This is a genomic window from Dyella flagellata (assembly GCF_030160275.1).
GTDB classification, from domain to species: Bacteria; Pseudomonadota; Gammaproteobacteria; order Xanthomonadales; family Rhodanobacteraceae; genus Dyella_B; species Dyella_B flagellata.
In genome coordinates, this window is the sequence record NZ_BSOA01000031.1 from 1 (window position 1) to 57,671 (window position 57,671).

Consider the following 57,671-nt stretch of genomic DNA (forward strand, 5'->3'; position numbering starts at 1 on the left):
CGTCTGGCTGCGCCCCAGCGTCTAGACAGACAGCCAGTCTGCCTTCGCCACTGGGGCGCAGCCAGACGCGCATACAGTGCGGTGACGGGTACGTAGGAATAGACCAGAGGCTCCCAAGCGAAAGGCGCCTTGCGGCGCCTTTCGTGGGCAAAGCCGTTTAACTCCTAGCGATGGATCGGTTCGATATCGAACTTGTCCACGGCCAAGCCGAGGTTGATGCCCTCGCCGGTACCCGACAGTGCGATGGAGGTAGTGCCCTTGCTCAGCACCTGGGCCGTACCACTACGCACCACGCCAGCGGAAGCGCCGGCCTGCGCATAACTGCCGTAAACATCCTTGATGCCGTAGACATTGCTGATGTCGCCACGGCCGCTGACATGGAACTTGCCCGCCGTCAGTCCGCCGCCGTGCATGCTGATGCTGACCGGGGCGCTTTGGCCGTTGTCGCAGGTGATGTCGCCGCGTCCCTCGGCATGCTGGTAGATCGCCGACCAGCCGGACAGGCTATAGGTCAGATGGCATTTCACCGGCGCTTTGCCCGCCTGGGCCGAGGTGGCGGAAAACCCCGCCAGGGCTCCTGCACAAACCAGCATGGCGGCAGTCAATCCAAAGGTACGCTTACTCATAAAGCCTCCTTCGACGCTGGCATGGATCAGCCATGCCGTGACATGAGTGTGGAATCGAAAAACTGAACAGATCGCCAAGCGGGGCCGGCCGCGTTCAGTCTCGGCAAGCTCTCGTGAGGCGGGTGTGCAGGGGCCGTGGCCGTTGTTTTGGCGGGCTTTTGGGCTTCATGTCGGGACGTGGGATGGTTCTGGGCTTCCCTTGATGCTTAACTAACAAGACGCCGCGCACACTGGCGCTGGGCGCTTTTTTTGACACGGAGCGGACATGCCCAGGTATTCGCTGGTCGGCTATGACAGTTCGGAAAGCTCGCAACGCGCTTACCGTTTCGCGATGGACGTGGCGCGCGCCTGCAAGGGCAGGGTTCGAGTGGTATCGGTGCTGCAGGTCACCCAGGGTGGTGCCGATGCCTGCGCCCTGGTGATGACCGACTCGGCCAGCGAACGGACCCGGGAAACCCTGCAGGAATTGCGTGCGCTCGATCCGGATACCGATCAATTGGTGGACCTTGAAATCACCCACGGCAGCCCGGGCGACGTGCTGCTCCACCAGGTCAGGCAGCACCCCATCGACCACATCGTGATCGGGCACACCGCACGCGGCGCCCTCGGCCGCTGGCTGCTGGGCTCGGTATCGGAGGATGTGCTGGCCGGCGCCCACGTACCTGTCACGGTGGTGCGCTAGGCGAGGGCTTGGCAGTCCCATAAGCCCCCTCCCTGTCCTTGCGATGGCCGCAAGGCTGGCATTAATCCCTTCCAGCGTTCACCATTTACCCTGTTGTCCCTGTTCTGTCACAGAGCAGAAGGCCTTTTTTGCACAGGAACCCGTACGTGGACTACAGCACCGTCCTGCCATGGACTCTGGAAAGCCTGGATTTTGCCGAGATTGACATGGCGCGCGTGCGCCACAATGAAAACCTGTTCCTGTTGCTGTGCAGCGCGTCCTTCGTGGAAAGCGGCTCGGACTTGTATACCAGCAACCTGATCGAGCATTTCGAAGGCGACCTGGAACTGCAGGGCTGGTTGCGCGACCACTGGGAACATGAGGAGCTGCAGCACGGCCGTGCCCTTGCCAGCTACGTGCGCCACGTGTGGCCGGAGTTCGACTGGGACGCCGGTTTCCAGGCGTTCTGGAAAGACTATGGCGCGCTGTGCACCAACGAGCAGCTGGAAACCTCCCGCGGCCTGGAACTGGCCGCCCGTTGCGTGGTGGAAACCGGCACCGCCAGCTTGTACCGGGCCTTGAACGACATCGTCGACGAACCCGTGCTCAAGCAGCTCACCAACCACATCAAGAGCGACGAAGTGCGTCATTTCAAGCATTTCTATCAGCATTTCCAGCGTTATCGCGAACGGGAAAAGCTGGGGCGCTACAAGGTATTCCGCGCCGTCCTGCGCCGCGTCAACGAAATCCGCAACGAGGACAGCGACATCGCCCTGCGCCACGTCTTCAACCAGTGCTACCCGCAATACAAGAACGACCAGGCGCAGTTCCAGAAAGTGGCCGGCCCGGCGCAGGCGCTACTGCGGCGGCATATTCCCGCGGAAATGACGGTAAAGATGCTGCTCAAGCCACTGGACCTGCCGCCGCGCCTGCAACAGGCGCTGGAAAAGCCGCTCGCGCGGATCAGTGAGCGGCTTTTCTTGCAGTAGGCTGGGATGCCAATCCCAGCATCGTGATGCTGCATGCATGGCAGTGCTGGGATTGCATCCCAGCCTACATGGCACTCGATTCCAGTTCCTGCTCTTGCTGCTCGCCACGCGTTTGCGGCTCAGGCCAGTGATACCAGTCGCGGTGCAGGGAAAATTTTCGGCACGCAAGACAGGCCGTGATCTCCCAGCGATAGCTGCAGCCCGGGCAAACACCGCCGGTCCAGAACGTGTTCCACTGCGTACCGCAGCCGCCCATGCGTGGCGAGCAAAGCCAGCGGCTGCTTCCCAGCGGACGCCAGGCGCACAAGGGACAGTAGATTTCCGGCTCGGCCGCCATTATCTGCTGCTGCCGCTGGACGCGGGCGCATTGGCGCTGTTGTCGCGTGGCACGCTGTCGATGTGACGCTGGCCCTGTTTCTCCAGCTTGAGCTGCGTCAGGTCGATCGGGCGAATCTGCTTGATCACGCAGGGGATATACGGACGGCCGGTCAGCACCTTGTCGAAGCCGGTCTGCACTTCATGGGCAAAACTGGTCAGACCGATGAAATTGGTGAAGGTGAGATTGTTGCAAGGCCACACGTCAAGCAGATAGGCCTTGCTGGGTAAGGTGTAGATCACCAGCTGCGTATCGCTCAGCGGCTCCCATGAGTAGATCTGCATCCCCATGATCAAGCGGAAGCTGCGCACCGGCGCACCGGCGGCAGCGTCATAGGCCTGCTGGCGCTGCTGCAGGCGCTGCGCATACGGCGCCGATTCGCACGCCACCAACAGCACCCCCAGCAGCAAGAGAACCAGAATGCGCAGCTTTGACATGACGCCTGCCCCCTTGACCCTTGATCCGAATAGCCGACATAACGCGCGAACCCATGACGGGTGCACGAAGCTTACTTCTTGCCGCTCACCGGCTGCCATTTTGACGAATCGAAGCCGCCTACCTCGAACACCAGCTCCTGCTGGTCGCCGTCCCGTGTGGTCACGTCCATGGTGATGCGCTTGGTCTTTTCCATCGCGGTAATGAAGGGCTTGTCATCGCGAATGAAAATAGCCGGCTCACTGCCGGTCGTCGGCAGGAAGGCGCGTAAGGGGTGTGGCTTGCCGTCAAACTGGGCGGTGATCGTGCAATTGCCCTTGCAGGCAAAGCCATGGCCGGTGCCGAACAGGAACACGCTCTGGCCCCATTGGGTATGACGGCGCAACACCAGCCGCACAGCGCGGTCGCCACTGGGCCGCGTGCTGTAGATGCTGGCGGTGGATTGCGTGCCGCCTTCCATCGGGCCAACCTGGTAGCTCCACAGCGCGGTCAAGCGACGCTTTTCTTCCGACTCTTTGGCCCGCTGCTCCACCTCGGGCAAGCTCTGCTGGACCTGCTTGGCCGCCTCGGAGGTCGGAAATTGCTTGACGATCGTCTCACCGACCTGCGCAGCCAGCTCGTCGTTCTTCCCTTGCAGCGCTTGCTGGTAAGTCTCAAGTTCCCGGTTCGCCTCCTGCGCCATCTGCTGCGCCTGGGCCTTGGCGGCATCCTGCGGCGACGGGGAGTTCTGATCCTGCGAACAGGCGGCGAGCAGCAACAAGCCGCAGGCAGCGGTCGCGGCCAGGGCGAAGCGGAAAGGCGTACGGGTCATCGGCGGCGATCCCAGCGAGAGAGGTCTCTAGCTTGAGACGAGCCACCCGCCGGATGCAACCAAGGGCTGCCCTGATCCATCGACCACGCTTTGCGCGATAGCACTGGCCTCCGATAATGCTTGGCTCCAGCCAGGGACCCCGCATGTCATCCACTTCCGCGCCGAGTTCGGCCGATTCGCTGCTCAACCACCGCGCCTACCTCGCCTTCTGGTGCGCCCGTACCGCTTCCAGTTTCGGCTTCCAGATGCTCTCCGTGGCGGTGGGCTGGCAAATCTACGCGATGACCGGCCGCGCTTTCGATCTGGGGCTGATCGGCCTGGTGCAATTCTTTCCGTCGGTCTTGCTGGCGCTGCCGGCCGGGCATCTGGCCGATCAGTTCGACCGGCGGCGCATCGTGCTGCTCGGGCAGATCGTGGAGTGGCTGGCGATCGTGCTGCTGGCGGCGCTGACCTTGCTACATGCGATCAACGAGGCGGGCATCCTGCTGCTGATCTTTGCGATCAGCACTGCCAAGGCGTTCGAGTCGCCGTCGATGCAGTCCATGGTACCCGCGCTGGTGCCGGCCGCCCTGCTGCCGCGCGCGATGGCGGTGAACGGTTCGGCCATGCAGGCCGCGATGATCATGGGGCCGGCATTGGGTGGTCTGCTGTATGTCGCCGGCCCAGGCGTCGTATATGCAGTGGCTGCGGCCTTGTATCTGGTCTCCACCGTGATGGTTTCGCGGCTGCGCTACGAGCAGGCACCACCGAAGCGCGAACCGGCTACGCTCAAGACCTTGTTCGCCGGCGTGCATTTCATCCGCGAGCGCAAGGATGTGCTGGGCGTGATTTCGCTGGACCTGTTTGCCGTATTGCTGGGTGGCGCGACCGCTCTGCTGCCGATATTTGCCAAGGACATTCTGCATACCGGGCCATGGGGCTTGGGCCTGCTGCGCGCGGCACCTGCGATTGGCGCCTTGCTGATGTCGTTCTGGTTGGCGCGGCACAATATGGAACGTAACGTAGGCAAGATCATGTTCGCCTCGGTAGCCGGCTTTGGCGTGGCGACGCTGGTGTTTGCCTTGTCCCAGGTGCTGTGGCTGTCGCTGCTGGCCTTGTTTGTCTCCGGTGCCTTCGACATGGTCAGCATGGTGATCCGCGGCTCGCTGGTGCAATTGGATACGCCCGATGCCATGCGGGGGCGCGTCAGCGCGGTGAACGCGATCTTCATCAACACTTCCAACCAGCTCGGCGAGTTCGAATCGGGCATGCTGGCGGCCTGGCTTGGCGCGGTCGGCTCGGCCGTGGTCGGTGGCATCGGTACGCTGGCCGTGGTCGGGCTATGGATGCTGTTGTTCCCTACCCTGCGGCGCAGGCAGCGGCTGCACATGGAACCGGGTTCGGCCTGAATCCGATGCGTCCGCGCGGGTGACGCAGACCCATGCCCAAATGTCGACTTTTGGTTAACGCCCCGCTCACGTAGCCGCTGGCAAGTTCACAATCCCCCGAAACACCGACATAAGGAACAGCGCCATGAGCAGGCAAGCCGACATCGAACGCCGACTCGACCACCTTGGCAACCGTGTGCGCGAGTATGCAGACGGTGCCGCCGATACCGCCGACGACTGGCTGTCCCGCGGTCGCCGCGCAGTAAGCAGGCTCGGCAGTGGCAATACCCGCAAGCGCATTGCGCGCCGGGCCGAGGATTTCGCGGACGAAGCCAACTACCAGTACCGCCGCTTGCGCCGCCATGCCGGCCGGCACCCGGTAGCCACAGCGGCGATCGTCGCCGGCACCGTGGGCGCGCTGTTCCTGCTTTATCGCGCGCTGCGCCGCGAAGAGGATTGAACGGTCTTCGTGATGTCGTCATTCCCGCGCAAGCGGGAAACCATTTTATGGGATACACCAGATCAAAATGGGTTCCCGCTTGCGCGGGAATGACGGTCAAAGCCCGCCTTGCGGCGGGCTTTTCATTGCTTATGCCATCAGCGGATTGGGCTTGTCCGGATCGAGCTTGTACTCGCGGATCGCGCGCGATACATCCTTGGCGTTGACCTTGCCGTCCTTCGCCAGCGCGGCGAGTGCGGCATGCGCAATCCAGTAGCGGTCCACTTCGAAGAAACTACGCAGGTGTTCGCGCGTATCCGAACGGCCGAAGCCGTCGGTGCCGAGCGCGGTGTAGTGCATGCCATCGGGCATGAAGGCGCGGATCTGATCGGCAAATTCGCGCACATAGTCGGTGGCGGCAATCGCCGGTCCCTGGCGGCCCTGCAACAGGCTGGTGATGTACGGCACGCGCTGCTGGGCTTCCGGATGCAAGCGGTTCCAGCGTTCGGCGTCAAAACCGTCACGACGCAGCTCGATGAAGCTGGGCACGGACCAGATGTCGGCGCTGACGCCGAAATCCTTCTCCAGCAGCTCCGCCGCGGCGATCACTTCGCGCAGGATGGTGCCCGAGCCGAGCAACTGCACGCGCGGCTCGCCCTTCTTCGGCTTGCCGGCATCCTTGAACAGGTACATGCCCTTGACGATGCCTTCCTCGGCGCCTTGCGGCAGGTCGGGATGGGCATAGTTCTCGTTCATCACGGTGATGTAGTAGTACACATCCTCCTGGTCCTCCAGCATGCGGCGGGTGCCGTCCTGCAGGATCACCGCCACTTCGTAGGAGAAGGTCGGGTCGTAGGCACGCACATTCGGGATCGCGCCAGCCATCAGATGCGAATGGCCATCCTCGTGCTGCAGGCCTTCACCGTTAAGCGTGGTGCGGCCAGCGGTACCGCCGATCAGGAAGCCGCGCGAACGCATGTCGCCGGCCGCCCAGGCCAGGTCTCCGATGCGCTGGAAGCCGAACATCGAGTAGTAGATGAAGAACGGCAGCATCGGCTGGTTGCTGATGCTGTAGCTGGTCGCCGCCGCCACCCATGCGGCCATGCCGCCGGCTTCGGAGATGCCTTCCTGCAGCACCTGGCCCTTCTGGTCTTCGCGGTAATACAACAACTGGTCGGCGTCCTGCGGACGATATTTCTGGCCGAACGGTGCGTAGATGCCGATCTGGCGGAACATGCCTTCCATGCCGAAGGTGCGTGCTTCATCGGCCACGATCGGCACCACGCGCGGACCAATGGCCTTGTCGCGCAGCAACAGGTTCATGCCGCGCACCAGCGCCATGGTGGTGGAGATTTCGCGGTCGCCGGTGCCCTTGGTGATCTGTTCGAAGGCGGCCAGCTCCGGCGCCTTGAGTTTCACGTCGGTGTGGCGGCGGCGCTGCGGCAGCGAACCGCCGAGGGCCTTGCGGCGCTCCAGCATGTACTGAACTTCCGGCGAATCCTTGCCGGGGTGGTAGTACGGCACATCCTTGAGCTTTTCATCCGACACCGGAATGTTGAAGCGGTCGCGGAAGTGGCGCACGGCCTCGTCGTCCAGCTTCTTCTGCTGGTGCGTGGGGTTCTGCGATTCGCCGGCCGCACCCATGCCATAGCCCTTCACCGTCTTGGCGAGGATCACAGTGGGCATGCCCTTGGTGTTCACCGCCGAGTGATAGGCCGCGTACACCTTGTGCGGATCGTGGCCGCCACGGTTGAGGCGCCAGATGTCGTCGTCGCTGAGGTTGGCGACCATCTCGCGCGTCTGCGGATACTTGCCGAAGAAGTTCTCGCGCGTGTATGCGCCGCCGAACGCCTTGCAAGCCTGGTATTCGCCGTCGACGGTTTCCATCATCAGCTTGCGCAGCACGCCGTCCTTGTCGCGGGCCAGGAGCGGATCCCAGTAGCTGCCCCAGACCACCTTGATGGCGTTCCAGCCGGCGCCGCGGAACACGCCTTCCAGCTCCTGGATGATCTTGCCGTTGCCGCGCACCGGACCGTCCAAGCGCTGCAGGTTGCAGTTGATCACGAAGATCAGGTTGTCCAGGCCTTCGCGGCCGGCCAGCGAGATCGCGCCGAGCGACTCGGGTTCATCACACTCACCATCTCCCATGAAGCACCAGATCTTGCGGTCGGTCTTCGGCATCAGGCCGCGGTGTTCCAGATACTTCCAGAACTGCGCCTGGTAGATCGCCTGGATCGGACCGAGGCCCATCGACACCGTCGGCACCTGCCAGTAGTCGGGCATCAGCCACGGGTGCGGATACGAGGAAAGACCGCGTCCGGCACCAAGCACTTCCATGCGGAACAGGTCGAGCTGTTCCTCGGCAATGCGGCCTTCGAGGAAGGAACGCGCATAGACGCCGGGGCTGGAATGGCCCTGGTGGAACACCAGGTCGCCGGGATGCTCGGCGCTGGGCGCGCGCCAGAAGTGGTTGAAGCCTACGTCATAAAGCGTGGCGGACGACGCGAAGCTGGCGATGTGGCCGCCCAGCTCGCCCGGCTTGCGGTTGGCGCGCACCACCATCGCCATCGCGTTCCAGCGAATCAGGGTGCGGATGCGCCATTCCATCGCGGCATCGCCGGACATCTTGGCTTCCAGATGCGGCGGAATGGTGTTGACGTATTCGGTGGTGGGATCGAACGGCAGATAGCCGCCCGAACGGCGCGTGGAATCGACCAGCCGCTCCAGCAGGAAATGCGCGCGCTCGGTCCCTTCGCGGTCGATGACGGCGCTAAGCGATTCGACCCATTCCTGGGTTTCGGTGGGGTCGAGATCCTGGTGGAGAATGTCGTCGAGCTGATCCATGAAACGTCTCCGCGGCGCAGTGCGCCGCCATTGCGGTGGGTGCGCGTCGCCGGGGCAGCGACGAAGCCGAGGCAGGCATCGGTCCGTCGGCTGACGCCGGCACGGGACTTAAGAGGGACCGCGTGGCGTGTTCGCCGCAAGACGAGCTAACCGCCCGATTCTAGCCTCGGCGCAACGATCTCGCCAATTGTCGGACCATACATACGTATGCGCAGGGTTTGCTGCAATGCACAATAGCCCCTCTCCGGAAGGGGAGAGGGCCACGGTACGACCGAAATCATCAGCTCCGCTCGCCTTGTGAGGCGCGGATCTGCGCGTCCACTACCGCAATCGCGGTCATGTTCACCACGCGGCGCACGGTGGAGGTAGGCGTGAGGATGTGCGCCGGCTTGTCCACCCCCATCAGGATCGGGCCGACCGCGACGCCGTCGGTCATCACGCGCACCATGTTGTAGGCGATGTTGGCGGCATCGAGATTGGGCATCACGAACAGATTGGCACGTCCGTTCAACGTCGTATTGGGGAAGATGCGGCGACGGATTTCCTCGTCCCACGCGGTATCGCCCTGCATTTCGCCATCCATTTCCAGTTGCGGTGCGCGCGTGCGCAGGATCTTCCATACCTCGCGCATCTTCGCCGCGCTGGCGTTCTCGTGGCTGCCGTAGTTGGAGTGCGACAACAGCGCCACCTTCGGCTCTACGCCAAACAGCTTCAGGCGGTGGCTGGCCTGCAGCGTGGCCTCGGCGATCTGCTCGGCCGAAGGGTCGCACTGCACGTGGGTATCGAGAAAGAACCAGGTGCCCTTGTCGTTGATCACCCCGGTCATCGCCGAGGTGCACTGCACGCCGGGATCGAGCCCGAATACGCTGCGGATGTAGCCGAGCTTCTTGTGATAGCGCCCGACCAGGCCACAGATCAGCGCATCGGCTTCGCCACGCTTCACCATCATCGAGGCGATCAGCGTGGGGCGCGAGCGCATCAGGTTTTTCGCGGCGGCAGGCGTGACGCCACGGCGCTCGGTGAGCGCGTGGTATTGCTGCCAGTAATCGTTGAAGCGCGGATCGTCGTTGATATTGGTGAGTTCGAAATCCACGCCGGCGCGCATGCGCAGGCCCAGGCGCTCGATACGCGTCTCGATCACGTCCGGGCGGCCGATCAGGATCGGGCGTGCCAGCTTGTCGTCGATCACCGTCTGCACCGCGCGCAGCACGGTTTCTTCCTCGCCCTCGGCATACACCACGCGCTTGCGATCCGCGCGCGCGCGTTCGTACACCGGCTTCATGATCAGGCCAGTGCGGTAGATGAACTGGCTGAGCTTCTCGATGTAGTCTTCCATGTCCTCGATCGGGCGCGTCGCCACGCCCGAATCCATCGCCGCTTGCGCTACCGCCGGCGCCAACATCACCACCAGGCGCGGGTCGAACGGGCGCGGGATCAGGTATTCGGGTCCGAAGGTGGGTGCCTCGCCGCCATAGGCGCCAGCCAGGTCGCCGGCCTCCATCTGTGCCAGCGCGGCAATCGCGTGCACGCAGGCAAGCTTCATCGCTTCATTGATACCGGTGGCGCCAACGTCCAACGCGCCACGGAAGATGTAAGGGAAGCACACCGCATTGTTGACCTGGTTCGGATAGTCCGAACGGCCCGTGGCGATGATGCAATCCGGACGCACGCTCTTGGCATCCTCCGGCAGGATCTCCGGATTCGGATTGGCCAAGGCCAGGATGATCGGCTGCCTGGCCATGCTCGCGACCATTTCCGGCTTGAGGATGCCGCCGGCGGAAAGGCCCAGGAAGATATCCGCGCCTGCCACGATCTCGGCCAGCGTACGCGCCTTGGTATCGCGCGCATAACGCAGCTTGTCCGGGTCCATGTGGTCGCGGCCGGTGTAAAGCACGCCCTCGCGGTCGAACGCCAGGATGTGCTCCGGCTTGACGCCCAACGCCACCAGCATGTCCAGGCAGGCGATGCCCGCGGCGCCCACGCCGGTAGTGGCGACCTTTACGTCTTGGATGTTCTTGCCGACGATCTTCAGCGCATTCATCACCGCGGCGCCCACGATGATGGCGGTGCCGTGCTGGTCGTCGTGGAAAACCGGGATCTTCATCCGTTCGCGCAGCTTGCGCTCGACGATGAAGCACTCCGGCGCCTTGATGTCTTCCAGGTTGATGCCGCCGAAGGTGGGTTCCATCGCGGCAATGATGTCCACCAGCTTGTCCGGGTCGCGCTCGTTGAGCTCGATGTCGAACACGTCGATGCCGGCGAACTTCTGGAACAGCACGCCCTTGCCCTCCATCACCGGCTTGCCGGCGAGCGGGCCGATGTCGCCCAGCCCCAGCACGGCCGTGCCGTTGGTGATCACCGCCACCAGGTTGGAGCGCGCGGTGTACAGGCTGGCATTACGCGGATCCTCGACGATCGCCTCGCAGGCATAGGCCACGCCCGGTGAATAGGCGAGCGACAGATCGCGCTGCGTCACCAAGGGGGTGGTCGGCGTGACTTTGATCTTGCCGGGGCGCGGCAGGCGGTGATATTCGAGGGCGGCTTGGCGAAAATCGTCGGAATGGGCCATCGGATGGTTGCAACAGAAAGGAATGGGAGAAGGGGCTGCCTCGCGGCATGCCGCAGATGGTAGCACCCGCCAGCAGACAGCAACGGACTGCGGGAATAATCAAAAAGTAGTATTAAGCACACCATTTACGTACACGTTATGCCGCCAGATGCTTGGTGCAGCGCGACACAAAACCTCGGATACTCGCTGCCATGTCCCTAGCGCGACAGAACCCGTGACCACTCGCCTCGCCAAGATCCTGCTGCCGCTCACACTGGCTGCATTCGCCTTCATCGTTACGTTCGACAACATCGTCGACTACGGCTCCAATTTCCTGTTTGTGCAGCACGTGCTGTCGATGGACACCACCTTCCCCGGCAACTCACTGATGGGACGCGCCATCACCAATCCCATGACATGGCAGGCAGGCTACGGGCTGATCATCGCCGGCGAAGGCGCCACTTGCCTGCTGCTACTCGGCGGAACTGTCTCACTGTGGCGAACCCGCCGCCAACCCGGAGCAAGTTTCAACCGCGCAAAAAGGCTGGTCACGGCCGGATGCGTGCTGGGCTTCCTGGTGTGGTTCTTCGGCTTCATGGTGGTCGGCGGGGAATGGTTTGCCATGTGGCAATCGAAGACCTGGAACGGGCAGGAGGGCGCCTTCCGCTTCTACATGGCGATCCTGGGCGTGCTGATCTTCGTCAGCCAGCCCGATGCCGATCTGGCCTGATCCGCCCCCGCTCCAAACAAGCGTCTTAGGTAGAGGCACAAACCATAACGCACTTTTCGACTCAACACCGGAGGACTGAAACCATGAATTATTCAAGGCGTCATTTCTTATCCGGCTTATGCATAGCAAGCATGAGCGCCCCACTGGCGGCAACAAATCGCGGCTACCTTGCTACAACGTCATCGTCGAACCAAGCCCTCCCCGATACCGAACGCTCTCTGCATGAACGCTGCATGCAACTGGCCGTCGAGCAGGCCATGAAGAATCCGACCCATCCCTTCGGAGCGGTCATCGTGGAGCATCCATCCGGCAAAGTGCTGGCCCAAGCCGTCAACAACACGGTCAACAATCCCATGTTCCACGGCGAGGTCGCCTGCATCAACGACTATGTCGCCAAGCATGGCAATCAAGGCTGGAATCAGACCACGCTGTACACGACCGCCGAGCCATGTCCGATGTGCATGAGCGCAATCATCCTGGCACGCATACCCCGTGTGATCTGGGGTAGTTCGATCCAGACGGTGCTGGCTTCGGGAATCGCCCAGTCCACCCTTTCAGCCAGGGAAGTGGCCGCCGCGGCATCATCCCTCTATCGCCCGGAGCTGCTGCTTGATAGCGTGCTGGCCCACCGTACTGACCAGTTGTTCGCGAACCGGCTGGCCAAGCAGCCTCCGGGAAAGTCGACCTAACCCTATAACCCCGCACCCGATGCTGGGATTGTCATCCCAGCCTACATGCCGGACGACAACGCGCCGGCCTCAACCTTCGACATCCGCACGCGATTGATGAACAGCGAAAACGCCAGCTTGCCGGCCAAGCCATGCACGTGTTGCATCCACGGCGGCAGCCAGCGTGGTACGGCGATCGCACCGGACTGAAAATACGGCTCCAGGCTCATCACGTCGCCAAGCGTCAGTTTGCCGGCGAAGAGGTAGCGCAACAGATCCATGCGGCGTTCCTTCAGCGCCCAGCGAAAGAACGTATGCACATCCATCAAACCGGACAGATATACGTTGTCCTTCGCAAACGCGAAACCGCCGGTGAGCGGTACGCCACGGAACACGCGCTGGGCGGAATGAAAACTGTCCGCCACGCTCTGCCCGCAGCGATTGAAGTAGCGGTAGACCTCGACGAAGTCCGCGCCGTTGAGCGCCATGTCGAGCGCGAGGATGCGCAGGCTGATGCGCTTGAGCCGTGCGATGTCGATCGCGCCGGACATCAGCTCGGCGAACACCGCCAGTCCTTCTTGCGTGGCGGTAACGCGGGGTGACGTGCGTGCCAGCGAGGCCAGCACCGGTTGCTCACGACCGTTCAAGGCCGTCAATGAGTGCACGAAGGCTTCGTGATTGAGCAGCTGATGGCGGTCGTATTGGCTGAAGCGCGTGCCGCCGCGCAGGCGGATGCGTGTGGCGCCGGCCGCCGCCTTGGCGGTGAGATCGTTGTCCACCTCGACCGCGATCACGCCCTGGCCGAAGAATTCGTCCAGTACCTTGGACAGGTCCTTGCGCAACAGCTCGGAGGAGATGTTGGTGACGATGTCGTCGTCGGCCATGTCGGCGCCGAGTTCGTCGGACAGTTCCACGAAATAGTGCGCGGCGTCGAGATTGCTGTAGTGGCTGCCCGGGATCGCATCGCCGGGGCGGCCATACAGCTGGATGGACGGTGCGGTAACGCCCTCGGTGCCCACCGCCTCAAGCATTTCGGCGGCGATGCGCCAGGATTCGGCCGTACGGCGCAGGTACTCACGGATCGGATCGCCATCGCCGGCATCCTTTTCGATGGCGGCAAGTTCCTTGCGTACTTCGGAATGATCCGGCTTGCGATAGCTTATTTCCGGCAAGGCGTACTGCCCTTTGCCGTAGGCCTCGATCATGCGGTCTTCCAGCGAGGCCGGCCAGCTCACCGTCGACAGGATATTGATGCCCTTCACCGCGGCCAGCAGCCGCTTGTCGAGTTCGGCGTAGGCCTCCAGTCCGGCCGGCACGGTTTTTTCGGCAGATGCGCTCACCAACCCTCTCTTTCGCGCGAGCCACGCGGACCATGCGGCTTGGCCGCCGGCCGCCCGCCACGCTGGCGGCGCAGGCGTGATTCAAGCAGGTTGGCCTGTTCTTCGCGCTCGTCACGCAACTTCAAATAATTACGCCAGCGCTCGGGCGTCAGCTCGCCATCATGCAAGGCTTGCTGGACCGCGCAGCCCGGTTCGCTGCCATGACCGCAATCGGCGAAACGGCAGTTTTCGGCCAGCGTTTCGACATCCGCGAACAGATCCAGGTTTTCCTCCCCGGTGAGCTTCAGTTCGCGCATGCCGGGGGTGTCAATCAGGCAGCCGCCACTGGGCAGTTGCAGCAGGGCTCTATAAGTAGTGGTGTGTCGCCCCCGGCTGTCGTGGCTGCGCACGGCGCCGGTGGCCATGTGCTGGCTGCCCAGCAAGGTGTTGGTGAGGGTGGATTTGCCGGCACCGGAGGAGCCCACCAGTACCGCGCTGTCGCCTGGCTTGAAGTAGCCGGCCAACACGGCCGCACTGGCCGGGTCCTTGCCATTGACGGCATGGATCGGCGTACCCGCCGGCAGGCGGGCCTGCAGCTCCACGATCCGGCTTTCCGCCGACTCGCCCAGATCCGGCTTGCTCATCACCACCACCGGCTGCGCGCCCGAACCTTCCACCAGCGACAGGTAGCGCTCGATGCGGGCAGGATTGAAATCCCCGTCCAGGCCGGTCAGCACCAGCACATAGTCGATGTTGGTGGCGATCACCTGCCGTTCGTAACGCTCCCCGGCTGCGGCGCGCGACAGCACGGTGCGCCGTGGCTGCACGATAAGTATGTGCGGCGGCTTGCCCGGCTCGATTTCCACGAAATCGCCCACCGCCGGGCGCTCGGCCGGGTCCAGCCCGCGCTTCAGGAAATGCCCGGCCGGCTGGGCACTGAAGACCTGCTCGCCATCGTGCAGTTCATAGCCGGCGCGATGCTGCGCCACGACGCGGGCCAGCCGCCGCCCTGCGCCCGGCAGGTCCTGGCCCCGCCAGCCGATGTGGCGAAGCTGTTGGATGGTCTGCGCGTCGGTCATGGGAGGGATTATGCCCATCTTCGAGGGATTGAGGATTGTGAACAGCAGAGCGCATAGAACGACGAGTCCCAAGTATCGTCCGTTTTTTGCCAGGCTTTGGCCCCACGGCGCCTCATCGCGCTGTTAGCATCGTGAAACCGGCGGCAAGCCGGCTTTCCCGTTCCGTCAAAGGATTTAGACCGTTGTCCCCGATCAAGCCCAGCGCGCACCTGGCCGAAGTGCGCTATGAGATTCGCGGCGCCCTGACCCGTCGCGCGCGTGACCTGGAAGCGGCGGGCACGCCGATCATCAAGCTCAATATCGGTAATCCGGCCCGCTACGGCTTTACGGTACCCACGCACCTGCGCGAAGCCATCGCCGCGCATCTGCATGAAAGCGAAGCCTACGGCCACGAACAAGGCCTGGAAGAAGCGCGCGAGGCGATCGCCGTGCAGCAACGTGCACGCGGCGCACAGCACGTGCAGGTGGAACGCATCTTCATCGGCAACGGCGTAAGCGAACTGATCGACCTGAGCCTGCGTGCCCTGTTGCAGCCGGGCGACGAAGTGCTGCTGCCGAGCCCGGATTATCCGCTGTGGAGCGCCGCCACCATCCTCAATGGTGGCGTGCCGCGCTACTACCGTTGCCTCGCCGAGAACCGGCATATGCCCGATCCGGAGGAAATGGAGGCGCTGATCACACCGCGCACGCGCGCGCTCGTGCTGGTCAATCCGAACAATCCCACCGGCGCGGTGTATCCGCGCGCCCTGCTGGAGGAGATCGTGGAAATCGCCGCGCGGCACCGGCTGTTGCTGCTGTGCGACGAGATCTACGACGAGATCCTCTACGACGGCACCCCGTTCCAACCGCTGGCCGAAGTGGCTGGTAACACGCCCTGCCTGAGCTTCGGCGGCTTGAGCAAGGTGCATCGCGCCTGCGGTTACCGTGTCGGCTGGCTGAGCCTTTCCGGCGATCCGGCGCGCACGCACGAATACCGCGATGCACTGCAACTGCTCGCCGCCCTGCGTCTGTGCGCGAACGTCACCGCACAGTGGGCAGTGATCCCGGCGCTGCAGGATGCCCCGACCATCAATGCCCTCACCGCTGCGGGTGGACGTCTCCATGCGGCACGCCAGGCCATCCTCGATGGCGTAGCCTCCAGCCGCTATTTGGACCTGGTGACGCCAGGCGGCGCGCTTTATGCCTTCCCGCGCGTGCGCAGCGATCGCATTGCCGACTTCAACGACAACGACTTCGCGCTACGCCTGCTGGAAGAGGAGTCCGTGCTGATCGTGCCCGGCACCAGCTTCAACGTGCCCAACAGCCGGCACATGCGTCTGACCCTGCTGCCGCAGCCTACGCAATTGCGCGAAGTATTCGTGCGTATGGAGCGTGTGCTGGAACGCATGGCCGCGCAGGAATCGCCGCGCGCTGCGTTGGCGGCCGGCTGATCATGGCGCTGCGCTACCTCGCCTTGGGCGACTCCTACACCATCGGCGAGGACGTACCTGCTCAGGCACGCTGGCCGATGCAGCTGGTGGAAAAGCTGCGCAAGCAGGCTGTTGCCATCGATGATCCCCAGATCATCGCGGTGACCGGCTGGACCACCGACGAGCTTTCCGCCGGCATGGACCAGGCAGTGCTTGCGCCGGAGTACGATCTGGTCACGCTGCTGATCGGCGTGAACAATCAATACCGTGGACGCACAGCGGAAGAATATCGCGAGCAATTGCGCACACTGCTGCTGCGCGCCATCACGCTGTCCGGTCGTCGCCCCGCGCGCGTACTGGTGGTTTCCATTCCCGATTGGGGCGTCACGCCATTCGGCTACGCCAGCGGACGCAACCTGCGACGGATCGCCACCGAACTGGACGGCTTCAATGCCATTGCACGCGATGAAGCCGAGCATGCCGGCGCTCATTTCGTGAACATCACCGGCATCTCGCGCGAGCATGCCGGACTGGTAGCCGCAGACGGCCTGCATCCCTCCGGCGCGCAATATGCGTTGTGGACGGATGCCATCGAAGCGATGGTCGCGAGCGCGTTGCAAGTCGCCTGAGACAGGCAAACCAGCAGCATGCCCTGCCACATGCAGGGCATGACTAAACGCATACATCGCCTCGAATACGCGCCAACCGGCTTTACTCGCCGTCAAATTCCTGAAACAGTGGCGTTGGGGGACGCTGGGCAATAACGGGCACGAAGGATGTCCGGGCGATGATGCGTCGCCGTGCTGGGTGGAACCTACGGACATAGAGTTATTGCACCAACGCTCCTACGGCCATCCATTCGGGGAGTCATCATGCAAGCTCACTACAATCGCTTGTCCATCGCGGTCCGTCTGGCCTTGTCAGTCGGTATCGCTTCGACAGCCGTCCTCGCCCATGCGCAGGATGCTGGGTCGCAGCAAAGCAACTCATCCCAACCGAACTCCGGCGATCAATCGCAGAAGGCAAAGACCAAGACACTGGCTGCCGTGACAGTTACCGGCTCTTTGATCCGCCGCGTCGACACCGAAACAGCAAGCCCCGTGGTGACGCTGGATCGCACCGCACTCACCGCCAACGGCAACCCCGTGCTGGGCAACGTACTGCAGCAGCTGCCCAGCGTTTCGGGTATTGCCACCAACCCGGCCAACAACAGCAATGGCGGCGGCGGCGCCAGCCCGACACTCGAAGGCGGCGATGGCGCCTCGCGCGTATCGCTGCGCGGAATGGGGGCCAACCGCACCTTGGTGCTGGTGGATGGCCAGCGCCTGGCCAACGCGGATCTCAATATGATTCCGCAGAACATGATCCAGAGCGTGGATGTGCTGGCCGAAGGCGCCTCCACCGCCTACGGCTCGGATGCGGTCGGTGGCGTGGTGAACCTGCATCTGCGCAAGGACTTCAAGGGCGCGGAATTCACCCTCAATGACGGCATTTCCAGCCACGGCGACAGCCAGCGGCGCGGCTTCAACTTCACCACCGGGGCCAGTGGCGAAAAAGGCAACATCGTGGCGGGCATCGACTGGAACAAGTACAGCCCGACCCTGGCCCCACGGCGCGGCTTTTCCGCGCGAGCGCTGTATCTGTCCAGCGGCGCCGTCGTGCCGCAAGGCTCCGGCACGATTCCGACCGGACGCATCCTGGTCCCGGCCGCGCTTACGCCGGGCGGCTGCAAGGTGAACGCACAAGGCAACGCCTATGTGACCCTGGCGAACGGCAACGGCAGCAGCCTCAGCAATTACCGTTGCTATGGCGGCCCCAGCGACACTTTCAACTACAACGCCTACAACTACATCCAGACCGAACAGAAACGCGCAAACTTCTTCGTGCTCGGCAACTACAACATCACGCCGAACCTCACCGCGTTCATCAATGTGTTCTACAACCGCACCAACTCGTCCGGCCAGGACGCCCCCGCGCCCACCAGCACCAACGACGGCTGGTATGTAGCGGCCAACAATCCGATCAACCCGTTTGGCGTCACGTTCGGCGCGCCTCCTGGCTTCGCCGGCACCAGCTACGTCATGAGCGAGCGCCTCACTGGCCTTGGCACGCGCCTGCACACCTTTGACACCGACAATGTGCAAGTCAACACCGGCCTGCGTGGCCACTTCGGCCAGAGCAGCTGGCTGTGGGATGCCAGCCTCAACTATGGCTACTCCAACCGCAAGCAGTCCGACTACAACGAAGTGAACATCGCCGATTTGCAGGCGGTGATCAACGGCGGCGGCAACATCTTCAACCAGGCCGACCCTACCGTGTCGGCGCAGCTGAGGAAGGGCGTTGACACGCCCATCTACACCCTCACCAACACGATGAAGCAGGTGCAGTTCAACGCATCCGGCGAGCTATGGGACCTGCCTGCCGGCGCCATGCAGCTATCGGTAGGCGCGCTGTATCGCTGGAACTCCATGAACTACACGGTGACGCCGGACGCCATTCTCATTCCGGGCACCACCACCTGCGCCGTGCTGTCCGAAGCCTGCGGCTCGCCCGGCCGCGGCAGCATCGCGGTGAAGGAGCTATACGCCGAAACGCTGATACCGCTACTGTCGGAGCAACCCGGCGCCTATGCCTTGAACCTGGACCTGGGCATCCGCGCTTCCGACTACAGCACCTCAGGGACCACCACCAACAAGAAGATCGCGCTGGAATATCGGCCGATCGCCGATCTGTTGATACGCGCCACGGCCACGCAGGTGTTCCGTGCCCCCAATCTCAACGAGCTGGACGACGGTCTCACCATTGGCGGGCCCACCATCAACGATCCCTGCATTGGACTCAATGCAGCGACATTGGCTGCTCACACTGCAGCCTGCCAATTCGTACCACCACAATGGGCGGGCAACCCCATTCCGCAAGTCACCGCCTACACCTCAGGCGGCAAACCGGCGGGCGTGAATCTGAAACCCGAGCACGGCAATTCCCTTGACGTGGGCCTGGTGTATTCGCCTAGCTGGCTGGAGGGTTTCTCCACCACCATCGACGCGTGGCGCATCAACCTGCACGACCTGCTGACTCCGCTGGCTGCGCAGACCGTACTCGATGCCTGCTTCAACAACAACAGCAGCCCGTACTGCAATTTCATCCACCGCTACCCCAACAGCAACGCACTGGCCGGCGCGATCAATTACGTGAGCACGCCAGTCGTGAACCTGGGCAACCTGAGCACCAGCGGCGTGGACTTCAGCACCAGCTATTCCATTCCGCATTTCGACCTGGGCAGCTTCGACCCAGGCAACTTCAAAGTGGGCCTCAACACCACCTATACCAACTCGTTCTACAACGACGCCACGCCGGGCCAGCCGGGGGCGAAGACGCGCGACTTTGCAGGCACGTACACACAACAGTTCGGCAGTATCGCCCGCTGGCGCGGGACGCTGACGCTCAACTGGTCGATGGGCAACTGGAGCGCGCAATGGCAGACGCGCTACATCCACCACATGACCGACATCAACGCCGACATCAACACCGGCGCGAGCGCACCGTTGGCCTCGATCCTGTACCACTCGGCACAGATCGCCTATAACGTGCCGGCGATCAAGACGCGCTTCGAGTTCGGCGTGGACAACATCACCGACAAGGCGCCGCCGCTGATCTACCAGAACGGCCCGAACTACAACGTCGATACGGCGACCTATGACGTGCTGGGCCGCTATTACTGGGCACGGGCCACGGTGAAGTTCTAAAACCGCGATCTGCTCCCTCCCCTGCGTGGCAGGGGAGGGAGTACGTAGACTGGGATGGCAATCCCAGCATCGACATGCTGCGTGGAAAGCTGGGATTATCATCCCAGCCTACGGGAGTGAGCAGCGCACGAAGTGGAGCCACCTGGCGTGCATTCTTCGCAATCCAAGCAAGCCGACCTGCTTGACGCCTTCAACCAGGGCGACATGGCGCGTGTGCTCAGCCTAAGCGAAACGCATTCCAGCGACGACGAAACCTGCCTGCTGCTACGTGCCCTGGCGCTTCGCGCCAGCAACCGTCTTCACGAAGCTCTGCCGCTGCTCACCCGGCTGACGCAACTGCAGCCTCACACCTTCGAGTACTGGAACAACCTGGGCCTGGCCGCCCGCGAGGCAGGCGACATGGAAACTGCTGCGCAATCCTTGCAGCGCGCGCTTGCGCTCGCTCCGCAACACGCCGACGTGCACTACAACCTCGGCCTGCTCCATCTGCAACAAAAGAACTGGCTGGCCGCACGCGACTCGCTGCTGGAGGCGGTGCGACTTGAGCCCAACTTCGTGGAAGCGCGCCTGCAAGCCGCGCATGCCTGTCACGTCTGCGGCGACAATACCGGCGAGGAGGCGATGCTCGAAAATGCCGCCAATTGGCCGCCGCAGCCGGTGGAGCAGGCACTGACCCTGGCAGGCATGCTATCCACGCTAGGCCGGCCAGATGTAGCCCTACGCGCGCTTGAACAAGCTCAGTTGCCGCAGGATGACACGGCTTGCCTGATGCGTCAGCGCATAACGGCGCTGCGTGCTGCGCTATACGAACGTGCCAACCGGCTCGATCTGGCACAAGCCGAACTCACGCAATTGCCGCTGGACGAGCTGCCCGCAGAGCATGCCCAGCTTTCCTGTGCCGCATGGCTAGCGCATGCCGCCGTCGCCACGCGACATGGCGATACCCAACGCGCCGCCGAACTCTACGAGCGCGCCCTGACGGCAAGCGATGATGCCGAAGTCCTCGCCCAGGCCGCCTTCGGGCTGGCGAGCGCGCGTGACAAGCAGGCGCGTCATCACGCTGCATGGCAAGCCTTGCGGCACGCGCATGAAACCCAGCTCTCCATCGCGCGCACCATCGTGCCCGAGCTGATGGCCGAGAACAGCCAGCCATTGAAGATGGCCGATCTTTGCGTGAGCCGCGTCGAGCACGACCGATGGGCACCACTGAAATCACCCCGCAGCGAACAAAGCCCGGTCTTCGTGCTCGGTTTTCCGCGCTCGGGTACCACCCTGCTGGAACAGATGCTGGATGCCCATCCGGATTTCTGTGCGATGGACGAACGCGCCTTCCTCCACGAACTGACCGAGCGCATGGGCCTGGCCGGCCAGGCCTATCCGGCCGCCCTGGCCGATCTCACCAACGTGGAAGCCGACCAACTGCGTACCGTCTATGCCGACTTGGTGCGCAAGGTGGTGCCTGATCTGGGTACGCGCCGCCTGGTCGACAAGAATCCGCTCAACATGCTGTGCCTGCCGATGATCATGCGGCTGTTTCCCGAAGCACGCATCATCCTGTGCCTGCGCCATCCCTGCGACGTGCTGATGAGTTGCTACATGCAATCGTTCCGCTCCCCCGCTTTCATGGTGTTGTGCAGTTCACTGCAGCGGCTGGCGCACGGTTACGTGCGAGCGTTCGAACACTGGTTCAGCCAGGCGGAGGTTTTTGCGCCGCGTGTGCTGGAGTGGCGTTACGAATCAGTAGTGAACCGGTTCGACGAACAGGTTCTGCGGCTGGGGCATTATCTCCAGCTAGACGATCCCGCCCCGCTGGCGCGCTACGCCGAACATGCGCGCAACAAGACCTACATCAGCACACCCAGCTACGCAGAGGTGACGCAGGGCATCCACTCGCGTGCCGTGCACAGATGGCACGCCTATCGCGAACAGTTCGAACTGGTGTTGCCGATACTGCGGCCCATGATGGAACGGCTTGGCTATACGTAGGCTGGGATGACAATCCCAGCATCGGGATGCGGCGTGGAAAGCTGGGATTGTCATCCCAGCCTACGCACTTGCCGCGTTGAAATCCCCGATCGCGCCGATCAACTCGGTCACCGCCGCGCACTCGGCCTCGGTGAGATCCGGATTCCAGCTATCGAGAATCAGCACTACGCGCGTGAGTTCGCTGCGGTTCCAGGCTTCGTGTTCGAACGTATCGTCGAAAGTGACGCAGCGACCTTCCCGCCAGACATGCGTTTGGCCACCCACGCGCAGGGCGCAGTCGGGTGGCACGATCAGTGGCAGATGGGTCACCAGGCGCACGTTGGTCACACCCGTATGCGGAAGGATATGCGTGCCCGGGCTCAACACGGAGAACAGCGTTTCCGGTGCGTGGTTGCGGATGCGGGTCAGCGGCAAGCTGTCCAGCAACGCTGAAGTGCGCGGGCAAACTGCAGCGTTTGCGCCATAACGCTCGCCATGCCGGTAAAAAAAATAGGCGTCCCAGGCGGCCGGCCGAGGTCCTGACGAACTCAGCATCGCCTGTTGCGACTGCCCGGGCGGCGGCGGGCCAAGAAAAGCTTCCAGGGTTTGCTGCTGCGCGAGCACACCGCGCAGTTCCTCGCGTATTTCGTCCGTGGCCGCTTCCAACGCGTCGTGCCACGGGAAGCGTTCGCGCGGATAGTAAGGCTGGCTGGGGATGCCGGGAAAATAAAGAAACTTGGGCCGCTGGCGCGGATCGGGAGTCTGAATGGAGCGCTCGCCCAGATAGACCTCCAGGCAATGCTCCACCCGCCGCATCTCGGCCACGCCATGGCGCTGCTGCAAGGGCTCCAGCACTCGGTGGAACCAGGCCAGCCGTCCAGCATCGACGTAACGCATGGCGTGCTTCACCGCCTCGCGCAGGCCCGGCGCCGTGGTTTCATCGCTAAGCCAGCGTCCCCCTTGTTGTGCCGTGCGCAAGGCTCCGAAATAGGCGGTCAAAGCATCGTGCGGCTGGCCCAGCCGTTCCAGCGCCAGCCCCAACCGCAACCGCTCCACGAACAGCTCCGGTGCCTGGTCCAGGGCCTGTCGCAGCATCAGGGCGGCGACTGAAAAATCTCCCGCCAGCAGGTATGCGGCGCCAAGCACCTGCAAGGCTTCCAGATCGCCGGGCGCCTCCTCCAGCACACGCTGAAACAGCCGCCCGGCCTGCTGCAGATCACCTTGCCCCAGGCAGACATGCGCGGCCTGGCGCCATTGGGCGAGCTGTGTTTCGGCAGATGTGCTCATCGTCCCTCCCGACTGGCGTTATCGCACACCGCCGCTCCCGGAAAAAAGAGTCGCGGCAATCTCTTTGCAACCATTTCGCCATCGCACGGTGACGTTCCAGCGCCAGACTATGCTCCCGGGAACCAACCGGGGAGTGACGCCATGGCCACCCTTCATTGCCGCAGCGCCTTCATTTCCGACGTCCATCTGGGCACCCCAGACTGCAAGGCGGCCTATCTGCTGGATTTCCTGCGGAGCCTGAAGTGCGAGCAGCTGTACCTGGTGGGCGACATCATCGACCTGGAGTCCTTGAGCCGCCGCCGCTGGTGGCATCCGGACCACGGCACCGTGATCGCCGAGGTGCTGGATATGGCACGCCGTGGCGTCGAGGTCATCTACATCCCCGGCAACCACGATTGCGCGCTGCGCGGCCTGGTGGGTCAGTCGATCTGCGGCGTGCGCATCGAACTGAATGCGATCCATGTCGGCGCCGATGGCCGCCGCTATCGTGTCAGCCACGGCGACGAATACGATCCGGAGCAGATCGGCCGTAGCTGGATGCTGCATCTGGGCGAGGCGATGCACCGCTTCGTGTGCTGGGGCAACCGCCGCATCAATGCCTGGCGCCGCCGCATGGCAATGCCGTACCTGCCGCTGTCGATCATCGTGAAATCGCATATCGGCAAGGCGCTGGCGTATATCCGCGCCTATGAGGAACGCGTCGCCGCCGGTGCGCGCGAGCACAACGTGGACGGCCATATCTGCGGCCACATCCATTACGGCCAGGTGCGTACCATCGACGGGGTGGTCTACCTTAATGATGGCGATTGGGTGGAACACTGCACCGCGCTGATCGAAGATGAACAGGGTGCGATGGAGCTGATCCACTGGAGCGAGCAGCCGACCGCGCTGGGGCATGCCAGCCGCGAGCTGGTGCAGCCCTCGCCCATGGCCGCGCTGGCGCTGGCGCCGCTGGCCCGGCGCAAGAAACACGAGCTGGAAGAGCTGCAGCCCGCCGCATGAGGGGGAGGAGGCCCCCGACGCCGTCATTCCCGCGAACGCGGGAACCCATTTTGCTCCGGTGCAAAGGCGAAGATGGATTCCCGCTTCCGCGGGAATGACGGCTTCGTGATCGGCATGCCTTGATCCCTAGCGCGTCGCCAGCATATTGAGGGGCTACAATTAGCCCCTTCATTAAGCTGGAGCCCCTCCCTCATGTCCCTCGAAGCCGCCACCCGCGAACGAATCGAAAGCCTGCTGAAAGACCACCGCGTGGTGCTGTTCATGAAGGGCACCCGCTACCAGCCGATGTGCGGTTTCTCCGCCGCCGCCGCCAATACGCTCAACGAGCTGCTGCCGGAATACCACACGGTCAACGTGCTGGAAGATTCCGAGATCCGTGAAGGCATCAAGGCGTTCGGCAACTGGCCGACCATTCCGCAGCTGTACGTGGACGGCGAACTGGTCGGCGGCGCCGACATCATCCGCCAGATGTACGGCAGCGGCGAACTGCACCAGTTGTTCGGCGCCGCTGCGCCGGATCGCACACCGCCGGAAATCACCATCACCGACAAGGCCGCCGAGGCCATCCGCGCCGGTACGGCCAACGCGCAGGGCATGGCGCTGCATCTGGAAATCGGTCCGGACCACAGTGCCGGCTTCCAGCTTGCCCCCGCCGGCGACCACGACATCGTCGTCACCGCCAACGGCATCGAAGTGCATTTCGATCCGGCCAGCGCCCAGCGCGCCAAGGGCGTCGTGATCGACTGGGTCTCCACCATGCAGGGCGAAGGCCTGAGCCTGAAGTTTCCCGGCGCCGGCAACGGCATCCAGTCGATGAGTGTGCAGGAACTCAAAACCCGCCTCGCTGCCGGCAATATCACCCTGATCGATACGCGCCCCGCACAAGGCCGTGCCATCGCCGCACCGCTGTCGCAGGCGCGCATCCTGGAAGAGGAAGGCTACACCGCACTCGCCAACCTGCCCAAGGACACGCCGCTGGCCTTCATGTGCCACCACGGTGTTTCCAGCCGCGGCGTGGCGGAACGATTCTCCGCGCACGGTTTTACCCAGGTGTATAGCGTGGATGGCGGTATTGATGCGTGGGCGGCCGAGGTCGACACGAGCCTGCCGCGGTATTGATTCCACGCGCCGACTCATCACCACAGATACGGGGCTTCGGCCCCGTATTTTTTTGCCTGAGATAGGCTAGTGGGCATACCGAACCTGCCTTGGTCCCTGTATGCGCTGCCTGCTGATCGAAGACGACGCCCAAACCGCTCGCTTCATTCACGATGGCCTGCTTCGCGCGGGCCACGAAGTGACACTCTGCGGCGATGGCGCCAGCGGATTGCAGCAAGCCGGCAACCATGCCTGGGACGTGCTCGTACTTGACCGCATGCTGCCCGGGGGTATCGACGGCCTTACGCTGCTGGCTACGCTGCGCGCACGGAACGACTCCACTCCAGTGCTTGTGCTCAGCGCGCTGGCCAGCCTCGACGAGCGCGTGCGGGGCCTGCGCGAGGGTTGCGATGATTACCTCACCAAGCCCTTCGCCCTGGAGGAACTGCTCGCACGCGTCGACGCGCTCGGCCGGCGCGCTTCACTAACCGGCGATCCGAAAGTGTTCAACGTGGCCGACCTAATGGTGGATACGCGCACGCGCCGTGCCTATCGTGCGGGCAGACCTATTGTCCTGCAGCCGCGCGAGTACCAGTTGCTGGAATACCTGGTGCGCCACCAGGGCGAGGTGGTTACGCGCAAGATGCTGCTTACGGCAGTATGGGGTTATCACTTCGATCCGGAGACGAATGTCATTGACGTGCAGATGAGCCGCCTGCGCAACAAGGTGGATCGCGACTTTCCATGCACACTGATCCAAACCGTGCGCGGTGTGGGCTATATGGTCCAATCGACCAACAGCGAAGCCACCCATGACTAGTCTTCGCCACTCGATCGTTTTCCGTCTCGCGGCGGGTTACGGCCTGCTGTTCCTGCTCTCGATCGGGATCATCTCCACCGTATTCTATGTCGGCACCGCCGGTATGCTGGCGCGTAGTACCGACCGCCAGATAGTTGCTATCGCCCACCAACTGGAACAGGTTCACGAACGCAACGGAACCGACGCGCTGCAGCAAGCCGTCCACACGCTGCTGACCGACGACAAGGATGTGGAGACCGAGGTATACCTGCTGCTCGATGCGCACGGCAGCAAACTGATCGGCAATCTCACCGCATGGCCGACGCTGCTTTACGCAAACGACACGCTGACGAAAAGCCAAGTGCAGCGTCTTGGACGCAACTCGACCAGCCGCCTACTGGTGCATCGCTTTGATGACGGCAGCCTATTGGTGGTGGGGCGCGACCTGTTGGAACAGCACCAGCTCGAACGGATGATCCTCAGTGCATTGGCGCTCGGCGGTGCAATCGGCCTGCTGCTCGCTATGGCGGGTGCAGCGCTATTTCGCACGCAATTGCAGGCGCGCCTGGCCTCGATCCAGGAAACCACGCATGACGTATCGGGCGGCAACCTGAGCCGGCGCATCGCCACCGATCACGCCAAGGACGAACTTGCCAGCATCGCGCGTGACATCAACCGCATGCTGGATGACATTCAACGCCTGATGGATATCGCACGCAATGTTTCCAACACCATCGCGCATGACTTGCGCACGCCGCTGGGACGAATTCGCAGTGCGCTGGAAGAGACTCTACAGTCGCCCTGCGAATTGCAGCGATGGCAGCACACCGCGCACTACGCTATCGATGAAATCGATACGCTGATCGGCGTGTTCGAGAAGTTGCTGCAAATTGCCGAAGCGGAATCCGGCGTGCGGCGGCAACGCTTCGAACGATTGCCGCTACGTGCCGTGATGGACGACTTGCTGGAGCTTTACCAGCCGGCGGCTGAAGCGCAAGGCATGCGCTTGGGCCTGGACATTGACGGCGCCCCTGAGGTGCTCGCGGATCGGGACCTGATCGCCAACGTGCTGGCCAATCTGCTGGACAATACGCTCAAGTATGCCGGCAGCGGCGCGCGCATCCACCTCTGTGTCTGGCAGGACGAGCACTTCGTCCACATCGTCGTGCAGGACAACGGCCCAGGCATGCCTCCCGACGCCCTGCCCCGCGCTACCGAACGCTTTTTCCGCGTGGACGACAGCCGCAGCCAGCGCGGCAACGGCCTGGGGCTATCCATCGTCGCGGCGGTGGTGTCGCTGCACCGGGGGGAGTTGAAGCTGGAAGATGCACGGCCCGGTTTGAAGGTAAGTATTGTTTTGCCGAAGGCGTGAGTGGGTAGTGGGTAGCAATCCCAGCTTTCCGGGCGAGAGGGTCCCAGCCGGCGATCAACCTTTCCAAATCGTAACTGTTCCCCGCCTCTACCCGCCGCTATGGTCCCAGGACGCAAGCCTTCCCGAGATCGTTTCATGCCCTCCAAGCGCGCGCCCATGCTGGGCCTCGCCATCGCCGCTGTCATCCTTGCCGGCCTTGGCTATCTCTGGCTCGCCCATCGCCAGTCGCCCGCACCGGCAGCAAACGCCGGTACCGACACGCACAGCGTCACCCTCAGCGATACGCAGGCCAAGCAGGTTTCGGTGATCGAGGTGGGCATGCATACGTTCGATACCTGGCGCCGAGCGGTGGGCAACATCGACTATGACCAGGGCCGCCTTGCCCAGGTCTCCAGTCCGTATGCCGGGCGCGTGGCGAGCGTGGCGGCGGAGGAAGGCGACCCCGTGCGCAAGGGGCAATTGCTGTTCACCATCGACAGCCCCGATCTGCTGCAAGCCGAGTCCGCCCTGCTCGCCGCCGATGGTGTGCTCGCGCTGAACCGCAAAACGCTCGCGCGCGCGCAAAAGATGCTGACCATCCAGGCCAGCGCACAAAAAGACGTGGAGCAGGCGATCTCCGACGAGCAGACCGCCGAAGCGAGCTATCGCGCGGCACGCAAAAACCTGCTGCTGTTCGGCAAGAGCGAGGCGGACATCGACCGCTTGCTCGCCACGCGCAAAGTGGAGGGTGAGCTGCGCATCCTCAGTCCGTTCGACGGCATCGTCGCCAATCGTTCGCTGGCGGTAGGCGACCTGGTACAACCCGGCGGCGCCCCTACGCCGTTCATCGTGGCCGATCTTTCCAGCGTGTGGATGATGGCGAATATGCCGGAAGATGACGCTTCGGCGCTGAAGCTGCATCAGCCGCTCACCGTCACGATTCCGGCTTTGCCGGGGCGCACACTGCATGGCGAAGTCAGTTACATCGCCAGCGCCGTCGATCCGAGCACGCACACCGTAGTCGTGCGCGCGGATATTCCCAATCCGGATCGCGTATTGCGTCCGCAGATGCTGGTCAACACCGCCGTGCAAACGGCCACGGCGGAACACTCGCTCGCCGTACCCGAAAACGGCGTAGTACGCGAAGGCGACGGCACCACCATGGTGTACGTCACGCAAGACGGCCGCCGCTTCGAACAGCGCACCGTAAAAGTCGGCAAACGCCAGGCCGGCATGGACCAGATTCTCGATGGACTGAAGGCCGGCGAACGCGTCGCCGGCGAAGGCGCTCTGTTCCTCGACAACATGCTGGTGCAGCAGCCGGATGACGATTGAGCCATTGCGCGCGCATCGCTTTCCACTCTTAGACACCTTCAGCTATAGAAAAGGCGTTACCCGTGTTACGAGGCATCATCGCTTTCGCGCTGTCCCGACGTGCCGTTGTGATGATGGCCTTGCTGGCGTTCATCGCTGCAGGTCTGATGGCGTACAGCAAGCTCAACATCGAGGCATATCCGAACCCGGCGCCGGTAATCCTGGAGATCACCGCGCAGGCGCCGGGGCTGTCGGCAGAGGAAATGGAGCGGCTCTACACGCGCCCGATGGAACTTGGCGTAGCCACTACACCGGGTGTGGACAATATTCGCTCCACGTCCTTCTACGGATTATCGTTCGTACGCGTCACCTTCAAGTACGGCGTCGACTATAACTTCGCCTATACGCGCACCGCGATCAATCTGCAGCAGAATGTCAGCCTGCCCAACAACACGCAGCCACAGATCCAGGCATCCAGTCTGGTCGGGGAAATCTTTCGCTACCAGTTGGAAGGACCGCCGCATTACGGCCTGACCAACTTGCGCACGCTGCAGGATTGGGTAGTGTCGCACCGCCTGCTGTCGGTGCCGGGCGTGGGCCAAGTGGTGACATGGGGTGGCACCACCAAGGAATACCATGTCGACGTCGACATGCCGAAGCTGCAAGGCTACAAGATCACGCTGCCGCAGGTCATCACCGCACTTGGCAACGCCAACGGCAATGTCGGCGGGCGCACGATCAACCTCGGCCAGCAATCGGTCAACGTGCGCGGCGTCGGCCTGATCGCCGATACCAGCGACATCGAGCATGTGGTGTTGTCGCAGAACAACGGCACGCCTGTGCTGGTAAAAAACGTTGCCGACGTCACCGTCGGCGCGGCACCGCGCCTGGGCAAAGCCGGTCGCGACGATCAAAGCGACGTGGTAACCGGCATCGTCGTTATGAATCCCACTGAGCGCACCAGTGAAGTGGTCGCGCGCGTGCAGGCCGAAGTGGATCGGCTCAATCACGACGGCACCCTGCCGCCGGGGGTGAAGGTGGTGCCGTTCTACGACCGATCCACCCTCGTGGGCGTCACCACGCATACCGTGCTGCACAATCTGATCTTCGGCTGCCTGCTGGTGTTTCTGATCCAGTGGGTCTTCCTGGGCGACTTGCGCAGCGCGCTGATCGTGAGTGCGAACATTCCGATCGCCCTGTTCTTCAGCATCATCATCCTGGTACTGTGCGGCGATTCGGCCAACCTGCTTTCGGTAGGCGCCGTGGACTTCGGCATCATCGTCGATTCGGCGGTGATCATGATCGAGAACATCTTCCGCAATCTGCAGAAAGGCGAGCATGAGCGCCGGGAACTGCTGCACTACTACGCCGAAAGCCGTGGCGGCGCCGGCCCCGTCGGCCCCGGCAGTCATGGCTGGACCGACCGCATCCGCATGCTCTATGTCAGTGCGATGCAGGTGGATCGCGCGGTGCTGTTCTCCTCCGCTATCACGGTAGCAGCGTTCATTCCCTTGTTCACCATGCAAGGCGTTGAAGGTCAGATCTTCAATCCAATGGCGCGGACGTACGCGTATGCCTTGTCCGGTGCGCTTATCGCCACTTTCACGGTTACGCCAGTGCTCGCCTCGTTGCTGTTGCCCAAGCAAGTAAAAGAAGTCGAGACCATCTTCGTGCGCGCCATTCGCCACGTGTACTCACCGATACTGCGATGGGCTTTGCAGCGACGCAAACTCACCGTGGGACTTGGGCTAGGCTTCCTGCTGGTGGCGGCGATGCTATTGCCGCGCATCGGCACCGAATTCCTACCCTCGCTGGAAGAAGGCAACCTGTGGATCCGCGCCAGCATGCCGCCGACCATTTCGTTGGAGGCCGGCATGAAGATGGTCGACCGCATGCGGCATATCATCAAGACGCATCCGGAAGTCATCACCGTGGTATCGCAACACGGCCGTCCAGATGACGGCAGCGATGCAGCCGGCTTCTACAATGTGGAACTTTTTGTGCCGTTGAAGCCAGAAGGGGATTGGCCACCCGGCGACAGCAAGGCCAAGCTGGTTGCCGGGCTGCAAAAGGAATTCAACGCCGAATTCCCAGGCGTGGGCTTCAACTTCTCGCAATACATCCAGGACAACGTGGAAGAGGCGCTTTCCGGCGTGAAAGGCGCCAATGCCGTGAAGATCCTGGGTCCCGATCTGGGCGAACTGGAACGGCTCGCCGCCGAAGTAATGCATCAAATGGAGCAGGTGCGCGGCGTGCAGGATCTGGGCGTGTTCCACGTGCTCGGCCAGCCGAACCTCAACATCACCGTCGACAGGGCCAAAGCCGCACGCTATGGCCTCAATACCGGCGACGTCAATGCGGTGGTGCAGGCTGCTCTGGCCGGCACGCAGGCAACGACGGTGCAGGAAGGCGAGAAGCAATTTGCGCTGATGGTGCGCCTGTCGCCGCAATACCGCACCAGCATCGACGCCATCGGCAATGTCATGGTTGGCTATACCAATTCAGCTGGGAACACTGCGTACGTACCGTTGCGTGAAGTGGCGAGCATCTCGCTGGACACTGGCGCTTCCTACATCTACCACGAACGCAATGAGCGCTATATCCCGGTGAAATTCAGCGTACGTGGCCGAGATCTAGGCAGTACTGTGGAAGAGGCACAGCAGCGCATTGCCAAGCATGTGAAGCTGCCCAGCGGTTACCACCTGGCATGGGCCGGCGAGTTCTCCGATATGCAGCAAGCGAAACAACGCATGGCCGTGGTGCTACCGATTGCCATAGGTTTGATCCTGGCCCTGCTCTTCACCCTGTTCAACTCCATGCGCGACAGCTTGCTTACGCTGGCGTCGATTCCGTTCTCCATTGCCGGCGGCATCATCGCGCTGTACTTGTCGGGTCTTAACCTGAGCGTGTCGGCCGCCATCGGCTTCGTGTCGCTGTTCGGCGTTTCGGTAATGAACGGCATTCTCGTCATCACCTATTTCAATCACCTGCTGTTCGAGGGCAGAACGCCGATGGAGGCGATGTACCTGGCCGCGGAACAGCGCATGCGTCCCATGCTGATGACGGCGTTCTCGGCCTGTATTGGCCTGTTTCCTGCTGCCATTTCGCACGGTATCGGCAGCCAGGTGCAACGTCCGCTCGCCACGGTCGTGGTGGGGGGCATGCTGTTGGGACCGATCATGCTGCTGATCGTGGCGCCTGCCTTGCAGGTGATCGTGGTGGAATGGTCACAGGCGCGCCGTGCGCGACGGCGGCAGCTCGCGGGCGAGGAAGGAGGTGCGACATGAAGACTCGCATGCCTATTTGCCTGCGTAGCCTGAGCATGTTCGTGATAGCCGCCCTTTGCGCCGGCTGCGCAGTCGGCCCTGATTACCATCGCCCCAGTGCGCCGTCGCCGGATAGCTTCACGCGAGCCCCCACGCCTACGGCGATCGGCGCTGCCGCAACACACGACGCGCAGCGATTCCTGCAAGGCGAAGCGGCTTCACGCGACTGGTGGCGCGCGTTCGAGTCCCCCGCCTTGAACGATCTGGTGCAGCGCGCACTGGCGCACAATCCTTCGGTCGACGCCGCGCAAGCTGCGCTTCGTCAAGCGAGGGAAGATGTCGCCGCCCAGCGCGCCAGCTTCTTTCCTACCCTGCAAGCCAGCTACTCGCCCTCGCGCAACCGCAATGCGGTAGGCACCATCTCGCCCACGCTCAGCTCCGGGCAAACCTACTACACCTTGCATACGACGCAATTGACCGTGGGTTATGTGGCGGACGTGTTCGGACTCAATCGCCGCACGGTTGAATCGCTGAGCGCGCAGGCCGATATGCAGCGCTATCAGTTGGACGCGACGTATCTTACCCTGGCCGCCAATGTGGTTAACGCAGCCGTACAGGAAGCCGGCCTGCACGCGCAGATCGAGGCGGCCCGCGCCACGATCCAGGCCGATGCGCGCGCTCTGTCCATCCTGCAGCAACAAGCCGTATTGGGTGGTGCAACAGCCTTGGATGTCGCAACCCAGGCCGCCGCACTCGCGCAGGCCCAGCAAAATCTACCCGCACTGCAGAAGCAGCTCGAACAGACACGCGACTTGCTCGCGGTGCTTACCGGCGAACCGCCGTCGCAAGCTGGCAACGCCGATCTCGACTTGCAAGCACTGCATCTACCGCCGACCTTGCCGCTAAGCCTGCCGGCGCAAATCATCCGCCAGCGCCCGGACGTGCTGGCAGCCGAAGCCCAGGTGCATGCGTCCAGCGCGCAAGTCGGCATCGCCGTGGCCAATCGCTTGCCGCAACTTTCGATCTCGGGCCAGTTCGGCGGCAGCTCCACGCAATTCAGCCGCATGTTCGCCGATGACAACGTATTCTGGAATCTCACCGGTACGGTGTCGCAAACACTGTTCGACTTCGGCGCATTGAAGCATCATCAACGCGCGGCGGAAGCAGCGCTGGATCAGAGCAAGGCCCAATACCGCAACGTGGTACTGACCGCCTTCCAGAACATCGCCGACACGCTTTACGCACTCGACGAAGACAGCAAGGCACTCGCCGCCGCCGTCCAGGCGGAAACCGCCACGCGCAAGACTCGCGATCTTACTGAGCAACAATTGCAGATGGGCGCCGTCAATGCGCTGGCGCTGCTCAGCGCCGAACAGGCCTATCAGCAGGCGGTAAACACCCGGGTCCAGGCCGTGACCACCCGCTATACCGATACCGTGGCGCTCTACCAGGCGTTGGGTGGCGGCTGGGAAGGAAACAGCCAAGCAAAGCAATAGTCGGTACGCCGCGCTCACGCGCGTTCGCAGGCAGCCTCGCTCAGGTTTCCGCCCACATGCGGATCAGGTTCGCGCGGGACTTGCTGATCAGGTCGAATGCCTGGCTCTTGCCTTCACGCTTGAAGGTCAAATGCTTGGCGTTTTCCATATCCCACAAGACTTCCCGTTTCGCCGGATCGCGCACCTGGCTTTGCACCCAGATGATCGCCGCATCGCGCACTCCGCGAGTGACCGGTGTGACGTGGTGCAAGGTGTTGGCGGGATAGGCGATCGCGGCACCTGCCTCCAGCTTGAACTGGCTGCTGATGCCATTCATGAAGACGGTCAACTCACCGCCGTCGTAGCTTTGGGGGTCAGAGAGAAAAATAGTAATGGCAATATCGCTGCGGATCGCATTGCTCATGCTGCCCATTACCGGGGTATCCACGTGGGGGCCGTATTCCATGCCTTGCGAGTAGCGGTTGAACAAGACCGAGGTTGCCATCGCCGGCAGCAAGGCCGCCTGCAATTCACCACTGCGCATAAAGGCTTCGCGCACGATGCGGGCAATCTGCTCATATTCGGGCGCGCCCTGGGTCACCTGTAGATTCCGCTTTACCTCACGCGCGGACCAACCGGCCGTGCCGGCTCCGTCAACAAAAGAAGCACTCTGGAGCCCGGACCGGATGGCTGCCAGTTCTTCAGGACCGAGGACGGCGGGGACACAGTGAATCAAGGCGGTAATCCTTCATGAGCTTGCATGACGCCATCCATGGTAATCGCACCTCCCCCTGAAGCGGAACAGGCGGTTTTTTGCCGTGAAGAGCATGCAAGACTTAAAGTTCGGTTCTGCAACCCTTGGCATCAGGTAGCCCATGTCGCCTCCCTCTCTCTCCCCCGCAGCCGGCCAGTGGCTGAGCGAAGCCGGCAAGGCGCTGTCCCAGGGGCGCCCGGATTTGGCCGAGCAACCCCTGAAACGAGTCCTGGCCGAGGCACCGGGCTTTGCCAACGCGCAGTTCCTGTATGGCATAGCCTGTCAGATGCGTGGCGATAGCCACACAGCCGCCGAGTACATGCGCAAAGCCTCGCGGCAACGCCCTGATGACCCGAACATCCTCACCAATCTGGGCGGCGCCCTTTACGATTCCGGCGCCACCGAGGAAGCGTTCGTCTGCCTGCGCCGAGCTACGGAACTGGCCCCCCTGCAAGCATCCTTCTGGTTCAACCTCGGCAAAGCCCTGAAATTGCATTGGCAACTGGACGAGGCCGCGGGCGCTTTGCGACGCGCCCTCAATCTGGACGAACGGCATATCTCTGCGCGCAATACGCTGGCCGATATTTTCACGATACGCGGCAACATCGCCGAGGCCGTCGCCGAATACCGCAAAGTGCTGGCGATGCAGCCCGATCAGGCGCATGCCTGGCAGTGCCTGGCCAATCTGAAAACCGAGTCGCTGACCCTGGAGGACGCCAAGCAGATCCAGCGCGCCCTGCAAAACCGGCAGCTTGCGCCGGAGGTGCGTGTATCGCTCGGCTTCAGTCTGTACAAGGCGCTGGAAGACCAGCACCAATACGGTGAGGCGTTTCAGGCATTGCGCGAAGCCAATGCACTCAAGCGCCAGCTGATCCAGTGGGATGCCGCGGCGGAGCGCATTCACATCGATGCCGTCATGGATGCATTCGGCCATCCGTTGCCGACACCGCTCGACCCAAGCCTTGGGCAAGAAGTGATCCTGATCGCCAGCCTGCCCCGTTCCGGATCGACTTTGGTCGAGCATATCCTTGCCTCGCACCCGCTGGTGGAAGGCGCCAATGAGATCCCCGACCTGTCACAGGTTCTCGACGAAGAATCGAAACGGCGCGGCAAAGACTTTCCGCATTGGGTAACCGATGCTACGGCGGAAGATTGGGCGCGCCTGGGCAAGGACTATCTGGCCCGCACCGCTCGCTGGCGCGCCAAGCGCCCTTATTTCACCGACAAAGGACTGCAAAACTGGCAGTGGGTCGGCGCCATTCGCGCCATGCTGCCTGGCGCCAGGATCATCGACTGCCATCGCGATCCGGTGGAAACCTGTTTTGCCTGCTATCGCCAGTTGTTCAGCGAAGGCATCCATTTCAGCTACGACCTGGGCGACCTGGCCAGTTGTTATAACGACTACCAGCGCCTTACCGATTATTGGCAGCAACGTTATCCGGGCCACGTCTTTGACCTTTCCTACGAGACGCTGGTACGCGAACCCGAAGCACAGATCCGGCGACTGCTTGCATTCTGCCAACTGCCCTTTGATGCCGCATGCCTCTCGCCACACCAGACTCAACGTGACGTACACAGCACGGCTAGTGCTGCGCAAGTACGCCAACCCATACGCGGAGATACCGCACGCAGCCCACGCTATCGGGACTTTCTCGCCCAGTTGATCCAGCACCTGGATCACTGAAACGAAGAAGGCCGCCGGTTGCCCGGCGGCCTTCTTGCTTTTTCCCATAGCCGACACCTTCCTTGGCGCCGGTGAATGCTCGCTGGGAATTACCAGTCGTACTTCACGAAGAATTCCATGTAACGCGGCGCTTCCGTCGACTCGGCAGTGTGGTAGACCGGGTTGTAAATGTACGTACCCGAGTTGTTACCCGAGGCCGAACCACCGTTACCGATAGCGTACTGGGTGTAGTACAGCGTCGGCTTCTGCTCGTTGGTGATGTTGTGAATTTCCCACTGCAGGGTGAGGTGCTTCTTGGCCCACTCAGGCGTGTAGGTCAAGCTCAGGTTGAGCTGATGAGTCCACGGCGTACGGCCACTGGTGCCCGGAGGAGACGGCTGGCCGCCATAACCCACGCCAGTCGCCGAGTTGGAACTCGGCACGCCACCGCAGAAGTGCTGGTAGGGGCCGTTATAGGCATCGGCGAAAATGGTCGGACCGAAACCGCTCAAGCAGACGTTCGGCGCACCCGACTGCATGATGAAGGTACCGCTGACCATCCATTCCGGCGTAATGGCATAGGAGCCGAACGCCTTGATGGTGTGCGTATGGTCATTGGCCTGATCACCGTTGGAGTAGGCCATGATGTCCGGGAAGTCCCACTGCGCCGTGGTCGAACCGGAGAAGCCGCCATTCCTGGAGTTGGTGATCTGCCCGATGGCGGTGTCGGTCGGACCTTCGGTCGTACCGTACGACCTGGAGAACAGGTAGTCGATCTTGCCGTACCACTTGCCGTCCCAGGTGTGTTCCAGGAAGGTATCCAGGGCGTAGTACTTACGCGACGGCGTGGGGAAGCCGATGAAAGGCTGGCCCGCCGTATAAACGCCCGCACCCGTATTCGGATTCCAGATCACCTGGCCCGTGGGCGACCCTTGGCATGGGATGTAGTTGGTCTTGCCAGGGTTGACCAAGCCTGCTGCGCAACCGTACGGATCTTGCAGATCGGTATCGTCGACGAGGTTGCCTGCCTTCTCCCAGGTCGCCTGCGAACCGATCACCAGACCGGTATCGCCGAGCATCTTCTGGAAGCCCAGCACGTATTCGTCCTGGTACTGCGGTTTGAGGTTGGTCGAGGCGTAGTCCTTGATGTTGCCAGGGACGCCATTCTCACCGTCCGACGAGAAGAAGCCTGGAGTAGTCACACCGGGAGCCAAGGTGGTCGGAACCACGGTCAGCCCGGTCGGAGAACCATTCGCATTGATGCCGGTGTAGGTATAGGTGATGTTGCCGTTGATCGAGCTGAAGGCCGTGTTACGTGCGGCCAGGCCCGCCGGCAACGCCAGGTAGTAACGACCTGCGTTACCGAACACCTTCAACGTGCTGTCGCCAAACACGTCCCAGCTAAAGCCCAGGCGCGGCGCCCATTGCGGGCTGTTTTCCTTGACGTAGGGTTCGCCGCCGGGACCGGTGTTTTCGAACTGGTCGTTGCGCAGGCCGAGGTCGAGCAGCACGTTGGGCGTGACCTGCCACTTGTCTTCCACGTACTGTGCCTTCTGGCGAACCGCAATACGGACGTCCTGGTGCACAAAGGTTTGCTGGACGTAGTTGCCGTAACCCGGGTTGCCGATAAACGGCGCGTTCGAGAAGGTTGACGGTACGCCTACTACGTAGTTCCAGGAACTGCCGTTGATGATGTCGGAACCGTCGTTATCGTCGCGGTACTGGATGTTGTCGATACCGAACTTGAGGTCGTGGGTGGCCGTGACCTTCCAGTCAAGGTCGATGCGCAGGTTCTGGGTCTTGGTCTTGTGGCCCGGATTGGTCGAGGTCGTTTCAACCAGGTTCGGGACGGAAACGCCCGGCGGCACGGCTACGCCGGAACCAAAGGTCACCGGAGATTCATTACCGCCACCCAGGCTGCGGAAGTAGTTGGCCGTCATCAGGCCGTACTGCATTTCCAGCGTGAGGTCGTCGGTGATGTACGAGGTGTACTTCAGGATGCCGATATTGTAGGTGTCTTTGGACAATACGCCCGGACCGTAGTAGCCGGCGACCTTCTGGTCCGTGTAGTCGTAGTTGTAGTAGTTGCTGCTGGTCTCGTTGAACTGGGTTCTGACGCCCGTCAACTCCAGCACGTTGCTGTCATTGATGTTCCAGTCCAACTTGCCATACAGCTTGGGGCTGCTGGTAGCCGTCGAATGCCAGTAACCCTGCGGCGTCGTTACGCCAAAATTCTGGATGCCGTTGTCGTCGCTGTCGTGCTCCCATTCGGCAGTGAGGAAGAAGAACAGTTTGTCCTTGATCAGCGGGCCGCTGATGTAGGCGTCATACACATTCGACCAGTTGCTGTTCTGCTTCTTGCCCGTTTGGATCCGGCCGTAACCGGGAGCATAGTTCGTCGTACCCTGGCTGGAGGCCAGATAAGGGGTGGCAACGGGGTTGGTCGGAGACACCGTCGTCAGCGCACCCACCGGCGTCAGCGGGTTGTTGTAGTGCACATTGTCGAAGTTGCCCTGGGCCCACTCCGGACGGAACGCCACGTACACGCCGGCATGCCACTGATTGCTACCGCGCTGGCCGATCTGGCTGATCACGCCACCGGTCGAACGACCGTATTCGGGACCATAGCCGGAGGTGATGGTCTGCTGCTCGGCAATGGCGAAGTAAGGCAGCGAAATGCCGCCCGCGCCACCGACCGGGTCGGTGGTGTTGAAACCGTTGAGGTAATAGGCGTTTTCCACGACGCTGTTGCCGCCCATGGAAACCAGCGGCGAACCACTCGGGCCGGTGCCCAGGGAGGAGCCGCCGCCGTTCACGCCGGGAGCCAGCAGCGCAATCGCTTCAGCGCTGTGGGCGATCGGCAGCGTCTTCAATTGCTGCGCGGTCATCACCTGGGTCTGACGGGTGGAGGACACGTCGATCGCAGGCAGCGAGTTGGCCGTAACCGTGACGGTCGCGAGGTTCTTCGCGTTCTCGCCTGCGGCAGCGGTAAACGCGACCGGGGTGCCGCCCTGCACGGTAACCTGCACATGATCGCGCGAAGACACCACGTTGCCGCCCTGCATCAGCGACACGGTGTAGTCGCCCGTCGGCAATTGGTTGGCGCCGTAGCGGCCATCGCTGCCGACCTGTACTTCGCGGGTCAGGCCAGTCTGGGTGTTGACGATGCGGACCGTCTCACCAGCAGCCACCGGCGCGGTACCGAACACGGAACCGGTGGTGGCCTGCGCCAGTACCTGTCCCGAAAACCCAAAACCCATCGCCACTGCAACGGCCAACGCAGTGTGACGCACCGGCATCCGGTTCGATGCCAACTTGATCTTCCTATTAATACTCATTCAATGCTCCCCAGCAGCTAGTAGTCAAAGAGGCCCAAAACCGTCAGCGATCGCCCCTGCCCGGCGCGAGTCCCACCCCGGCCAGATCACGCGCGGACGGTTTTTCTCCCCCATCCCCGACAAATTGCCAGGCCGAAAGCGGTGCTTAACGGCCCTTTAGCATTTGTTATCCCGAAAATTAAGGGCTCGAACCAATGAAAGTCAACGGCAAATAATTACGGATGAAAGCAATAACTTACGATTGGCAAATAATTGCGGGGCCACCCACAGGAAAAAGTTCCCGGTGAAATCATTCCCCCAGCTCATCCTCGAAGCGCAGGTGCTTGACGCTTCGGCCATTGCGGCGCACCAGCTTCAGTGCCTCGATGCCTACCCGGATATGTGCCTCCACATAATGCGCGGTGACATTGCGGTCGCTCGATTCGGTCTTCACCCCCTCCGGGATCATCGGCTGGTCCGAAACCAGCAATAGCGCACCACAGGGGATGTGGTTGGCGAAGCCAGCGGCGAAGATCGTGGCGGTTTCCATATCTACCGCCATGCAACGCGTGCGGCGCAGGTATTCCTTGAAGGTTTCGTCGTGCTCCCACACGCGGCGGTTGGTCGTGTAGACGGTGCCGGTCCAGTAGTCATGGCCGAGGTCGCGAATCATGGTCGAGACACCGCGCTGCAATTGGAACGCCGGCAATGCCGGCACATCCGGCGGCAAGTAGTCGTTGCTGGTGCCTTCGCCGCGAATCGCGGCGATCGGCAGAATCAGGTCGCCAAGCTGATTCTTCTTTTTCACTCCGCCGCATTTGCCCAGGAATAGCACGGCCTCGGGTTGTATGGCGCCCAGCAGATCCATCACGGTGGCCGCATTGGGGCTGCCCATGCCGAAGTTGATCAGGGTGATGCCGTCGGCGGTTGCGCTGGGCATAGGTCGGTCGCGGCCTTGCACTTCCACACCATGCCATTGCGCGAACAGGTCGACGTAATGGCCGAAGTTGGTGAGCAGGACATGACGGCCGAATTGTTCGAGCGACACGCCCGTATAGCGCGGCAGCCAGTTGGTGACAATCTCTTGTTTGGTTTTCATTGGTGAGCCTCTGGTCTCGCACTGTATGCGCGTCTGATCGCACGTAGGCTGGGATGATAATCCCAGCTTTCCGCGCTGCATCCTGATGCTGGGATTGCCATCCCAGCCTACGCGCTCCACGCACGCATAAAAAAACGCCTCGGCATGGCCGAGGCGTTTCATAAGCGAGTCCAGTTGAGCGCCTCGGATGGAAGAGGCGCTCGTTCCGCTTAGTAGTCGTAGGACACCGACAGGCGCACGAAGCGAGGCTGGGTATAGAACATGCCATTGCCGAAGGTGTTGAGCACCGTGCCAGGCGAGCCGGACTCGCTGGTGGCGGCCCACTGCGTCGGCACCTGGCGGTTCAGTACATTGAACACGTCCAGGCCGAAGGCCAGCTTCTGCTGCGCGAACATCGGGCGATACATCACACCCAGATCCACGCGCTGGTTCCAGGGCATACGACCTGCTGCACCCGGAGCGGAGGGCTGGCCGAAGCAGTAGTGGTAGGCCGAGCCGTAGCCGATCGGATCGGTATTCGGCGGCGGGTAGTAGCCCATGCAGCTCTTGGGCGCGCCCGAGGTCAGCAGCACGCGTCCGGAGACCATCCATTCGGAGGTGATCGCGTATGCGCCATACGCCTTGATCTGGTGCGTACGATCGTTGAACAGAATGCCGTTGCTGTTGGCCATGATCGCGGCGGCATCCCAGTCCTGCGTCTTGCTGACGTCGGTCTGGCCGATGTTGGAAAGCACCTGTCCTTCGGTGTTGCCGTAGCTGCGCGAGAAGGTGTAGTCCAGGCGCGCCTGCCACTTGCCGTCGAACGGGTGCTCCAGGTACATGTTCAACGCGTAGTACTTGCGCTTGGCACCATCGGTGAAGCCCCAATCGCTCTTGGTCATCGTCACCTTGGAATAACCGCTGCCATCGATGCGCGACACCAGGAAGTCGTTGCTTTGACCCGGATTGATCAGGCGGCAACCTGGCTGCGTGGTGTTGTACAGCGTCGGGTCCAGGCCCATCGACTGCATCTTGGCCTGCAGCTTGCCCATGTCGCAGACGTCGTCGATCGCGCTTTCCAGGCGGCGCAGGGTGAACTTCGCACCGGTCGTCCAGCTCGAACCCAGCGTCTTGTCGAAGCCGAGGATCAGCTCGTCCTGGTATTCCGAACGCAGGTTGGTGGCGGTGAAGGTCTTCGGATCGGGCGTGACGCCGTATTCGTTATCGGCCGAGACGGCCGGACCGAGTGCCTTCAAGCCCGTCGGAGAACCGTTCGCGGCGATACCGGTGTAGGTGAAGTACTGATTGGTATAGGTGGATGCCGAAGCGCCACGAATCGCCACGCTGCTTGGCAAGGCGAGGTAGTAACGGCCGAGGTTGGCGTACAGCTTCAGGCTGGAATCGCCGAACACGTCCCAGCTCGCGCCCAGGCGTGGCGCCCACTGATTACCGCTACGCACATAGGGCTGTTCGGAATTGTTGTAGTTATCGAACTTGTCGTTGCGCAGGCCTACGTCCACCAGCCAGCGGTCGGTGATCTGCCACTTGTCTTCCAGGTAGTACGCCTTCTGCGCCACCGACATGCTGGTGGCGTCGTGGAAAATGCGTTGACGTACGTAATACGGAGTACCCGGTGCGGCCGAGAAGCTGTTGATCGGGTTGTTCGGCGTCTTGGTGATGAAGTAGGCCCAGGTGTAGCCAGGACCGCTGGTGAGCTGCCCTTGATCCGCCGCGTGGTAATACATGTTGTCGATACCCGCGGACAGGTCGTGGCTGCCCAGGTGGTAATCGACGTCCAGGCGCAAGCCATGCGTGCGCGTCATGGCGTTCGGCGAGCTGATCAGGCGCGTAGCGTTGTTATTGGTGATGGGGTTACCACCGGTGTACGCCGGATTTTCCTGCCCCGTGTTGATCAGGAACGCATCGGTCGAGTTCAGGCCCGGATACTGCGTGTAGTTGGTGGTCTTGTTGCGGCCATAGGTTGCGCTGACCGTCAGGTCCTGCGTGATGTAGCCGGTGTATTTAATGACGTCGATCGTGGTGGTGTCCTTGGACAACGTCGGATACACGTTGATCGGACCACCGGCTTTGAGAGTGTTGTAGTTGAAAGCGTAATACTCGCCCGTGCTCGCATTGGGCGTAGAAGAGTTCGCCGGATCCGGGTTGCCCGCATCGTTCGGCTGCTTGTTCACGATGTGCGTGAGTTCCAGCAGGTTGTTATCGGTGATGTTCCAGTCGATCTTGCCGTAGAACTTCTGCAGATTATCGGTGTACTTGAGGTAAGCCGGTTGCGCACCGTCCACGTTATTGGTGCTGCGGCCTTCCACTTTCTCCGATTCGGCCGCCAGGAAGAAGAACAGCTTGTCTTTGATCAGCGGACCGCCGACGTAGGCGTCGTACACCGTGCGCCACTGCTTGTCGTTCCTGCGGTATTGATAAAGCGTGCCGGCCAGGCCCGGCTGGGCATAGCTGTAACCGGCAGGCAAGGTCATGTTCGCGTAATTGCGATTGACCGGATCGGATTCGGCAAATTTCGGTTCCCAGATGATCTGGCCGCCGAAATGCCACTCGTTGGTGCCGCGCTTGCCGATCTGGTTGATTACGCCGCCGTCGGAGCGGCCGTATTTCGCGGCATAGCCACCGATATAGGTTTCCTGCTGATCGATCGCGCCATAAGGCAGGCCCACGCCGCCCAGGTTGGACAGCGGATCGGAGCTGCTGAAACCATTGATGTAGTACGCGTTCTCGGAGGCGCTGCCGCCGCCGAAGGAGAGCGCATTGTTGAAGAAGCCACTGCCCTGGTTCACGCCCGGCGCGAGCAATGCAATGGCTTCCGCCGTGCGACCCAGCGGCAGGCGCGCCAGATCCTTGGAGGTGATCACCGAACGCGAATCCACGGACGCCACATCGATCTGCGGAATCGAATTGGCGTTGACCGTCACCGTGTTCAGCGTCTTGGGTACGAAGGACACGTCCGTCGCGGCACCCACGTTAAGGCTCACCGCGTTACGGGTATCCACGACGGCGCCGTCTTTCTTCAGCTGAACCGTGTAGGTGCCGACCGGCATGTTGCCGATCCGATAGTGGCCGGTGCTGTCTACCGTTACGTCGCGGCTCAAGCCGGAATCGCTGGTCACCGTCACCGAGTCGCCGGCCGGTGCCTGGCCGGTGAACGCACCGGTGGTGGACTGCGCCATCGCGACGCCGGCGAAACCGAAACTTATTGCCAGAGCCGCGGCAAGAGCGTGGCGACGGTAGTTACCCCCGCCAATCTGATCAGGCTTCATCATTATTCAAAATCTCCCCGTAGAGCCTATGCAGGCCAAGACCGACGAATGCACGAACGACTCGTGCACCCCCGAACGAACAAGGCATCACCACCGTTTTTTCGCCAGCAAAACCCTGCGCTTCGCTTGGCACTCCCCCGGTGTTGCCGCGATTCGCAGTGCTTGCGATTCGCGTGAACTTACGCCTCTGCCAGGAACTTACGTCAGCGTCACAACGGGTGTCAACAATTTCTTAGCAATCAAACACAATTTCTTGCGCCAGACTTGCGCAAGGAATCATCACCCATCTAGGCACATAAATAATTGATTAATAATGATTAATTCCAAAATTGCCGAAATCGATCACACCCAGTGGCCGAAGGCAAACGTGCCATTTCGAAAGAGAATCAAAGCCCTTACCGAAATAAGCTGACAGCTGGCGCAAGAACACGTTGTAACCATCGCTATTTCTTGCTGGAACAGCACTCAGCCAAAACTCCGCCGCATGGCGCTGGGACCGTATCAATCGCGTCTGTGTGTCCAAATCCCCTTCCGCAGCCGACGGCGGCAATGCATCGCACGCCACCGGCAAGGCGAACAGGAACCTCAAGACAGCCTGCTTGGCGCACCGCGGCAAGGCCCTGCTACCACCGTCATGTTATGGTCACACCGCACGTTGAGGACTGGGGGTTTGGCACATGCGCATGGGTCTGGCTATCGATGCGTCCTGCGATTTGCCGCGGGAGTTTTTGCAACAACACGACATCGCCGTCATGCCTGTTGCGGTACGAGTCGACGAGTCCACCTTCAAAGACGATCGCGATCCGGCCGAAATCGAGCGCTTCCTCAAACTCAACCTGGGTAGCCGCAGCCATTCGGCCGAAACCGAGCCTTGCTCGGTGGAAGACGTGCAGAAGCTGTTCCTGGACAAGCTGGTGCTGGAACAGGACTGCGTGTTCTGCCTCACCATCACCGCCACACGCAGCCCGATCTACGACAATGTGGTCAAGGCCAGCTTCGCGGTGCTGAAAAACTACCGCAAGGTGCGCGAGCCGGCCGGAATTACCGGTCCATTCCTGATGCGCGTGCTGGATACACGCAGTCTGTTCGCCGGCTCCGGCCCGTGCATTGTCGAAGCCGTAAGGCTGATACAGGCCGGTGAAACACCCGCCGCGGTCCGCGAACGGCTGGCCTATATTGCCGAAAATTCGTACGGCTACATGCTGCCGCGCGACCTGTACTACCTGCGCGCCCGCGCCAAGAAGAAGGGCGATCGCAGCGTGGGCTTGCTGAGCGCCGTGCTTGGCTCCACTTTGGACATCAAACCGTTGCTGCGTGGCTATCGTGGCGACACGACGCCGGTCGGCAAGGTGCGCGGCTGGGAGCATGGCTGCGAAACCCTGTTCGGTTATGCCGCCGAACGCGTGCGGGCCGGCCTGCTCGTACCGGTGATGTGCACCGCCTATGGCGGCGACCTGGGCGAATTGCCGAAGCTGCCCGGCTACGACAAGCTGGCCCAGGCCTGCCAGGAATGCGGCGTCACCCTGATGCAGGCGCCGATGAGCATCACCGGCATGGTCAACGTGGGTATAGGCGCGGTGACCATAGGCTTCGCCGCGGAAGAGCATCACGTCGAGTTCTGATTGCACGAGGCTTGCTTCAACGCCAAGCGTAGAATCGGGGCATGAGTCGCGCAGGCGTCCCTGTCGGTATTGTTGCGGTGCTGCTTTTGGCAACAGCGCTGCAGCTATCCTTGCCTGCTCGCGCGGACACTGTCATCGCGTACAAGTGCCGTACGCAGCAAGGGGGAGTGATCTATCAGGGAACCCCTTGCCCGCACAGCCAACAGCAACAGACCCTGCAGTTGGACGATAGCGGCCCCAGCGCTTCACCGCTGCCGGAACCCTCCAAGCCCGCCCCTTCTGCAGCGAACCCGCCCGCCGTCCCATTGCCCCCGCCGACACCGCGCACACCGCCATCGACGATGTACCGCTGTGTGCGTGCGACGGACCAGACGACGTATCTGAGCAGCAACGGCGATCCGCAGCCCTACTACGCGCCGCTTGCGATGACCGGCATGCTGCCGGCGCCGCTCGGACACGTCACGCCTGGCGTAAAACCCGACGCGGCCATGATTGCCAGCCAGTACGTGCTGGTGCAGGACCAATGCGCGCCGATGACACCGCAGGACACCTGCACGACCCTGCGTGACCAATACGACGAGAACGAACGCAAGCTGTCACGCGCCTTCAAGAGCGACCAGCCGCCCCTGCTCCAGCGCGAACAGGCCTTGCTCGCCGAACTCAGCCACTGCTGAGCAAATTCTGCGCAATGTCATGCAAGTGATTGGTGCGCAAGTCTTACGAAGACTTGTCCACAGGCTTGCTACCAGCCTTTCCCCAATCGCTGTGGAAAACTCCGTAGGCTGGGATGGTAATCCCAGCATCGCGATGCTGCGTGCATGGCAATGCTGGGATTACCATCCCAGCCTACGCGCCTTTCCAAGTCGTACGGAAAAGTGGCGCCTAGAACCCGTAATTGAGAAAGCCACCATCCACCGCCAGCACCTGGCCGGTGATATAGCTGGCCGCGGGCAGGCACAGGAAGGCGATGGCTGCGGCCACTTCCTCTGGTTCGCCGATGCGCTTGAGCGGTGTGCGGTCCAGTACCTCGTCGACGTAGTCGGCATCGGCCAGCGCCGGCTCGGAGCGCTGGGTGCGGATGTACCAGGGCGCCACCGCGTTGACGCGAATGCCATCGATCGCCCATTCGGCCGCCAGATTGCGCGTGAGCTGATGCAAGGCTGCCTTGGTCATGCCGTAAGGCGAACCGGTACGCACGTGCGTAACGCCGGAGACCGAGCCCACGTTCACGATCGCCGCATGCGCATGCTGGATCAGATGGGGATGCGCAAGCCGGCACATCTCATACGCCGAAAACAGGTTCTGCTCGAAAATCGCGCGGTATTCGGTCTCTTCGTAATCGAGCGTGGCTTTGGGACTATTGCCGCCGGCGTTGTTGACCAACAGCGACACCGGCGCTTCCAGATCCGCCACCCAGTCGAACACCGCCAGGCGATCTTCCGCCACGCCCACGTCGGCGGCGAACGCCAACACTTCCAGGTCGGGAAAGTCGTCGCTCAACTCCACGCGCACCTGTTCCAGGTAGTCGTCATCGCGCGCCACCAGCAAGAGGTTGGCCCCCAGCCCGGCCAGTTCGCGCGCGGTCGCGTAGCCGATGCCCTTGCTGGCGCCAGTGATGAGCGCGGTCTGATCTTGCAGCTGCCAAGCGTCGATGCGGCTATTCATGACGCTCAGCTTACATGAACGAGATGACTTGTCCGCCGCGTCGGTCGGCGGGACACTTCACCCATGCCTATCGAGGTCGTAATGATGAGAACCGCCACCGCCCTGCTCTGCCTGTTGGCCCTGGGGGCCTGCAGCAACAAACCGCCCGCCCCTCAATCCGATCCCAAACCCGCCGCCTCGACAGCCAGCGCCCCCTGGGATGCGCTGAAACAGGACGAACAGCGCGCCAAGGACGTGCAGAAGGTGGTCGACAAGCAAGCCGCCGATCAGGACAAGCAGATCGAGCAACAGACGCAATAGCCATGTGTACGTAGGCTGGGATGGTCATCCCAGCCTACGCGCAAACCCGGCTTTGCCGAGAAAACCCCAGCGTCCATTTCAGATTGACGCCCAGCGTGCCGAGCACGATCAGAGCCAGGCCCATCATCTGCACCGGGGCCAATCGATGGCCATACAGCAGGTAATCGAGCAGCAGCGTCACCAACGGATACACGAAGGCCATGACCGCGATGGTCACCACCGGCAGACGAGGATAGGACGAGTAGAACAGCACGTATACGATGCCGCTGTGAATGACTCCCAGCCCCACTAGCCACAGCCAATGCGTGCCCCAGTGCAACGCGGCAGCGCTGGAAAACCACCCCAGCATCAAGACACCGACCCAGCACTGGATCATCACCAGCGCAAACGGACGCTGCTTGCCGACCTTGCGTGACATCAACAGCGATGCACCGCACAGCAGCGCCGCCAGAAAGGTAAGACCGATGCCAATCAGATAGGAAGAGTCGGCGCTGTGCCACATTCGCAACGGATCAGCTGAACAGGCTACGCCGACAAAGCCGAGCAAGGTCCACATCAGATCTACCGGCCGGGTGCGTTCCCCTTGCACCAACGCCGCGAGTATCAGCATCACGAACGGAAAGAAGTGATACACCATCGTCGCCACGCCGATCGATGAGCGCGCCATGCCGGCAAACAGGCATACCCAGTTCAAGACAAGCAATCCGCCGCTAAGGATGGCGCCGCGGATCAGTACCCGGTCCTGCAGCACCCCGCGCAAATGACCTCGCGCCAGCCCCCATGCGAGCAAAAAGAGCCCGCCGAACAGGCAACGGTAGAACACGGCGGTGACCGCGTCCTGGCCGCTTTCATGGACGAAGACGCCGACCGAGCCGATCAGCAATTCGGCGAGCAGGAGCCGGGCCAGTGCTGTGCGATGGTTCTGTTCGAGCATGGGCCCTCTGCCGCGTGTGGGGATTTGCACCCTGCGGCATAAACGTAGACCATGTGATTTGACCGATACAGATTCAGATAAGATCCATTTCGACCAGTACAGTTCGGGCATGCCCATGCTGCTTTACCAGCAACTCGCCAGCCAGCTGCGTACGCAGATCGCGCAAGGCAGCCTGCGCGCAGGCGAGCGCATGCCTTCCATTCGGCAGCTGGCGCACAGCCACGGGGTGAGCATCGCCACCGCCGTGCAGGCCTGCCTGCAGCTGGAACGCGAAGGCCTGACCCAGGCGCGGCCACGTTCAGGCTATTTCGTCCGTGCCATCACGCCGCCAGTGCCCGCGGTGCGGCCCTCGCGCAGGCGCACACCGGGCACGGTCAGCAACCCCATGCTGCAGGACGTACTGGACATGCTCGCGCGTAGCGATCTATTGCCCCTGCATAGCGCCACGCCATCGCCCACTCTGCTCCCGCAATCGGCCCTGACCGCTTCGCTATCCCGTTGCCTGCGGCGCATGCCTAGCGCCGCGTTGGATTACGCACCGCCGCAAGGCCATCTTGCCTTACGCAGGCTGATCGCCCAGCGCTACGCGCAGGTGGGGGTAACGGTTTCCCCCGATGAAATCATCATCACCGCCGGCGCCATGGAGGCGATCAGCCTTGCGTTGCGCACTCTCACCCAGCCGGGCGACGTGGTGCTGGTGGAATCCCCCACCTATCACGGCATCCTGCAGGCCGTAGCCGATTTGAAGCTCAAGGTCCTGGAAGTACCGAACCTGCCCGATCGCGGCATCGATGTGGCGCGACTGGAACTGCTGCTGCGGCAGCACCAGGTGCGTGCAGCCGTGCTGGTGCCCAACTTCAACAATCCGCTCGGCAGCGTGACCCCTGACCAAGCCAAGCAAGCACTGCTCAAGAGCTGCGCGCGCCACAAGACGATCGTTATCGAAGACGATATCTACGGCGAACTGGCCTGGTCCGGGCAACGTCCGTCGCCGCTAAGGCGCTGGGATCGGCACGGCAGCGTGATCACCTGCGGCTCCTATTCCAAGATCCTCGCACCCGGTTTGCGGGTCGGCTGGCTGGTGGGTAGCGACTGGACGGACGCCTTGTTGCGCACGAAGTATTTCTCCACCGTGGGCAGCGCCAGCCTGCCGCAATTGGCCCTGGCCGAATATCTTGAGCGCCACGATCTGCAACGCCATCTACGCCAGCTCTGTCGTGCCCTGGCCGACAATGCACAACGCATGCACGAGGCGATTGCGCGTCATTGGCCGTCATCCACGCGCGCATGCACGCCGCAGGGCGGACTGTCGTTGTGGCTGCAATTGCCTGGGATGAATGCAAAGACGCTATTCGATGCAGCATTGCGCGAAGGCATCGGCACTTCGCCGGGCATGCTGTTTTCCAGCCGTGGCGAATATGCCGATTGCCTGCGCCTGAGTTGCGGCCTGCCTTGGAGCGAGGCGCTGGATCGCGCGCTGCGTCGATTGGGACAGCTGGCAGACCGCGCGTAGCGTCGCAAACCAGCCCATTTCCCTGAAGGTGGATGTTCTCCCTGGAAGGGAGATGGAGTAGGTTTCACGCACCCACCCACCAGAGGACTCACCATGCAGAAGATGGCTTTGGTTGCATTGCTGCTCGTGGCACCCGCCTTCGCCCACGCGCAAGACGTGACCCGCTACAAGCTACCGAACAGCAATTTCCCCATCTCCGCCGCGGTGGAAGTGCCTGCCGGCAAATCGATGGTCTTCCTCAGCGGCACGGTGCCGCCGGTGGTCGACCCCAAGGCGGCGAAGGATTCCATGGCGGCTTACGGCGATACCAAGACCCAGACCATCGGCGTGCTCACCGCCATTCAAAAGCAGTTGCAGGCCATGCACTTGGGGATGGGTGACATCGTGAAGATGCAGGCGTTCCTGGTGGGTGACGAGGCGCACGGCGGGCGCATGGATTTTGCCGGTTTCATGGCCGGCTACACGCAATTCTTCGGTACCAAGGAACAGCCCAAGCTGCCCGCGCGTTCGGCATTCCAGGTCGCGGGGCTGGCCAATCCCGGATTCCGGGTGGAGATCGAGGTGATCGCTGTGCGACCTTGAGTATGCTTCAGCCCTCGACCGCTGGTGGAGGGCTAAAGCGAGGCCTGCCCTTATTCCTCATCGTCGCATTCACCCGCACGCTTTCGCACTAATCTAGCCCTATGCGTTTGCGTTGACGGAAAGCATCATGAGGCTCTATCCCCTGTTCGCCGATCTGACCGGGCTGCCCGTCCTCGTGGTGGGCGGCGGCCACGTCGCCGAGCGCAAGATCGACATGCTGCTTGCCTCGGGTGCAAGCGTTCTTGTCGGCGCGCCGTCGCTTACGCCGGCCCTGGCGCAACTGGCTGAACAGGGGAAGGTCGAACACTACGCCGGCACTTTCCAGCCAACGTGGCTGGACCATGTTTGGCTGGTCATCGCCGCCACCGATGATCGGGCGCTCAATGCCCAGGTTGCGGCAAGCGCAAGCGAACGGCGCATCTTTGCGAACGTGGTGGACGATCCTGCCCTATCGCGCTTCCAGGTGCCGGCTGTGGTGGACCGCGCACCGCTGACGGTGGCCGTTTCCACCGGCGGCGCAGCTCCCGTCATCGCCAGGCGCGTACGCGAAGCGCTGGAAACGCAGCTCGAACACGCCTTGGGTCCGCTTACCGCGCTCGCCCAAAAGCACCGCGCACGCATCATGCAACGCTGGCCGGACCTGGCGGAACGTCGTGCGTTCTACGATTGGCTGCATGACGGGCCGGTGATGGCATTGCTGCGCAATGCCCGCCCCGATGACGCCGAACGGGAACTGCTTGAGGCATTGAACGCAACGGCATCCGCTGCGCCCAAAGGCTCGGTGCAGCTGGTCGGCGCCGGCCCCGGCGATCCTGGGCTGCTCACGTTGCGCGCATTACGCGCGCTCAATCAGGCCGACGTAATCCTGCACGATTCGCTGGTCAGCGTGGACGTGCTTGCGTTGGCCCGCCGCGATGCCGAGCGCATCGACGTCGGCAAACGCTGCGGTGGACGTCATACGCAACAAGAACAGATCCATCAGTTACTGCTCGACCAGACGCAACTCGGACGTCGCGTAGTGCGGCTGAAAGGTGGCGACCCGTTCGTGTTCGGGCGCGGCGGCGAAGAAATGGAGTTCCTGCGCCAGCACGGCATTGCTTGCGAAATCGTGCCCGGCGTTACCGCCGCCGTGGCCTGCGCCGCCTATGCGGGGATTCCGCTCACGCATCGCGAGCATGCGCGCTCGGTGCATCTGCTTACCGGGCACGGCAAGGAATCACTGGAGGCGATGGACTGGCCGGCATTGGCGCAAGATCATCAGACCCTGGCCATCTACATGGGCGTGGCTCGGCTGGAGGAATTCACGCAGCGCTTGCTGGAACACGGCCGGCGTCCGGATACACCGTTTGTCATCGTCGAGAATGGAACGCTGCCGCAGCAGCGGGTACTCGGCGGCGCGCTGCACGAATTGCCAACACTGGCGAAAGAGCATGCCATTCATCCGCCGGCATTGCTGATCATTGGCGAGGTGGCGGCATTGGCGCGCGACCATGCTTGGTTTGGCATTCAGAATGACGCCCACCGAACACTCAAGCTAGGGGACTCCACCCATGACTGACATCGACTCGGAACGTCCCCTGCAAAACCGCCACATCGCGGTTCCCGAATCGCGCGAGCTGGACTTGTTCGCTTCGTTGCTGGAACGCCGTGGCGCCTCGGTGCTGCGCTGTCCGCTGGTGGATATCCGCGATGCGCCCAACCCGGCGCCCATTCTCGAGTGGCTACACAGGTTCTGCGTGGGCGGCTGCGACGACTTGCTGCTGTTCACCGGCGAAGGCGTACGCCGCCTGTTGAGCCTGATCGAACACCAGGCTCCCGAACTGCGCGAGCCTTTCGTGAAGCAGCTCGCCGCCGTTCGTATTATCGCGCGCGGCCCCAAACCTGGCCGCGTGTTGCGCGAGCTTGGCCTGAAACCCAGCTTGTTCGCAGACCCGGCCACCACGCCCGGCATGATCGCGCTGCTGCAAACGCTCGATCTCAAAGGACGCCGCGTGGGCGTGCAGCTCTATGGCAGTGAACCGAACGCACCGATGATGGATTTTCTCGCGGCCGCTGGTGCGCAAGCCTTGCCGGTATGGCCCTACGTCTATGCCGATGCGGCGGCGGATACTGAGGTGCTGCAGCTCATCGAAGCCATGCAAAAGGGCGGCATCGATGCAATTGCTTTCACCAGCCTGCAGCAGGTGGAACGATTGTTCCGCCTGATCGACGGGAAGCAGCTGAAAGAGGCCCTGGCGCGCACGCTGGTTGCGGCTATCGGCCCGGTCGTGGCGAATGCGCTGCGCACGCATGGCGTGCAAGCGCAGGTGGTGCCGGAGGAGAGCTACTATCTCAAACCGCTGACACAGGCACTGATAGAGCGGCTGAGTTCTGCCATGTAGGCTGGGATGACAATCCCAGCATCACCTGCGCCGAATGCATGGCAATGCTGGGATTATCATCCCGGCCTACGCATTGGCCTCCGCCCGCACCTCCGCGATCAACTGCCGCAGCTCCGGCACGCAGGAACCGCAATTACCACCCGCGCGCAAGCATGACGTAACCTGCGCCGGTGTTTCCAGCCCATGCTGGCGGATCGCATCGCAGATCGTGTTGCGTCCTACGCCAAAGCAGGAGCACACCATCGGTCCGGTGGCGGCGCCGGGGCTGGCCGGCTCGCCCAACAGCAATGCCATGCGATCCGTGTCCTGCAAGCGTTCCTGCATGAACAGGCTGGCCAGCCAATGCCTGGCCGGCAAGTCCGGCCGCGAGGAAAGGAACAGACAGGATTCGATCCGGTCGTCGATCAGATGCGCCGCGCGATAGACACCGGTGCTGCGGTCCTCGTATTCCAGCCAATCGGCATCCGGGTCCGTGACACCTAGCCATGCGCTGGCCCATGTACCGCATTCGGACGGCCGCTCGCGGTGCGCGATCTCGTAGCGGCGAAAACGATCGCCCTGGATGCTCGTCCAATAGCTCAAGCCATCCGGCCCCAACAGGCGGCGGCTGAGGGCGAAGCCATACCAGCGCACCGGGAACGGTTCCACCCGCACCGGCGTGTGCTTGAACTCCGGCTCACCGGAAACCGGGTCGACCACCGGGTTGACCACGCCGCCCACTCGCGCGTCGGAGGCGAACTGGTCGTTCCAGTGGATCGGCACGAACACGTTGCCGGCCAGGACACCACCGCCATGCTTCACGCGCGCCACCATCGCGCCCCAGCGCGATTGCACGCGCGCCAGTTCGCCTTCGCGTACCCCGCAGCGCAAGGCATCATGCGGATGCATGTCCACGAAGGGTTCCGGGCTATGCCCGCTAAGCCGCGGCGCCTTGCCGGTGCGCGTCATGGTGTGCCATTGGTCGCGCACGCGGCCGGTGTTTAGCACCAGGGGGTATTCGCGATCAGCGGCATTCAACGGCAAGCGTGCCGCTGTCGCAATGAAGCGCGCACGGCCATCGGCGTGGGAGAACCGGCCGTCTGCAAACAAGCGCGCCTCGCCTTTTGCATCGATCGCGACCGGCCATTGCACCGGTTGCAGCCGGTCGTAAGCGTGACGGTCCAGCTTGGCCAGCGCTTCGAGATTGAGCAGGCGGCGTGTGTCCGGATGCGATTCATGATTGCAGCAAGCGGTAAGTCGCGCATGCTCGGCGAATACTTCGTGCACGTCTTCGAACTGAAACCCTTGCGCAAAGCCCAGGCGTTGCGCCACGTCGCACACTATGCGCCAGTCCGCCCGCGCTTCGCCCGGCGCCGGCAAAAACGCGCGCTGGCGCGAAATGCGCCGCTCGGAGTTGGTGACAGTACCGTTTTTCTCGCCCCAACCGAGTGCCGGCAGCAGCACATGCGCGAAAGCGTTGGTATCGGTCTGCGCGACGATGTCCGAACTCACCACCCACTCGCATCGCGCCAGCGCCTGTTTCACGCGATCGGCATCCGGCAGGCTCACCACCGGATTGGTCGCCATGATCCACAGCGCCTTGATCCTGCCCGCAGCGACGGCCTCGAACAAGTCGACCGCTTTCAAGCCCTGTCGCTCGGCCATACGTGGCGACTGCCAGAACGACTGCACGAGCTGGCGATGCGCGGGATTTTCCAGCTCCAGGTGCGCCGCCAGCATGTTCGCCAGGCCGCCGACTTCGCGCCCGCCCATGGCATTGGGCTGGCCGGTAAGCGAAAACGGCCCCATGCCCGGCTTGCCGATACGCCCGGTAAGCAGGTGGCAGTTGATGATGCTATTGACCTTGTCGGTGCCGCTGGACGATTGGTTCACCCCTTGCGAGAACAGCGTCACCGTACGCTCGCAGCGGGCAAACCAGCGATAGAAGTTCAACAGATCCGCCAGCTGCACACCACAGATCCGCGCCACCTCCGCCGGATCGCCAGCGTCCGCCTGCGCCGCTGCCAAAGCTTGGGCAAACCCTGCGGTGTGCGCTTCCACAAATCGCGCATCCATCGCACCATGCTGGAACAGAAACGCCATCAGGCCATTGAACAGCCACACGTCGGTGCCCGGCTTCACCGGCAGATGCAGGTCGGCCGATTCGCAAGTGGCTGTATGGCGCGGATCGATCACCACCAGGCGCGGCGGACGGCTGCCTTCCTTCGCCTTGGCGATGCGCTGATACACGATGGGGTGGCACCACGCCGTGTTGGAACCGACCAGCACAATCAGCTCGGCCAGCTCCAGGTCTTCGTAGCAGCCCGGTACCACGTCTTCGCCGAACGCCCGCTTGTGGCCCGCCACGGCGGAGGACATGCACAGGCGCGAATTGGTGTCGATGTTGGCCGTACCCAGATAGCCCTTGGCCAGCTTGTTGACGACGTAGTAGTCCTCGGTGAGCAGCTGACCGGACACGTAGAACGCTACCGCGTCCGGACCATGCCGCTCGATGACGCGTTGAAAACCTGCTGCGACGCGATCGAGCGCTTCGTCCCAGCCGGCACTCTGCAGCGTGCCGTCGGGGGAGCGCAACATGGGATGCAGCAGGCGTCCGTGCAAATCGACGGTTTCTCCCAGCGCCGAACCCTTCACGCACAGGCGGCCGTGGTTGGCCTGGTGCTGTGGGTCGCCTTCCACATGCACGCTGCCGTCGGCATTCGCACGTGCCAGCACGCCACAGCCCACTCCGCAATAAGGACAGGTGGTAGCCACCGTCACGCCGCAACCTCCGCCGGCTGGCAGTAGTGCTTGCCAAACAACAAGCGGTTGCGAATCGGCGTAATGTCGGTGCCGTTCTGGATCAACTCGAAATACCAGCCGCCATCTTTTACATCGCCATACAGCACGGCGCCGATGATCTGGTTGTCCTTCAGCACCAGCCGCTTGTAGATGCCGCGGCGCGGATCGCGCAGCACCAGATCTTCCGTGCCATCGCCGCCAATGAAATCGCCGGCCGAATAAAGATCGATCCCGGTCACCTTCAGCTTGGTGGCGGTCCGGGTAAAGCGATAGCGACGATGGCCCAGGCGCGCCAGGTGCGAAGCGCACACCCGCGCCTGCTCCCACACCGGCGCCACCAGGCCGAAGGTGAGGCGGCGGTGCTGTACACATTCGCCCACCGCGTAGATGTGTGGATCGTAGGTCTGCAAGGTATCGTCGACCACGATGCCCCGGTCGCAATGCAAGCCGCAGGACTTCGCCAAGCCGATATCCGGCCGCACGCCCACCGCCATCACCACCAGGTCGGCATCGATACGGCTGCCATCGGCCAGTGCGATGCCCTCGACGCGTCCGTTGCCATATAGCTCGGTCGTCTGCGCATTCAGCAGCACCTTCAGGCCGCGTGCCTGCAAATTGTGCGAAAGCAAACGCGAAGCATCAGCGTTGAGCTGCTGCTCCATCAGCACGTCCAGGCGATGGAGCAGCGTCACCTGCATGCCTCGGCGCAAAAGACCATTCGCGGCCTCGATGCCGAGCAAACCTCCGCCGATGACGGCTGCATGCTTGTAGGTGCTGGTCGCTTGCAGCATCTGTTCGACATCGTCGATGCCGCGGAAGCCGATCACGCCCGGCAGTTCGCCGCCCGGCAGCGGTAGCATGAACGGTCGCGATCCGGTGGCGACCAGCAAGCGGTCGTACGTCACTTCCACGCCTTTGCGGGAACGCACTCTTCGATGGCGCCGGTCAATGGCGATCACCGGGTCGCCGGCGTGCAGCGTGATGCCATTGTCGGCATACCACTCAGGCGTATTGAGCATGATCTCGTCGGTGTTCTTTTCACCGCTCAACAGCATCGAAAGCAGGATGCGGTTGTAGTTGCCATAAGGCTCCGCGCCAAACACCGTGATGTCGTACAGGCCGGGCGCAAGCTGCAGCAGCTCTTCCACCGTGCGCATGCCGGCCATGCCGTTGCCAATGACAACCAGCCTGGGCCGCGCTGCGCTCATCGCTGGGGCTGCCCCAGCAGCACATGACCACCTTCCAACTTCACTTGCCAGGCTTGCACCGAATGCTCAGGTGCTTCCAGGCATTCGCCGGTGCGCAGGTCGAAGTGCTGTTTGTAGATCGGTGAGGCTACGACGACACGTTCGCCCACGCTACCGACCAGGCCACGCGAGAGCACGCAGGCGTTCGCATTCGGATCGAAATTGTCGATCGCATACAGTTGCTGCTCGCCAACCCGGAACACGGCTACTTGTTGATCATCTACCAGTGCACACACGCCGGTGTCGGGCACGATGTCCTCCAGCTCGCACACGATCGTCCAGCCTGTGGCCGTCACCCTGTCTTCCATCGCTTTACTCCGTCACCACGCTGGCGGGAATGCGTGGCCTGCGCTTTTCGTCCGGCGTCGCCGGCCTGATCTGGCCACGCTCCGGCACGAACACCACGTTGCCATCCGACTGCCGGCTATTGACGAAATGCTGGAAGCGCTTGCGGGCCTGGGGGTCGGTTACGGCCTTCTTCCATTCACACTCGTAGGTGCTCACGATGTGCTGCATTTCCGCCTCCAGTTCGGCGGCAATGCCCAGCTTGTCGTGCACGATGACCTCCTTGAGGTAGTCCAGCCCGCCTTCCAGGTTGTCGCGCCACACGCTGGTGCGCTGCAGCCGGTCGGCCGTGCGGATGTAGAACATCAGGAAGCGGTCGATGTATTGGATCAGCGTAGGCGTATCAAGATCGCCCGCGAGCAGCTCAGCGTGACGCGGCTTCATGCCGCCGTTGCCGCACACGTATAGGTTCCAACCCCTCTCGGTAGCGATTACGCCCACGTCCTTGCCCTGCGCTTCGGCACATTCACGCGTGCAGCCGGAAACGGCCATTTTCAATTTATGCGGTGAACGCAGGCCCTTGTAGCGGTTTTCCAGGTCGATCGCGGTGCCGAGCGAATCCTGCACGCCATAACGGCACCAGCTGGAGCCCACGCAG

At 62.5% G+C, this 57,671-nt stretch carries 45 protein-coding genes (1 of these 45 running past the window's edge); 25 read left to right on the forward strand and 20 right to left on the reverse strand.

Translation table 11 applies throughout. The features are described from left to right. Nucleotides 1–164 precede the first annotated feature (164 nt). On the reverse strand, nt 165–626 hold the full coding sequence (locus QQJ96_RS14115; protein WP_284332655.1) for a hypothetical protein: 462 nt from the start codon (nt 624–626) through the stop codon (nt 165–167). Between the two features lie 265 nt (nt 627–891). Here QQJ96_RS14115 and QQJ96_RS14120 point away from each other — a divergent pair, with 265 nt between their 5' ends. Both QQJ96_RS14120 and QQJ96_RS14125 read left to right on the forward strand, forming a co-directional pair. Continuing rightward, nucleotides 892–1,308, forward strand: coding sequence for a universal stress protein (locus tag QQJ96_RS14120; RefSeq protein WP_284332656.1), 417 nt, complete (start codon nt 892–894; stop codon nt 1,306–1,308). A 146-nt stretch (nt 1,309–1,454) separates the two neighbouring features. Next, nucleotides 1,455–2,276, forward strand: coding sequence for a ferritin-like domain-containing protein (locus tag QQJ96_RS14125; RefSeq protein WP_284332657.1), 822 nt, complete (start codon nt 1,455–1,457; stop codon nt 2,274–2,276). A gap of 64 nt (nt 2,277–2,340) precedes the next feature. Here QQJ96_RS14125 and QQJ96_RS14130 read toward each other — a convergent pair whose 3' ends face one another. From QQJ96_RS14130 to QQJ96_RS14140, 3 genes are all read right to left on the reverse strand, one after another. Then, the gene (locus QQJ96_RS14130; RefSeq protein WP_284332658.1) at nt 2,341–2,613 is read right to left on the reverse strand and encodes a hypothetical protein; all 273 of its coding nucleotides are present in this window, start codon (nt 2,611–2,613) and stop codon (nt 2,341–2,343) included. Beyond that, a complete protein-coding gene (locus QQJ96_RS14135) occupies nt 2,613–3,089 on the reverse strand; it encodes a DUF6491 family protein (RefSeq protein ID WP_284332659.1) in 477 nt (158 codons plus the stop codon). The genes QQJ96_RS14130 and QQJ96_RS14135 overlap by 1 nt, the downstream gene beginning before the upstream one ends. A 71-nt stretch (nt 3,090–3,160) precedes the next feature. Continuing rightward, the gene (locus QQJ96_RS14140) at nt 3,161–3,898 is read right to left on the reverse strand and encodes a hypothetical protein (RefSeq protein WP_284332660.1); all 738 of its coding nucleotides are present in this window, start codon (nt 3,896–3,898) and stop codon (nt 3,161–3,163) included. Between the two features lie 143 nt (nt 3,899–4,041). Here QQJ96_RS14140 and QQJ96_RS14145 point away from each other — a divergent pair, with 143 nt between their 5' ends. Beyond that, nucleotides 4,042–5,286: an MFS transporter gene (locus QQJ96_RS14145; protein ID WP_284332661.1), complete on the forward strand. Its 1,245-nt coding sequence runs from the start codon at nt 4,042–4,044 to the stop codon at nt 5,284–5,286. Nucleotides 5,287–5,410: 124 nt separating this feature from the next. After that, a complete protein-coding gene (locus tag QQJ96_RS14150) occupies nt 5,411–5,725 on the forward strand; it encodes a hypothetical protein (protein ID WP_284332662.1) in 315 nt (104 codons plus the stop codon). A 129-nt stretch (nt 5,726–5,854) separates the two neighbouring features. Here QQJ96_RS14150 and aceE read toward each other — a convergent pair whose 3' ends face one another. Beyond that, entirely contained in the window at nt 5,855–8,548 is a 2,694-nt protein-coding gene (gene aceE, locus QQJ96_RS14155) for a pyruvate dehydrogenase (acetyl-transferring), homodimeric type (protein ID WP_284332663.1), read from the reverse strand. A gap of 280 nt (nt 8,549–8,828) precedes the next feature. Then, nucleotides 8,829–11,117 carry an NADP-dependent malic enzyme gene (locus tag QQJ96_RS14160; protein ID WP_284332664.1) on the reverse strand — a complete coding sequence of 763 codons (2,289 nt, stop codon included), beginning with the start codon at nt 11,115–11,117 and terminating at the stop codon, nt 8,829–8,831. A gap of 214 nt (nt 11,118–11,331) precedes the next feature. Here QQJ96_RS14160 and QQJ96_RS14165 point away from each other — a divergent pair, with 214 nt between their 5' ends. Beyond that, a complete protein-coding gene (locus QQJ96_RS14165) occupies nt 11,332–11,826 on the forward strand; it encodes a DUF2165 family protein (RefSeq protein ID WP_284332665.1) in 495 nt (164 codons plus the stop codon). A 131-nt stretch (nt 11,827–11,957) separates the two neighbouring features. After that, nucleotides 11,958–12,515, forward strand: a complete 558-nt coding sequence (locus QQJ96_RS14170) for a nucleoside deaminase (RefSeq protein ID WP_284332666.1) — start codon at nt 11,958–11,960, stop codon at nt 12,513–12,515. A gap of 41 nt (nt 12,516–12,556) precedes the next feature. Here QQJ96_RS14170 and QQJ96_RS14175 read toward each other — a convergent pair whose 3' ends face one another. Continuing rightward, on the reverse strand, nt 12,557–13,834 hold the full coding sequence (locus QQJ96_RS14175; protein ID WP_284332667.1) for a peptidase MATCAP family protein: 1,278 nt from the start codon (nt 13,832–13,834) through the stop codon (nt 12,557–12,559). After that, nucleotides 13,831–14,892 (reverse strand): ribosome small subunit-dependent GTPase A, encoded by a 1,062-nt coding sequence (rsgA, locus tag QQJ96_RS14180; protein ID WP_284332668.1) that lies wholly within the window; start codon nt 14,890–14,892, stop codon nt 13,831–13,833. The genes QQJ96_RS14175 and rsgA overlap by 4 nt, the downstream gene beginning before the upstream one ends. A 182-nt stretch (nt 14,893–15,074) precedes the next feature. On the opposite strand from rsgA, the gene QQJ96_RS14185 reads away from it, so the two are divergent. The 4 genes from QQJ96_RS14185 (at nt 15,075) to QQJ96_RS14200 (ending at nt 22,033) form a co-directional block, all read left to right on the forward strand. Then, nucleotides 15,075–16,322: an aminotransferase class I/II-fold pyridoxal phosphate-dependent enzyme gene (locus QQJ96_RS14185; protein ID WP_284332669.1), complete on the forward strand. Its 1,248-nt coding sequence runs from the start codon at nt 15,075–15,077 to the stop codon at nt 16,320–16,322. Nucleotides 16,323–16,324: 2 nt separating this feature from the next. Beyond that, nucleotides 16,325–16,930: an SGNH/GDSL hydrolase family protein gene (locus QQJ96_RS14190; protein WP_284332670.1), complete on the forward strand. Its 606-nt coding sequence runs from the start codon at nt 16,325–16,327 to the stop codon at nt 16,928–16,930. Nucleotides 16,931–17,173: 243 nt separating this feature from the next. Then, complete coding sequence (locus QQJ96_RS14195) at nt 17,174–20,047, forward strand: TonB-dependent receptor domain-containing protein (protein ID WP_284332671.1); 2,874 nt, start codon at nt 17,174–17,176, stop codon at nt 20,045–20,047. A gap of 147 nt (nt 20,048–20,194) precedes the next feature. Beyond that, on the forward strand, nt 20,195–22,033 hold the full coding sequence (locus tag QQJ96_RS14200) for a tetratricopeptide repeat-containing sulfotransferase family protein (RefSeq protein ID WP_284332672.1): 1,839 nt from the start codon (nt 20,195–20,197) through the stop codon (nt 22,031–22,033). Between the two features lie 60 nt (nt 22,034–22,093). Here the strand turns inward: QQJ96_RS14200 and QQJ96_RS14205 are convergent, their stop codons facing one another. After that, complete coding sequence (locus QQJ96_RS14205) at nt 22,094–23,299, reverse strand: aspartyl/asparaginyl beta-hydroxylase domain-containing protein (protein WP_284332673.1); 1,206 nt, start codon at nt 23,297–23,299, stop codon at nt 22,094–22,096. 141 nt (nt 23,300–23,440) lie between these two features. Between QQJ96_RS14205 and QQJ96_RS14210 the strand changes: the two genes are divergently transcribed. The 7 genes from QQJ96_RS14210 (at nt 23,441) to QQJ96_RS14240 (ending at nt 33,625) form a co-directional block, all read left to right on the forward strand. After that, complete coding sequence (locus tag QQJ96_RS14210; RefSeq protein ID WP_284332674.1) at nt 23,441–24,301, forward strand: UDP-2,3-diacylglucosamine diphosphatase; 861 nt, start codon at nt 23,441–23,443, stop codon at nt 24,299–24,301. Nucleotides 24,302–24,493: 192 nt separating this feature from the next. Then, a complete protein-coding gene (grxD, locus tag QQJ96_RS14215; protein WP_284332675.1) occupies nt 24,494–25,420 on the forward strand; it encodes a Grx4 family monothiol glutaredoxin in 927 nt (308 codons plus the stop codon). Between the two features lie 100 nt (nt 25,421–25,520). Beyond that, nucleotides 25,521–26,219 carry a response regulator transcription factor gene (locus QQJ96_RS14220; RefSeq protein WP_284332676.1) on the forward strand — a complete coding sequence of 233 codons (699 nt, stop codon included), beginning with the start codon at nt 25,521–25,523 and terminating at the stop codon, nt 26,217–26,219. After that, nucleotides 26,212–27,570 carry a sensor histidine kinase gene (locus tag QQJ96_RS14225; protein ID WP_284332677.1) on the forward strand — a complete coding sequence of 453 codons (1,359 nt, stop codon included), beginning with the start codon at nt 26,212–26,214 and terminating at the stop codon, nt 27,568–27,570. The genes QQJ96_RS14220 and QQJ96_RS14225 overlap by 8 nt, the downstream gene beginning before the upstream one ends. Nucleotides 27,571–27,705: 135 nt before the next feature. Then, nucleotides 27,706–28,884: an efflux RND transporter periplasmic adaptor subunit gene (locus QQJ96_RS14230; protein ID WP_284332678.1), complete on the forward strand. Its 1,179-nt coding sequence runs from the start codon at nt 27,706–27,708 to the stop codon at nt 28,882–28,884. Nucleotides 28,885–28,946: 62 nt separating this feature from the next. Beyond that, on the forward strand, nt 28,947–32,150 hold the full coding sequence (locus QQJ96_RS14235; protein WP_284332679.1) for an efflux RND transporter permease subunit: 3,204 nt from the start codon (nt 28,947–28,949) through the stop codon (nt 32,148–32,150). Then, nucleotides 32,147–33,625 (forward strand): efflux transporter outer membrane subunit, encoded by a 1,479-nt coding sequence (locus QQJ96_RS14240; protein WP_284332680.1) that lies wholly within the window; start codon nt 32,147–32,149, stop codon nt 33,623–33,625. Before QQJ96_RS14235 ends, QQJ96_RS14240 begins: the two co-directional genes overlap by 4 nt. Nucleotides 33,626–33,665: 40 nt before the next feature. Here QQJ96_RS14240 and QQJ96_RS14245 read toward each other — a convergent pair whose 3' ends face one another. Then, a complete protein-coding gene (locus tag QQJ96_RS14245; protein ID WP_284332681.1) occupies nt 33,666–34,340 on the reverse strand; it encodes a Fe2+-dependent dioxygenase in 675 nt (224 codons plus the stop codon). Between the two features lie 139 nt (nt 34,341–34,479). Here QQJ96_RS14245 and QQJ96_RS14250 point away from each other — a divergent pair, with 139 nt between their 5' ends. Further along, entirely contained in the window at nt 34,480–36,042 is a 1,563-nt protein-coding gene (locus tag QQJ96_RS14250) for a tetratricopeptide repeat-containing sulfotransferase family protein (protein WP_284332682.1), read from the forward strand. A gap of 89 nt (nt 36,043–36,131) precedes the next feature. Here the strand turns inward: QQJ96_RS14250 and QQJ96_RS14255 are convergent, their stop codons facing one another. The 4 genes from QQJ96_RS14255 to QQJ96_RS14270 all read right to left on the reverse strand — a co-directional run bounded on the left by QQJ96_RS14255 (nt 36,132) and on the right by QQJ96_RS14270 (nt 44,292). Beyond that, a complete protein-coding gene (locus QQJ96_RS14255) occupies nt 36,132–39,359 on the reverse strand; it encodes a TonB-dependent receptor (protein WP_284332683.1) in 3,228 nt (1,075 codons plus the stop codon). A gap of 289 nt (nt 39,360–39,648) precedes the next feature. Next, nucleotides 39,649–40,437, reverse strand: coding sequence for an AMP nucleosidase (locus tag QQJ96_RS14260; RefSeq protein WP_284332684.1), 789 nt, complete (start codon nt 40,435–40,437; stop codon nt 39,649–39,651). Nucleotides 40,438–40,646: 209 nt separating this feature from the next. Continuing rightward, nucleotides 40,647–43,706 (reverse strand): TonB-dependent receptor, encoded by a 3,060-nt coding sequence (locus QQJ96_RS14265; protein ID WP_284332685.1) that lies wholly within the window; start codon nt 43,704–43,706, stop codon nt 40,647–40,649. Nucleotides 43,707–44,010: 304 nt separating this feature from the next. Beyond that, nucleotides 44,011–44,292, reverse strand: a complete 282-nt coding sequence (locus QQJ96_RS14270; protein ID WP_284332686.1) for a hypothetical protein — start codon at nt 44,290–44,292, stop codon at nt 44,011–44,013. Between the two features lie 88 nt (nt 44,293–44,380). Here QQJ96_RS14270 and QQJ96_RS14275 point away from each other — a divergent pair, with 88 nt between their 5' ends. Beyond that, nucleotides 44,381–45,325 carry a DegV family protein gene (locus tag QQJ96_RS14275; RefSeq protein WP_284332687.1) on the forward strand — a complete coding sequence of 315 codons (945 nt, stop codon included), beginning with the start codon at nt 44,381–44,383 and terminating at the stop codon, nt 45,323–45,325. 41 nt (nt 45,326–45,366) lie between these two features. After that, nucleotides 45,367–45,999, forward strand: coding sequence for a DUF4124 domain-containing protein (locus tag QQJ96_RS14280; RefSeq protein WP_284332688.1), 633 nt, complete (start codon nt 45,367–45,369; stop codon nt 45,997–45,999). Between the two features lie 208 nt (nt 46,000–46,207). Here the strand turns inward: QQJ96_RS14280 and QQJ96_RS14285 are convergent, their stop codons facing one another. Then, entirely contained in the window at nt 46,208–46,990 is a 783-nt protein-coding gene (locus QQJ96_RS14285) for an SDR family oxidoreductase (RefSeq protein WP_284332689.1), read from the reverse strand. Between the two features lie 63 nt (nt 46,991–47,053). Between QQJ96_RS14285 and QQJ96_RS14290 the strand changes: the two genes are divergently transcribed. Then, nucleotides 47,054–47,290 carry a hypothetical protein gene (locus QQJ96_RS14290; protein ID WP_284332690.1) on the forward strand — a complete coding sequence of 79 codons (237 nt, stop codon included), beginning with the start codon at nt 47,054–47,056 and terminating at the stop codon, nt 47,288–47,290. 34 nt (nt 47,291–47,324) lie between these two features. Here the strand turns inward: QQJ96_RS14290 and QQJ96_RS14295 are convergent, their stop codons facing one another. Beyond that, entirely contained in the window at nt 47,325–48,224 is a 900-nt protein-coding gene (locus QQJ96_RS14295) for a DMT family transporter (protein WP_284332691.1), read from the reverse strand. Nucleotides 48,225–48,339: 115 nt separating this feature from the next. On the opposite strand from QQJ96_RS14295, the gene QQJ96_RS14300 reads away from it, so the two are divergent. The 4 genes from QQJ96_RS14300 (at nt 48,340) to QQJ96_RS14315 (ending at nt 52,700) form a co-directional block, all read left to right on the forward strand. Next, nucleotides 48,340–49,737, forward strand: a complete 1,398-nt coding sequence (locus tag QQJ96_RS14300) for an aminotransferase-like domain-containing protein (protein WP_284332730.1) — start codon at nt 48,340–48,342, stop codon at nt 49,735–49,737. Between the two features lie 93 nt (nt 49,738–49,830). After that, complete coding sequence (locus QQJ96_RS14305) at nt 49,831–50,319, forward strand: RidA family protein (RefSeq protein WP_284332692.1); 489 nt, start codon at nt 49,831–49,833, stop codon at nt 50,317–50,319. 112 nt (nt 50,320–50,431) lie between these two features. Then, nucleotides 50,432–51,877: a siroheme synthase CysG gene (gene cysG, locus QQJ96_RS14310; RefSeq protein WP_404649208.1), complete on the forward strand. Its 1,446-nt coding sequence runs from the start codon at nt 50,432–50,434 to the stop codon at nt 51,875–51,877. Then, entirely contained in the window at nt 51,870–52,700 is an 831-nt protein-coding gene (locus QQJ96_RS14315) for a uroporphyrinogen-III synthase (RefSeq protein WP_284332694.1), read from the forward strand. The genes cysG and QQJ96_RS14315 overlap by 8 nt, the downstream gene beginning before the upstream one ends. 66 nt (nt 52,701–52,766) lie before the next feature. Here QQJ96_RS14315 and QQJ96_RS14320 read toward each other — a convergent pair whose 3' ends face one another. The 4 genes in view from QQJ96_RS14320 to nirB are tightly spaced (at most 4 nt apart) and all read right to left on the reverse strand, a layout consistent with a single transcriptional unit that may run on beyond the window. Further along, entirely contained in the window at nt 52,767–55,460 is a 2,694-nt protein-coding gene (locus QQJ96_RS14320) for a nitrate reductase (RefSeq protein WP_284332695.1), read from the reverse strand. Continuing rightward, nucleotides 55,457–56,689: an NAD(P)/FAD-dependent oxidoreductase gene (locus QQJ96_RS14325; protein WP_284332696.1), complete on the reverse strand. Its 1,233-nt coding sequence runs from the start codon at nt 56,687–56,689 to the stop codon at nt 55,457–55,459. Before QQJ96_RS14325 ends, QQJ96_RS14320 begins: the two co-directional genes overlap by 4 nt. Further along, nucleotides 56,686–57,036, reverse strand: coding sequence for a nitrite reductase small subunit NirD (gene nirD, locus QQJ96_RS14330; protein WP_284332697.1), 351 nt, complete (start codon nt 57,034–57,036; stop codon nt 56,686–56,688). The genes QQJ96_RS14325 and nirD overlap by 4 nt, the downstream gene beginning before the upstream one ends. Before the next feature lie 4 nt (nt 57,037–57,040). Beyond that, nucleotides 57,041–57,671 carry the 3' end of a nitrite reductase large subunit NirB gene (gene nirB / locus QQJ96_RS14335; protein WP_284332698.1) on the reverse strand. The gene runs 1,928 nt beyond the window's last position, so 631 of the gene's 2,559 nt are visible here — the last part of the coding sequence; its start codon lies off the right edge, out of view; the stop codon is at nt 57,041–57,043.

What these genes read in the sequence shown, in the direction of transcription:
- QQJ96_RS14115 (WP_284332655.1), bottom strand. Translation starts at nt 626, where the DNA reads ATGAGTAAGCGTACCTTTGGATTGACTGCCGCCATGCTGGTTTGTGCA.
- QQJ96_RS14120 (WP_284332656.1), top strand. Translation starts at nt 892, where the DNA reads ATGCCCAGGTATTCGCTGGTCGGCTATGACAGTTCGGAAAGCTCGCAA.
- QQJ96_RS14130 (WP_284332658.1), bottom strand. Translation starts at nt 2,613, where the DNA reads ATGGCGGCCGAGCCGGAAATCTACTGTCCCTTGTGCGCCTGGCGTCCG.
- QQJ96_RS14135 (WP_284332659.1), bottom strand. Translation starts at nt 3,089, where the DNA reads ATGTCAAAGCTGCGCATTCTGGTTCTCTTGCTGCTGGGGGTGCTGTTG.
- QQJ96_RS14140 (WP_284332660.1), bottom strand. Translation starts at nt 3,898, where the DNA reads ATGACCCGTACGCCTTTCCGCTTCGCCCTGGCCGCGACCGCTGCCTGC.
- QQJ96_RS14145 (WP_284332661.1), top strand. Translation starts at nt 4,042, where the DNA reads ATGTCATCCACTTCCGCGCCGAGTTCGGCCGATTCGCTGCTCAACCAC.
- QQJ96_RS14150 (WP_284332662.1), top strand. Translation starts at nt 5,411, where the DNA reads ATGAGCAGGCAAGCCGACATCGAACGCCGACTCGACCACCTTGGCAAC.
- aceE (WP_284332663.1), bottom strand. Translation starts at nt 8,548, where the DNA reads ATGGATCAGCTCGACGACATTCTCCACCAGGATCTCGACCCCACCGAA.
- QQJ96_RS14160 (WP_284332664.1), bottom strand. Translation starts at nt 11,117, where the DNA reads ATGGCCCATTCCGACGATTTTCGCCAAGCCGCCCTCGAATATCACCGC.
- QQJ96_RS14170 (WP_284332666.1), top strand. Translation starts at nt 11,958, where the DNA reads ATGAGCGCCCCACTGGCGGCAACAAATCGCGGCTACCTTGCTACAACG.
- rsgA (WP_284332668.1), bottom strand. Translation starts at nt 14,892, where the DNA reads ATGACCGACGCGCAGACCATCCAACAGCTTCGCCACATCGGCTGGCGG.
- QQJ96_RS14190 (WP_284332670.1), top strand. Translation starts at nt 16,325, where the DNA reads ATGGCGCTGCGCTACCTCGCCTTGGGCGACTCCTACACCATCGGCGAG.
- QQJ96_RS14195 (WP_284332671.1), top strand. Translation starts at nt 17,174, where the DNA reads ATGCAAGCTCACTACAATCGCTTGTCCATCGCGGTCCGTCTGGCCTTG.
- QQJ96_RS14205 (WP_284332673.1), bottom strand. Translation starts at nt 23,299, where the DNA reads ATGAGCACATCTGCCGAAACACAGCTCGCCCAATGGCGCCAGGCCGCG.
- QQJ96_RS14210 (WP_284332674.1), top strand. Translation starts at nt 23,441, where the DNA reads ATGGCCACCCTTCATTGCCGCAGCGCCTTCATTTCCGACGTCCATCTG.
- grxD (WP_284332675.1), top strand. Translation starts at nt 24,494, where the DNA reads ATGTCCCTCGAAGCCGCCACCCGCGAACGAATCGAAAGCCTGCTGAAA.
- QQJ96_RS14220 (WP_284332676.1), top strand. Translation starts at nt 25,521, where the DNA reads ATGCGCTGCCTGCTGATCGAAGACGACGCCCAAACCGCTCGCTTCATT.
- QQJ96_RS14225 (WP_284332677.1), top strand. Translation starts at nt 26,212, where the DNA reads ATGACTAGTCTTCGCCACTCGATCGTTTTCCGTCTCGCGGCGGGTTAC.
- QQJ96_RS14230 (WP_284332678.1), top strand. Translation starts at nt 27,706, where the DNA reads ATGCCCTCCAAGCGCGCGCCCATGCTGGGCCTCGCCATCGCCGCTGTC.
- QQJ96_RS14240 (WP_284332680.1), top strand. Translation starts at nt 32,147, where the DNA reads ATGAAGACTCGCATGCCTATTTGCCTGCGTAGCCTGAGCATGTTCGTG.
- QQJ96_RS14250 (WP_284332682.1), top strand. Translation starts at nt 34,480, where the DNA reads ATGTCGCCTCCCTCTCTCTCCCCCGCAGCCGGCCAGTGGCTGAGCGAA.
- QQJ96_RS14255 (WP_284332683.1), bottom strand. Translation starts at nt 39,359, where the DNA reads ATGAGTATTAATAGGAAGATCAAGTTGGCATCGAACCGGATGCCGGTG.
- QQJ96_RS14260 (WP_284332684.1), bottom strand. Translation starts at nt 40,437, where the DNA reads ATGAAAACCAAACAAGAGATTGTCACCAACTGGCTGCCGCGCTATACG.
- QQJ96_RS14265 (WP_284332685.1), bottom strand. Translation starts at nt 43,706, where the DNA reads ATGATGAAGCCTGATCAGATTGGCGGGGGTAACTACCGTCGCCACGCT.
- QQJ96_RS14275 (WP_284332687.1), top strand. Translation starts at nt 44,381, where the DNA reads ATGCGCATGGGTCTGGCTATCGATGCGTCCTGCGATTTGCCGCGGGAG.
- QQJ96_RS14280 (WP_284332688.1), top strand. Translation starts at nt 45,367, where the DNA reads ATGAGTCGCGCAGGCGTCCCTGTCGGTATTGTTGCGGTGCTGCTTTTG.
- QQJ96_RS14285 (WP_284332689.1), bottom strand. Translation starts at nt 46,990, where the DNA reads ATGAATAGCCGCATCGACGCTTGGCAGCTGCAAGATCAGACCGCGCTC.
- QQJ96_RS14290 (WP_284332690.1), top strand. Translation starts at nt 47,054, where the DNA reads ATGCCTATCGAGGTCGTAATGATGAGAACCGCCACCGCCCTGCTCTGC.
- QQJ96_RS14295 (WP_284332691.1), bottom strand. Translation starts at nt 48,224, where the DNA reads ATGCTCGAACAGAACCATCGCACAGCACTGGCCCGGCTCCTGCTCGCC.
- QQJ96_RS14300 (WP_284332730.1), top strand. Translation starts at nt 48,340, where the DNA reads ATGCTGCTTTACCAGCAACTCGCCAGCCAGCTGCGTACGCAGATCGCG.
- QQJ96_RS14305 (WP_284332692.1), top strand. Translation starts at nt 49,831, where the DNA reads ATGCAGAAGATGGCTTTGGTTGCATTGCTGCTCGTGGCACCCGCCTTC.
- QQJ96_RS14315 (WP_284332694.1), top strand. Translation starts at nt 51,870, where the DNA reads ATGACTGACATCGACTCGGAACGTCCCCTGCAAAACCGCCACATCGCG.
- QQJ96_RS14325 (WP_284332696.1), bottom strand. Translation starts at nt 56,689, where the DNA reads ATGAGCGCAGCGCGGCCCAGGCTGGTTGTCATTGGCAACGGCATGGCC.
- nirD (WP_284332697.1), bottom strand. Translation starts at nt 57,036, where the DNA reads ATGGAAGACAGGGTGACGGCCACAGGCTGGACGATCGTGTGCGAGCTG.